Raw genomic sequence first — 57671 nt, 5'->3', positions numbered from 1 at the left:
CCTGGCCAAGGACCTGCGGCGGCTGGCGGATGAGTTCTGGCGGCGGTGCCAGTGATTGACTGAGTTGTCAGTGCCGGCCCTATCGCGGGGCAAGCCCGCTCCCACAAAAAATTGGCATCGATACTTCAAAGGGGCAGGGAGCGGGCTTGCCCCGCGATAGGGTCTATCTAGAAACCGAGGAACGCATAGTAGACCGGCGCTTCGCCTGTCACCTGCAGGCGATGACCCTGTAGCTCGGCCGCAAGCGCCTCGTCCTGCACATGCACCACCCACGGCCCATCGACCGCCATTGGCGCCTGCCCCAGCACCGCCGCGAACGCTGCCATGTCCGGCAACCACGCGGTAAACCCGTTACCCTTCAGCGCACTGGTGGTCATCCCCAGTGCCTGGCAGATCGCCACCTTGGCGGCGATATCGTCGCGGTCCGCCTGGCGCGAGGCCTCGATCAAGGCGCGCAGTCCCTCATCCACCGGCAGGCTGCCATGAATCAGCTCAGGCCCTTGTTCCCAAGCCTCGGGCGGGCAGTCCTTGTTTTCCGGTCGCAGCGGCAGGTGCGGGTTGATCTCCGCCGGGTAGATGCGACAGACCAGTGGTCGGCTTTCATAGATGCCGCACAGGTCGTTGTCATCAAGGTTGCGGCAGCGCCCCGGGTTGAAGGCGGCGAAGGTGACCGATACATGCAACTGCCCAGCGCCACAGGGCACCGGGAACGAGCGGCGCAGCACATGCTCGCGCTGGTCCGTCGGCATGCCCGGGCCATCGGCGATGAACCCTTCGATCAGCACCACCACCTGGCCGCCGGAGACCGCCCACTGGCGGGCCTCGGCAAGCGTCAGCGGCACATGATGGCCCGTGCAGCATTTGCCGCAGCCGGTGCAGGCGAAGCGAATACTGTCGCTCATCGCTTGCCGGCTTCCCATTCACTGGTGAAGGCTTGTTGGCGTTGGCGGTCATAGAGGCAAAGCTCGGTGCCGGTGCGGTTCTGCATGTGCTTCTGGGGGTAGGTGCCCTCGATCAGCAGCGCGCTGTAACCGACCTGGTCGTCGAACTCGGCGGGTTTGCCCAGGGCGTGGGCATCCTTGAACTGGCTGGCGGCCAGGCAGGCCTTGAGCATGTGCTGGCGCTGGTCGCTCCAGGCCTGGTTGCTCGAGGCGTGGGCTGCGCCGCTGGCAAGGGCGCAGAGGATGAGGAACGAACTGAGATATTTCATACGCGACACCGCCAATGAACCTGCGAAGGGCGCGAATTATGCCCGAACGTTTTCCTTCATCAAGTCAGGAAAATCCTGACTTGATGTGTCAGCGCTCCTCGAACACCACCGCTCGCGCCGCCGTCACCAGGCAGTTGGTCAGCTCCGGCGACGAGAACTTGGTCAGGATCGCATTGGCCCCCGCCAGCTTGGCCTTGTCGCCGCTCATCGCGCTGTCCAGCGAGGTGTGCAGCAGGATGTACAGGTGCTGGAAGTCGGGCGTTTCACGCAAGGTACGGGTGAAGGCGAAGCCATCCATCTCGGACATCTCGATGTCGGAGACGATGATGTTGATCTCCCTGTCGGTGCCTTGCAGTTCCAGCAGCACGTTGATCGCATCCTTGGCGCTGCGCGCGGTATGGCACTCGATGCCGAGGTTGCGCAGGGTGTGCACCGACTGCTGCAGCGCGACCTGGCTGTCGTCCACCACCAGGATGTTAGCGGCGGCCAGCAGGCTGGCGTCTTCCTCGCTGACTTCGCCCGGGTGCGGCTCGTGCGGCGGCGGGGCGATGCCGTGGATGACCTTCTCGATGTCCAGCACCTGCACCAGGGTGTTGTCGACCCGGGTCACGCCGGTGATGAACGAGCGGTTGCCCGAGCCGTAGGGCGGCGGCTTGATGTCCGTGCTCAGGCAATGGACGATGCGGCTCACCGCCTGTACATGCAGGCCTTGGCGCGAGCGGCTGATCTCGGTGACGATCAGGCAGCCGCCGTCGGGGTCGGCCAGGGGCATTTCGCCGATGGCGCGGGACAGGTCGATCACCGACAGCGAGTTGCCGCGCAGGGTGGCGACGCCTTTGACGTGCGGGTGGGCCTCCGGCAGCTTGGTCAGCGGCGGGCAGGGGATGATCTCGCTGACCTTGAGCAGGTTGATTGCCATCAGCTTGCCGCTGCGCAGGGTGAACAGCAGCAGGGACAACGAGTCCGCGCGGGCTTTTTGCGTGGCCATGGGCAACCTTCGGTTCGAAATGGGGGAGGATGCCGGGTTATCGGCTTTTTGGCGTCAGGCTTTAGCTTAGTTTGCTATTTGCGGTGCATCGCAAAGCTGTAGCTGTAGGAGCGGCACATGGCCTGAAGCTAGCGCAGTCCCAGTCGCTTGGCCAACCGGCTCAGGTTGGCCCGGTCCAGCCCCAGCTCCCGCGCCGCGGCGGCCCAGTTGTCCCCATGACGATTCAGGCAGGCCTCGACGATCTGCCGCTGATAGTCATCCACCGCCTCGCGCAACCCGCCCTCGGGCAACGGCACGTCGACCGACGACACCTCGGTTTCTACCTGTGGGGTCGGCGCCACGTTGCGCAGGTCGAGGTCGGCCGCCTCCAGGGTGAGGATCTTCGGTCGCTGCCCGTGTTGCCCCAGTGCCTTGAGCGCCGAACGGCCGATCAGGTGCTCCAGTTCGCGCACATTGCCCGGCCAGCCATAGGCCAGCAGCGCGGCCTGGGCGTCGGTGGACAAGCGCAGGCTGCCCAGTCCCAGGCGCGAGCGGTTCTGTTCGAGGAAGTAGCCGGCCAGCAGCAGTACGTCGCGACCCCGCTCGCGCAGCGGTGGGACTTGCAGTGGATACACGCTCAGGCGGTGATAGAAGTCGGCGCGGAAGTGGCCGCTGCGCACTTCCTCGGCCAGGTCGCGGTTGGTCGCGGCGATCAGGCGCACATCCACGCGGTGCTCGCGATCCGACCCCAGTCGCTGCAGTTGCCCGCTCTGCAGCACCCGCAGCAGCTTGGCCTGTACCGTCAGGGGCAGCTCGCCGACCTCGTCGAGGAACAGCGTGCCGCCGTTGGCCAGCTCGAACTTGCCCCGGCGTTCACCATGGGCGCCGGTGAAGGCGCCGCGCACATGGCCGAACAGTTCGCTTTCCACCAGGGTGTCGGGCAAGGCGGCGCAGTTGAGGCTGACCAGCGGTTTGTCGGCGCGCTGGCTGGCGCGGTGCAGGGCCTGGGCCACCAGTTCCTTGCCGACGCCGGTTTCGCCGGTGATCAGCACGGTCAGGTCGCTGCCGCCGACCAGGCGAATCTCCTCGACCAGGCGCTTGTGCGCCTTGCTCTGGCCGATCAGTTCGCGGTCCTGGCCGCTGGCCTGGCGGTACACCTCGGCCCGCTGGTGTTCGTCCTCGGCGCGCAGGGCCAGGTGCTCGATGCGCTCGGCCACGGTCACCGTGGCGGCGGCCAGGCTGGCGAAGGCCTGCAGGGCGTCGAGCTCCAGGCTCTGGAACTGGCCGGGGGTGAGGGCGTCGAGGGTCAGCAGGCCCCAGGGGCGCTCGTCGACCATCAACGGGCAGCCCATGCAGTCGTGGACTTCGAGGTCGACATGCTCGGCATTGACCAGGCCGTCATAAGGGTCGGGTAGTTGGCTGTCGCTGGCGAAGCGGGTCGGTTCCGGGCGACTGAGGAGTATCTGGAAGCGCGGGTGCTCGCTGACCTTGAAGCGCCGCCCCAGGGTGTCCGGCGACAGGCCGTCCACCGCCAGCGGCACCAGCCACTCGCCGTCCAGGCGCAGCAGCGCCGCGGCATCGCAGGGCAGCAGGCCGCGCATGGCGCCGAGCAGGCGGCGGTAGCGCTCCTGGTCGGGGAGGTCGCAGGAGAGGTCGCTGACCAGGGGGAGGAGGGCGGTGAGCAGGGGCTTTGCAGTCATATGGACTCCTGTTGGTCGTAATGACTATACGCCTGAGTGTGTCTTTATGACACTCATGTGCTCAAGAGCCTGATTTTATTGGCGTTTAAAGTTGGCACGATTGCTGAAATACCTCAGGCAACCATTCGAAGCCGAAGGCTCAGGAGTTGTCGCAATGCTCAATGCCGAACAACGTGCAATCATCAAGGCCACTGTCCCCCTGCTGGAAAGCGGTGGCGAGGCCCTGACCACCCACTTCTACAAACTGATGCTCAGCGAGTATCCCGAGGTGCGTCCGCTGTTCAACCAGGCCCACCAGGCCAGCGGCGACCAGCCGCGCGCCTTGGCCAACGGCGTGCTGATGTACGCCCGCCATATCGACCGGCTCGAGCAACTGGGCGGCCTGGTCGGGCAGATCATCAACAAGCATGTGGCCCTGCAGATTCTCCCTGAACACTATCCGATTGTCGGCAGCTGCCTGCTGCGCGCCATCGAGGAAGTGCTGGGCAAGGACATCGCCACCGCTGAAGTGATCGCCGCCTGGGCCGCCGCCTATGGCCAACTGGCCGACATCCTGATTGGCGCGGAAGAAAACCTCTATAAAGAGAAGGAGCAGGCCGCCGGCGGCTGGCGCGGTACCCGTGAATTCCGCCTGGTGCGCCGCGAGCAGGAAAGCAGCGAGATCGTTTCGTTCTACTTCGCCCCGGTCGATGGCCAGCCGGTGCTCAAGGCCGAGCCGGGCCAGTACATCGGCCTGCAACTGTTCATCGATGGCCAGGAGCAGCGCCGCAACTACTCGCTGTCGGCCCTGTGCGACGGCGAGCAGTACCGCATCAGCGTCAAGCGCGAAGCGGGTGGCAAGGTCTCGAACTACCTGCATGACGGGTTGATGGTCGGTGACACCCTGCAACTGTTCCCGCCGTCCGGTGACTTCACCCTGGCCGCCAGCGACAAGCCGCTGGTGCTGATCAGTGGTGGTGTGGGCATCACCCCGACCCTGGCGATGCTCGAGGCGGCGCTCAAGACCGAGCGTCCGGTGCACTTCATCCACTGTGCGCGCAATGGCGCGGTGCATGCGTTCCGCGACTTGATCGACGGCCTGGCGGCGCGTCACCCGCAGCTCAAGCGCTTCTATTGCTACGCCGAGGAAGACGGCAGCCAGGCCGCCGACGCCGTGGGCCTGCTGGACCAGGCGCTGCTGGGCGAGTGGCTGCCGCGTGAGCGTGACATCGATGCCTACTTCCTCGGGCCGAAGGGCTTCATGGCCGCGATCAAGCGCCAGCTCAAGGGCCTGGGTGTGCCGGAAGGGCAGAGCCGTTACGAGTTCTTCGGGCCGGCGGCGGCGTTGGAGTAAGAGGTTCCGTCAGGAACCGCCGGGGCTGCTGCGCAGCCCTTTCGCGGCACAAGGCCGCTCCTACAGGCGTGCGCGATCCCTGTAGGAGCGGCCTTGCCGAAGCGTCGGACCGGCCGGAACGGGGCGCAAAGCGCCCCGGGGTTTCTCATCATCCCAATTGCTCGCAAGCCAGCTCCCGTACCTGATGCTCCCAACCGTGGGTAATCGAGAACGAAGCGGACGATTGCATTCTCCGTGCGGGGGCTGGCTTGCCAGCCATTGGGCCTACCACCCCTTCTCTATATAGAAAGAGATGAACGCCTTTACACCCGCGTTCATCTTTAATTCTCCTTTAATCACCGTATCCTTCACTCCCGGGTGTCGAGGGGCCTGCCCCTGTCCGGCGTTCGGGCTGGCGGATTTTTCATCCGCACCAGTGAACCGAAACCGACCCGCTCGGTACTAGTGTCCTGTCTCGGAAATAAGCTGTTCACTTTTGGCGGCGTCTTGGGCGCCCGGCCGGCGTTGCCACTCCTCGCCATAGCCCTGCTATGACTCGTCGCGGCGCCTTGGCCGAACACCCAAGCCACTCGCCAAAAGAGAACGTATTTCCGAGACAGGACACTAGGTCATCAATGGATAGCCGCGCACGCCCCTCCTCGATGCATTCAAAGGTCATCTCCAGCGTGTAGACTGGGCGCCCCTCGGGCAGCCCGTGCTGCCACTCTCCATCGAAGGAATCGGCAATGAACGAACTCTCATCGCGCCTGAATCGGGAACGGCGCTTTCTGGTGCTCCTCGGCGTGATCTGCCTGGCGCTGATCGGTGGCGCCCTGTACATGCAGGTGGTGCTGGGCGAGGCGCCGTGCCCGCTGTGCATCCTGCAGCGCTATGCCCTGCTGTTCATCGCGATCTTCGCCTTCATCGCCGCGGCCATGCCTGGGCGGCGCAGCCTGACCTTCTTCGAGGCGCTGGTGGTGCTCAGCGCCATCGGCGGGATCGTTGCGGCGGGTAACCATGTGTATATACTCGCCAACCCGATGGTCAGCTGCGGCATCGACACCCTGCAGCCCATCGTCGACGACCTGCCGCTGGCCAAGCTGTGGCCGCTGGCGTTCCAGGTCGACGGTTTCTGCTCCACCCCGTACCCGCCGATCCTCGGCCTGTCGCTGGCGCAATGGGCGCTGGTGGCCTTCGTCCTGACGACGGTGCTGGTGCCCCTGGGGATCTACCGAAACCGCCGTCGCGCTTAGACCAAAGTCCCGAATTGACCTGGGTCTATTGCGCGGCGAGATAAGCCGCAGTGCGCACCGCACGATTGATCCAGGTCAGCCACCAGCCCTTGCGCGGCAAGGGTTTCAGGGCTATTGGAAGGGGTGCGACAAACTGTCGCGAAGTTGATTTTTTGACCAGCATTGTTGCGCATTCTGTAAAAGACTGTTGCTCAATAAGTCATAGTCATCGTTGAACGACCTATCTACAATCGCCCCCAATTTCCGTTCGGCACTGCTTGCAAGTCGCAGGATTGATGGAAGCCGCAGCGCTTTCCATTTGCTGACTTCGTCAAGTTTCGCCCAACGGCGATACCGGGCGGACCCCCCTCCGCGTTTTCCGCACCAAATGGACTTGGTCTGAAGTACAGGCCTGTTGCCTACGAAACCATAAGCACCGCACACCCGCTTGACGCCTAGATCCTGCAGTCGGATCCCTGGCAGGGGCGAGTACGGGCGCCAATTGCCGCACTTGGCAGGACGAAGTGTTGGCTACCAAAACACAAATTGCATTGAAGCAAGCTGATCTAGAGGTCGTGAGATGAGTAAAAAGCGTTACCCCAGACTGTTTGGCATATTGCCCTTTTTAGGCATGCTTTTACTCAGTGGGTGCAACTGGACCCTGCTCGACCCGAAGGGCCAGGTCGGCATTGAGCAGAAGAACCTGATCCTGATCGCCACCGGCCTGATGCTGCTGGTGGTCGTGCCCGTGATCATCATGACCCTGGCGTTCGCCTGGAAGTACCGTGCTTCCAACAAGGCCGCCACCTACACCCCCGACTGGTCGCACTCGACCAAGATCGAGGCCGCGGTGTGGATCATCCCGATCCTGATCATCATCGCCCTGGGTTACTTCACCTACCACTCCACCCACAAGCTGGACCCGTACCGTCCACTGGATTCCGATGTGATGCCGGTGCAGATCGACGTGGTCGCGCTGGACTGGAAGTGGCTGTTCATCTACCCGGAGCAGGGCATCGCCACGGTCAACAAGATCGTCTTCCCGGCTAACACCCCGGTCAACTTCCGTGTCACCTCCGACGCCGTGATGAACTCCTTCTTCATCCCGGGTCTGGGAGGCCAGATCTACGCCATGGCCGGCATGACCACCAAACTGCACCTGATCGCCAACGAGAACGGTGTGTTTGACGGTATCTCCGCCAACTACAGCGGCGCCGGCTTCACCGGTATGAAATTCAAGGCTGTCGCCACTTCGCAAGCTGACTTCGATGCATGGGTCGCTGAAGTGAAGGCATCGCCGAAGAAACTGGACCAGGCCGAATATGACGCCTTGGCCAAAGCTAGCGAAAACAACCCAGTCGCGCTGTACAGCGAGGCTCCGGCTGACCAGTTCCAGCGCATCGTCGACAAGTACGAAGGCATGAACCGCGGTCGTCCGAACCACGAAGAAGCAGGCAGCAAAGATCTGGCCACTACCAAGGGTGTGGAATCGAGTATGCAACCAGCTGCCGGTGCAGAGGAGTAAGAGATGTTCGGTAAATTAACCCTGGAGGCGATACCCTATCACGAGCCGATAGTCATGGTGACGCTTGCCATGATCGCGCTCGGTGGTATCGCCGTCGTTGGTGCCATCACCTATTTCCGCAAGTGGACCTACTTGTGGACCGAGTGGCTGACCACGGTCGACCACAAGAAAATCGGCGTGATGTACATCATCGTCGCTATGGTCATGCTGCTGCGCGGCTTCGCCGACGCCATCATGATGCGTACCCAGCTGGCTGCCGCCACCGGTGGCTCCGAAGGCTACCTGCCGCCTGAACACTATGACCAGATCTTCACCGCCCACGGTGTGATCATGATCATCTTCATGGCGATGCCGTTCTTCACCGGCCTGATGAACCTCGCGGTTCCTCTGCAGATCGGTGCACGTGACGTTGCCTTCCCGTTCCTGAACTCCCTGAGCTTCTACCTGCTGCTGGCAGGCGTGCTGCTGGTCAACATCTCGCTGGGCGTTGGTGAATTCGCCAAGACCGGCTGGGTTGCCTATCCGCCGCTCGCGGGTATCCAGTACAGCCCTGGGGTGGGTGTCGACTACTACATCTGGGCGCTACAGCTCTCAGGCTTGGGTACGACACTGACAGGCGTGAACTTCCTCGTCACCGTGATGAAGATGCGCGCCCCTGGCATGAAGCTGATGGACATGCCGATCTTCACCTGGACCTGCACCTGGGCCAACGTGCTGATCGTCGCTTCCTTCCCGATCCTGACCGCCGCACTCGCCCTGCTGACCGTTGACCGTTATCTGGACTTCCACATCTTCACCAACGAGCTTGGTGGGAACCCGATGATGTACGTCAACCTGTTCTGGGCATGGGGTCACCCTGAGGTCTACATCCTGATCCTGCCGGCCTTCGGCGTGTTCTCGGAAGTCACCTCGACCTTCGCAGGCAAGCGCCTGTTCGGTCACCACTCGATGATCTACGCCTCGGGCGCGATCGCCATCCTGGGCTTCGCGGTCTGGCTGCACCACTTCTTCACCATGGGTGCCGGCGCCAGCGTCAACACCTTCTTCGGCCTGGCGACGATGCTGATCTCCATTCCGACCGGTGTGAAGCTGTTCAACTGGCTGTTCACCATCTACCAGGGCCGTCTGCGCTTCACCGCGCCGATCATGTGGACCCTGGGCTTCATGGTCACCTTCTCCATCGGTGGCATGACCGGCGTTCTGCTGGCTGTTCCAGGTGCCGACTTCGTTCTGCACAACAGCCTGTTCGTGATCGCCCACTTCCACAACGTGATCATCGGTGGCGCGGTATTCGGCTACATCGCCGGCTTCGCCTTCTGGTTCCCGAAAGCCTTCGGTTTCACCCTGAACGAGAAGTGGGGCAAGGCTGCCTTCTGGTTCTGGATCTCCGGCTTCTACGTAGCGTTCATGCCGCTGTACGCCCTGGGCTTCATGGGCATGACCCGTCGTCTGAACCACTCCGACAACCCGCTGTGGGAACCCTACCTGTACGTGGCCGTGGTCGGCGCCGTACTGATCCTGTTCGGTATCGCTTGCCAGCTGATCCAGATCTACGTCTCGGTTCGCGACCGCAAGGACAACATGGACGTCACCGGCGACCCATGGGGCGGCCGTACCCTGGAATGGTCGACTTCGTCGCCACCTCCGTTCTACAACTTCGCGCACATGCCTGAGCATGTTGGCCTGGACGCCTGGCACGAAGCCAAGCAAGCCGGTGCCGCGTACAAAGCTCCGGCCAAGTACGAAGCGATCCACATGCCGAGCAACACTTCCACCGGTCTGTTCATGGGTCTGCTGCTGACCGTGTTCGGCTTCGCCTTCATCTGGCACATCTGGTGGCTGGTGGGCGCGAGCCTGGTTGCAACCATCGCTGTCTTCGTTCGCCACGCCGCGCGTGACGACCAGGGCTACATGGTTCCGGCCGAAGAAGTGGCGCGCATCGAAGGCGAGCGCATGAAGGCGCTGGCCCAGGCTGGTGTACTGCCTGCCGGCGGCGCACGTGTCGAATCGTTTGAACGGGTGTAATCAATGTCCAGTCAAGTAATGCACGGTGCTGCTCATGGTCACGACCATGGGCATGACGACCACCACCACGACTCGGGCCAGATGACCGTACTCGGTTTCTGGCTCTACCTGATGACCGACTGCATCCTGTTTGCGTCGCTCTTCGCCACCTACGCGGTGCTGTCCGGCGGTTTCGCCGGCGGCCCGTCGGGTCACGACATCTTCCAGCTCGACTTCGTGCTGGTTGAAACCGCGTTCCTGCTGCTGTCCTCGATCACCTTCGGCTTCGCCATGCTGAAGATGTTCGCCGGCAACAAGGCAGGCGTGCTGGGCTGGTTGGCCGTGACCTTCCTGTTCGGTGCCGGCTTCATCGCGATGGAAATCTATGAGTTCCATCACCTGATCGCCGAGGGCTATGGCCCGCAGCGCAGTGGCTTCCTGTCGGCGTTCTTCGCCCTGGTAGGTACCCACGGTCTGCACGTGACCGCCGGCCTGATCTGGATGGCGATCATGATGTATCAGATCAACAAGCACGGCATCACGCCGACCGCCAAGACCCGCATGAGCTGCCTGAGCCTGTTCTGGCACTTCCTGGACGTGGTCTGGATCTGCGTGTTCACCGTCGTCTACCTGCTGGGAGTTCTGTAATGGCTAGCGCACACGACACTCATCACGAGGGTAACCACGGTAGCGTGAAGTCGTACATGATCGGCTTCGTACTGTCGATCATCCTGACCGCGATCCCGTTCGGCCTGGTGATGTACCCGAGCCTGCCGAAGAACCTGACCGTCCTGATCGTGGTGGCCATGGCCGTCATCCAGGTGGTTGTACACCTTGTGTACTTCCTGCACATGGACCGCTCGAAAGAGCAGCGTTCCAACGTGTCGACGTTCCTGTTCACCGTCCTGGTAATTGCACTGCTGGTCGGCCTGTCGCTGTGGATCATGTTCAGCATCCACTTCGAAATGTTGGCCAAGTGAGGTAAGACTGCATGTCCGTGAAGCACTTTATCCAAATCACCAAACCGGGGATCATTTTCGGTAACGTGCTTTCCGTGGCAGGCGGTTTCTTCCTTGCCGCTAAGGGGCATGTGGATTTCGCCCTGTTCCTGGCGGTGGTGATCGGTACTTCCCTGGTGGTCGCGTCTGGATGCGTGTTCAACAACTGCATCGACCGTGACATCGACCACAAGATGGAACGTACCAAGAACCGCGTCATGGTCCAGGGCGGCATGTCGCTGCCCCTGGCGCTGATCTACGCCACCCTGCTCGGGGTGGCGGGTTTCAGCCTGCTGTATGTGCAAGCCAACCCGCTGGCGGCGTTCTGCGCCCTGGTCGGTTTCGTTGTCTACGTCGGTTTCTACAGCCTGTGGCTGAAGCGCAAATCGGTGCACGGCACCCTGGTCGGCAGCCTGTCCGGTGCCATGCCTCCGGTGATCGGCTACTGCGCCGTGAGCAACAGCTTCGACCTGGCCGCGGTGACCCTGCTGGTGATGTTCAGCCTGTGGCAGATGCCGCACAGCTTCGCCATCGCCATCTTCCGCTTCAAGGACTACAGCGCCGCCAACATTCCGGTCCTGCCGGTGGCACGCGGTATCCTCGCGGCGAAGAAGCAGATCGTGCTGTACGTGCTGGCCTTCGTGCTCGCCACCCTGATGCTGACCCTCGGCGGCTATGCCGGCCTGGGTTACCTCGCCGTGGCGGCTGCCATGGGCCTGTACTGGCTGTACATGGCCTGGGGCGGCTACAAGGCCGAGGACGACAGCAAGTGGGCCCGCAAGGTGTTTGGCTTCTCCATCCTCACCGTCACCGCCCTGAGCGTGATGATGGGCGTGGACAGCCAGACTGCGGCCGATGTGCTGATGACCTACGCGCGCTGATACAGCGAGCTGTTACACCAAGAACCCCGGCCATGTGCCGGGGTTTTTTATGCCTGTTTTTCCTGTGCCCGCGAAAAGGTCAGTGTTGGAAACATGAATTTCGAATTTTCAAAAAATACATCTGAAAAAATCTAATAAAACAGGAAATTATCTTTTGCATTAATCGTGTTTCGGCACTATCTTCTGAATCAGGCCGCCGCAGCGGCCAACGTCGCTCGGACGGTTCCGGGCGCTTACGTCTGCAGAGGAACACATGGCCAACCCAGGTTCGCCGCGCCGCTTCGCGCGCATCGATCGTCTCCCCCCGTACGTCTTCAACATCACCGCCGAGCTCAAGATGGCCGCCCGCCGCCGTGGCGAGGACATCATCGACCTGAGCATGGGCAACCCCGATGGCGCCACCCCGCCGCATATCGTCGAGAAGCTGGTGCAGGTCGCCCAGCGCGAGGACACCCACGGCTATTCCACCTCCCGCGGCATCCCGCGCCTGCGCCGGGCCATCTCCAACTGGTACAAGGAACGCTACGAGGTCGACATCGACCCGGAAAGCGAGGCCATCGTCACCATCGGCTCGAAAGAGGGCCTGGCACACCTGATGCTCGGCACCCTCGACCATGGTGATACGGTGCTGGTGCCCAACCCCAGCTACCCGATCCACATCTACGGCGCGGTCATTGCCGGCGCCCAGGTGCGCTCCGTGCCGCTGGTGCCGGGGGTGGATTTTTTCAACGAGCTGGAGCGGGCGATCCGCGAGTCGATCCCCAAGCCGAAGATGATGATCCTCGGCTTTCCGTCCAACCCCACCGCCCAGTGTGTCGAGCTGGACTTCTTCGAGCGCGTGGTGGCCCTGGCCAAGCAGTACGACGTGCTGGTGGTGCACGACCTGGCTTACGCCGACATCGTCTACGACGGCTGGAAGGCGCCGTCGATCATGCAGGTGCCGGGCGCCAAGGACATCGCGGTGGAGTTCTTCACCCTGTCCAAGAGCTACAACATGGCCGGCTGGCGCATCGGCTTCATGGTCGGCAACCCCGAGCTGGTCAGCGCCCTGGCGCGGATCAAGAGCTACCACGACTACGGCACCTTCACCCCGCTGCAGGTGGCCGCCATCGCCGCCCTGGAAGGTGACCAGCAGTGCGTGCGCGACATCGCCGAGCAGTACCGCCAGCGCCGCAACCTGCTGGTAAAGGGCCTGCACGAGCTGGGCTGGATGGTTGAGAATCCCAAGGCCTCGATGTATGTCTGGGCCAAGATTCCCGAGGCCTATGCGCACCTGGGCTCGCTGGAGTTCGCCAAGAAACTGCTGGCCGAGGCCAAGGTCTGCGTGTCGCCGGGGATCGGCTTCGGTGACTACGGCGACGATCATGTTCGCTTTGCCCTGATCGAGAACCAGGACCGGATTCGCCAGGCCATTCGCGGCATTCGCCAGATGTTCCGGGCCGATGGGTTGACCAGCAAGTAAGCCGCCAGGGCGCTATCGCGGGTGTAGGAGCGGCCTCGTGCCGCGAAAGGGCCGCGAAGCGGCCCCAGGATGTATGCAACATTGCCAAGAACCTGGGGCTGCTTTGCAGCCCTTTCGCGGCACGAGGCCGCTCCTACACAGACCTGTGCATGTCGCTTACCTCGGAACGCCGATCAGCGGCGATCTTTTTTTGCTTTCCCCCTCTTCTCAGCCGATCGCGCCTGGATTACAAATAGCGCCGCGGGCGCTCGCCCCGATAACAACAACCTCCTTCCCTGGCCATCATGTCCGAACAGAACCCTTGCCTGACCTGCGGCGCCTGCTGCGGCTACTTTCGTGTGTCTTTCTTCTGGGGTGAATGCCAGTCCGCCGGTGGCGTGGTGCCTGACGATCTGGTGGTGCAGATCAACCCGACCCGGGTCGCCATGATCGGCACCGACGCCAAGCCTTGCCGCTGTGTCAGCCTGGGTGGCGAGATCGGCACGCAGGTGGCGTGCTCCATCTATGAGAACCGCTCCAGCCCCTGCCGCGAGTTCGATGCTTCGTGGGAAAACGGCGTCCACAACCCCAGCTGTGACGATGCTCGGGCGGCCTATGGCCTGCCACCGCTGACGCCACCGGGCGCCAACGAGCCGCATTGGCCGGATGAGGGGGCGGAGGTCGCCTGAAGGGATTACTTGGCCTTGCAGACTGCGGACTGCGTGGGAGCGGGCTTGCCCCGCGATTGCGGTGCCAGCGTCATCGCGAGGCAAGCCCACTCCCACAAAACGCCTCACATTCTGGCCATTCGCCATGACCGTTCGTCGGTTGGATCCAATGGTCAAGTGGCTGAAACCCGCGAAACACGTGCCGCCTTGACAAAGTATTAACACCATTTGACCGTCCCCAGCGTCGTATCGCCCGCGCCTGAGCGGCTACACATTCCCTCATAGGAAATTCGTAGCCATAGATCAGGCGTTTCGGCCGTCGCGTGTTCCACTGCTCTTTCCTGCCCTGCTGTGCACGCATTCAAGGACTGAATCGCCTGATCCACGAAGGAGCTCTCCGTGGACAGACGTGCCGCCCCCCGTTCACCCGCCCGTTTCTCGCAACTGTCGCTGGCTGTCAGCCTGGCGGTGGGTGCGATGGCATTTGGTCTGTCCAGCGAACAGGCGCTGGCCGTCTGTAGCGCGGCCGGTTCCACGATCACCTGCAGCGGCGCGGCCAACCCGCTGGCGCCGAGCTATACCAATGGCGGCAGTGGCCTCACCGTCAACGTCAACCCGGGCGCGAGCCTGGGCACCTTGCTGGGCGTGGGCGGCACCTCGCTGTCGCTGGCCGGCAACAACAACACCCTGAGCAACTCCGGCACCATCGACCCGACGTTGCTCGGGCTGCTGAGTATCCAGTCCTCCGCCGTGCTAATCGGCAACACCGGCACCGGCAGCACCCTCAACATCAACAACAACGCCACGGGCGTGATCAAGGGGACCGGCGCCTTGCTCGGCGCCAACCTGCTGAACCTTACCGGCATGGCGCTGGACGCACGCAATGGCGCCGCCGGCACCACCACCATCAGCAACGCTGGCAGCATCGGCTCCTCGGCGCTGGCCAGCCTGACCCTGGTCAGCGAGGACACCCCGGTCATCGCCGTGACCGGCGGCAGCACGGTGAGCTTCACCAACACCGGCACCATCCTTGGCCGTGCCGCCTTCGAGGCTTCCGCGGCGGGCAACACCTTCACCAACGCCGGGACCCTGACCGGCAGCCTGTCGATGGGCGCCAACAGCACCAACCGCTTCAATGCCATCACCGGCTCCAGTGTCAGTGCCGGGCTCGGGGTCGGCGTGGCCTTGCTGGTCACCAGCAACCCCAACCTTGCCTACGCGGCAGCCGGCAAGATCGACGGCGGTGCCGGCGGCACCAATACCCTGGCGCTGCGCAACGCCATCGGTGGCGGCAGTGGCACCAGCGGCAGCGGCACCATCAATGCCACCAACTACATCAACTTCAACCGCCTGATCGTCGACAGCGGCACCTGGAGCCTGATCGGCCAGGTGCTCAACGGCACCACCCAGACCACCCTCAACGATGGCCTGGTCAACTTCGACAACGCCAATGCCTTCGGTAGCGGCGCCATCACCGTCAATGGCGGCGGGCTGGCGGGCACTGTCGGCGGCCTGAGCCTGGCCAACAACTTCACCCTCAATGCGGGCCTGAACGTCGGCGGGGCCACCGACATGGCCTTAAATGGCGTGATCTCCGGTGTCGGCGGGTTGACCAAGACCGGCACCGGTCTGCTCACCCTCGGCGGCACCAACACCTACAGTGGCGGCACCACCCTGGCCGCTGGCGGTCTCAATCTGAACAGCGCCGCGGCGCTCGGCAGCGGCGGGCTAACCGTCAGCGGCGCCGGCAGCCTGCAAGGCAGCGTGCCACTGGTGTTGAACAACAACGTGGCGTTGAACGCGGCGCTGACCTTGCCCGGCAGCAACGCCCTGACCCTCGGTGGCGTGCTCAGCGGCACCGGTTCGCTGGTCAAGAGTGGCAGCGGTGGCCTGACCCTGAACGGCGTCAACACTTATAGCGGCGGCACCACCCTGGCCAGCGGCACCCTCACGCTAGGCAATGCCAGCGCCTTGGGCAGTGGCGCATTGGGCCTTACTGGCAACGGCACCCTCGACACCACGGCGACCATGACCCTCGCCAATGCCATCAACCTGGGCAGTAGCACCCTGACCTTACCGGGCAATAACGCCCTGACGCTCGACGGCGTGATCGGTGGCACCGGCAGCCTGGTCAAGAGCGGCGCCGCCGACCTCACCCTCAACGGCGTGAACACCTTCAGCGGCGGCATCAGCCTGGGCGCGGGCAAGCTCACCGTCGGCGACAGCGCCGCGCTGGGTACTGGCGCCCTGGCGTTGACCGGCAACGCCAGCCTTGATGCCAGCACTGGGGTCAGCCTGGCCAACGCGATCAACCTTGGGGCCAACACCCTAAACCTGCTGGGTACCAGCGCCACCACCTTGGGCGGTGTGATCAGTGGCAGCGGTGCGCTGATCAAGAACGGTGCCGGCGACCTGGCCCTGAACGGCAACAACACTTTCAGCGGTGGCCTGACACTCAACACCGGCAAGCTTACCGTCGGCCACAGCAACGCCCTGGGCGGCGGCGCGTTGACCCTGGGCGGCAACGCCAGCCTCGATGCCAGCACCGGGGTCGACCTGGGGAACGCCATCAACCTGGGTGCCAACACCCTGAACCTGCTGGGCACCAGCGCCACCACCCTGAGCGGCGTGATCAGCGGCACCGGCGCACTGATCAAGGATGGCAGCGCCGGCCTGACCCTCAACGGCAGCAACACCTTCAGCGGCGGTACCACCCTCAATGCGGGCGTGCTGACCGTGGGCAGCAACGATGCCCTGGGCACCGGCGCGCTCAGCCTGGGTGGCAACGCCAGTCTCGATGCGGGCGCGACGGTCAACCTGGGCAACGCCATCAATCTGGGCGGCAATACCCTGACCTTGCCCGGCACCAATGCTGCCACCCTCGGCGGTGTGATCAGCGGCACCGGTGCCCTGGTCAAGAACGGTGGCACCAACCTGACGCTTTCGGGGGCCAACACCTTCAGCGGCGGCCTCACCCTCAATGCCGGCACCTTGACCCTGACCAGCGCGGCCGCCCTGGGGACCGGCGCGTTGAGCGTCGGCGGCGCGTCGACCCTGGCCAACACCACGGCGTTCACCCTGAACAACGACGTCAACCTCGGCGCCAACCTGACCCTGGCCGGCGCCAACAACCTGGTCCTGGCCGGCAACCTCAGCGGCACGGGCGGGCTGACCAAGAACGGCAGCGCCAGCCTGACCCTGGCGGGCAACAACACCCAGAGCGGCACCACCACGCTCAACGCCGGTACCCTGGTGCTGGGCAGCGCCACCGCGCTGGGCACCGGGGCACTCAACGCCGCGGCCGGCACCACGCTCGACAGCAGCGTCGCCGGGCTGAACATCGGCAACGCCGTGAGCTTGTCCGGCAATCTCACCCTCGCCGGTAGCAATGATCTCACCTTGGGCGGCGTGATCTCGGGTGTCGGCGGTCTGACCAAGAACGGCAGCACCACGCTGACCCTCACCGGCGCCAATACCCAGGTTGGCGCCACCAACCTCAACGCCGGCACCATCGTGCTCGGCAGCAACACCGCACTGGGCAGTGGCGCGCTCAATGCCGCCGCAGGCACCAGCCTGGACGCCAGCAGCGCGGTCAACCTCGGCAACGCCGTCAACCTGGCGGGCGCCCTGACCATCGGCGGCACCGCCAACCTCGGTCTGGGTGGCCTGGTCAGCGGCGCGGGCAGCCTGGTCAAGAACGGCAGCGCGACCCTGACCCTGTCCGGCCCCAACGCCTACCTGGGCGGCACCACCCTCAATGCCGGTGGCCTGGTACTGGGCAACGCTGCCGCGCTGGGCGTGGGCAAGCTTACCGTGGCGGGCGCGGGCAGCCTGGACAGCACGGCGGCGCTGAGTGTCGGCAACGCCATCACCCTCGATGCCGACCTCACCCTCACCGGCAGCAACGACCTGAGCCTCGGCGGCGTGATCGACGGCACTGGCCGGCTGATCAAGAACGGTGCTACCACACTCACCCTCGATGGGCTCAACAGCTATGCCGGTGGCACCTTGCTCAATGCCGGCGGACTGGTGCTTGGCAATGGCAGCGCGCTCGGCACCGGCACCCTGACCGTGGGCGGCGCCGCGAGCCTGGACAACAGCGGCGCCATCAGTGTGGGCAACAACGTCGCGCTCAACGCCAACCTCACCGTGGGCGGCAGCAACGCGTTGGCCCTCGGCGGGGTGCTCAGCGGGGCAGGGCAACTGGTCAAGAACGGTACCGCCACCCTGACCCTCAACGGCGTCAACACCTACGCCGGTGGCACCACCCTGAATGCCGGTGGCGTGGTCGTCGGCAACGGCAGCGCCCTGGGCAGTGGCGCCTTGAACGTGACCGGTGCCGCCAGCCTCGACAACAGCGCGATACTGACCTTGGCCAACGACATCGGTCTGGGCGCCAACCTCACCCTGGCTGGCAGCAACGACCTCACCTTGAGCGGCGCCCTCAGCGGCACGGGCGACCTGATCAAGAACGGCCTGGCCGACCTGACACTCAGCGGCAACAACACCTTCAGCGGTGCCATCGACCTGATCGGTGGCAGCATCACCACGGTGGGCACCGGCGCGCTGGGCAACGCCTCGTCGCTCAACGTCGGTGCCGGCGCCAGCCTAAACCTGGGTGCCAGTGCCGGTGTAGGCAGCCTGAGCGGTGCGGGTGCGGTGAACGTGGCCGCAGGCAGCAACCTGACCGTGGGCGGCAACAACCTCAACAGTGTCTTCAGCGGCGCGTTGGCCGGCACGGGCGGGTTGGTGAAGAACGGCAGTGGCAGCCTGGAGCTGTCGGGCGTGAGCGTCCTGGCGGGCAACACCACGGTCAACGCCGGCCTGCTCAATGTCACAGGCTCCCTGGCCAGCGCCAACGTGCAGGTCAACAGCGGTGCCAGCCTGGGCGGTACCGGCAGCCTGCTCGGCGCCCTGGACATCGCCAACGGCGCCCATCTGCTGGCCAACAGCGGCGCGACCCTGGCCACCGGTGCACTGACCCTGCACAGCGGCTCGATCCTCGATTTCGGCCTGGGCTCGCCGTCCACCGGGGGCACCGCGCTGGTCAACGTCAACGGCAACCTGACCCTCGACGGTACCCTCAATGTCACCGATATCGGCGGCTTCGGCACCGGTATCTATCGCCTGTTCGACTACACCGGGGCGCTGGTCGACAACGGCGTCGTGCTCGGCACCGTGCCGGGCAGCGTGCTGCCCGGCGACCTGCAGGTGCAGACCTCCATCGGCAACCAGATCAACCTGCTGGTGGGCGGCGCCACCGGCACCGTGCAGTTCTGGGATGGCGGGCAGAACGTGCCCAATGGCGTGATCGACGGCGGCACCGGCACCTGGAACGGCGCCAACACCAACTGGACCGACGTCAACGGTGTGCTCAACACTACCTGGGCCAGCGACTTCGCGGTATTCCAGGGCACCGCGGGCGATGTCACCGTGGTGGGCACCCAGGCTGCCACCGGCCTGCAGTTCGTCACCAACGGCTATCGCCTGATCGGCGCGGGTGGCCTGGATCTGGTCAACGCCAGTAACGGCGCGTTTTCCGTGCGGGTCGACCCAGGCGTCACCGCCACACTGAACGTCGGGCTTTCGGGCAGTGGCCAACTGGCCAAGCTTGACACCGGTACCCTGGTGCTCAACGGTGCCAACAGCTACACCGGCGGCACCGTGTTCAACGGTGGCAGCATTGTCGTGGGCAACAACACGGCGTTCGGCACGGGGGCGGTCAGCGCCGCCGCCGGCACCAGCCTGGACAGCAACACCGCGGTTACCCTGGGCAATGCCTTTGCCCTGGGGGGCGCCTTGACCATTGGCGGCAGCGCCGACCTGGGCCTGTCCGGCGTGGTTTCGGGCAATGGCAGCCTGATCAAGGCCGGTGGCGCCAACCTCACGCTTGGCAACGCCAACACCTACAGCGGCGGCACCAGCCTGGGGGCCGGCACCCTGACCCTGGGCAATGCCCAGGCGCTGGGTACGGGCGGCTTGACGGTAACAGGCGCCTCCAGCCTGGACACCACCGGCACCTTGGCACTGGGCAATACCATCGCCCTGAACGCCAACCTCACCTTGCCGGGCAGTAACGACCTCACCCTGAACGGTGCGCTCAGCGGCACCGGTGGCCTGATCAAGGCCGGCGCCGGCACGCTCACCCTCAACGCCAGCAACAGCCAGCAGGGCAGTACCAGCCTGAACGGCGGCACCCTGGTGGTGGGCAGCAACACCGCGCTGGGCACGGGTGCCCTGAACGCAGTCGGCGGCACCACCCTGAGCAGCAACGCCAACGTCACCCTGGCCAACCAGATCAACCTGGCTGGCAACCTGACCATCGCCGGGGCGCAGAACCTGACCCTGGGCGGCAACGTCAACGGCGTCGGCGGCCTGACCAAGACCGGCAGCGGCACCCTGACCCTGAACGGCACCAATGGCAACCTGGGCAACACCAACCTCAATGCCGGTACCCTGGTGCTCGGCAGCGCCAGCGCCCTCGGCCTCGGCCAACTCAACGCGGCTGCCGGCACCACGCTGGACAGCAACACCGCGCTGAACATCGGCAACACCGTCAACCTGGGGGGCAACCTCACCATCGCCGGCAACAACGACCTGGGCCTGGGTGGCCTGGTCACCGGCGCTGGCAGCCTCACCAAGAACGGTGCCAGCAACCTCACCCTCAGTGGCGCCAACACCCTGACTGGTGGCGTGACCCTCAATGCCGGCACGCTGACCCTGGGCAACAACCAGGCGCTGGGCACCGGCACCCTGACCGTCGGCGGCGCCAGCAACCTGGCCACCACCGGCGCCCTGACCTTGGCCAACCAGGTGACGCTCAACAACACCCTGACCCTGACCGGCAACAACAACCTGGCCCTCAATGGCGTGATCAGCGGCACCGGCGGCCTGACCAAGAACGGCAGCGGCAACCTGACCCTCGGCGCCGCCAATACCTACCAGGGCACCACCACCCTTGGCGGCGGTACCCTGACCCTGGGCAACAACACCGCCCTGGGCACGGGCAACCTGGCGGTGACCGGCAACAGCACACTGGCCACCAGCGGCGTGCTGCAGGTGGCCAACGCCATCGGCCTGGGCGCCGGTACTACCCTCGGCGTCAACAACCCCCAGACCCTGACCCTCGACGGTGTCATCAGCGGTGCCGGGGCGCTGAACAAGCTGGGGGCCGGGCAACTGGTGCTCAATGGCAACAACACCTACAGCGGCGGGACCTCACTGCAGGCCGGCAGCCTGTTGCTGGGTAATGCCGGTGCCCTGGGCAGCGGCGCCCTGACCGTCAACGGCGCCGCCAGCCTCGATGCCAGCCAGGCGCTGGCGCTGGTGAACGCCGTCAACCTCGCCGGTGGCAACCTGACCCTCGGCGGCAGCCAGGCGCTGACCCTCAACGGCGTGGTGTCCGGCAGCAACGGCCTGGTCAAGAACGGCGCCGCCACCCTGACCCTCAATGGCAACAACACCTACAGCGGCGGCACCAGCCTCAACGCCGGCACCCTGCTGGTCGGCAGCAACACCGCGCTGGGCAGCGGCGACCTCAGCACCGGCGCCAACACCAGCCTCGATGCCGGCGGCGCGGGCGCCACCCTGGCCAACAACGTGCACCTGGGCGGTACCCTCAACCTGCCGGGCAGCGCCAACCTGACCCTCAACGGCGTGGTGGATGGCGTCGGCGGCCTGAACAAGGCCGGCGCCAGCACCCTGACTCTCAACGGCGCCAACAACTACCTGGGCGGCACCACCCTGAATGCCGGCCGGCTGGTGGTCGGCAACGACAATGCGCTGGGACAGGGCGCGCTGACCGTCGCCGGAGCCTCGACCCTGAGTGGCGGCGCCAGCACCACCCTGGCCAACAACGTCACCCTCAACGCCGGCCTGACCGTCGATGGCGGCAACGACCTGACCCTCAATGGTGTGATCAACGGCACCGCTGGCCTGACCAAGAACGGCAGCGGCAACCTGACCCTCAACGGCAACAACGGCTACCAGGGCGGCACCCAGCTCAATGCCGGGCGCCTGACCCTGGGCAGCAGCGGCGCATTGGGCACCGGCACCCTTTCGGTTACCGCCGACGCCACCCTGGCCAACAGCGCGCCCATGGCCCTGGGTAACACCATCGCCTTGAGCAATGGTGCCAACCTGACCGTTGAAGCCGCCAACGCGCTGATCCTCAGCGGCGACCTCGGCGGCAGCGGCAACCTGGTCAAGACCGGCGTCGACGACCTGACCCTGGTCGGCGTCAAGACCTTCACCGGCAACGTCGACATCCAGGCCGGCTCCCTCACCACCCTCGGCAGCGGTGTGCTGGCCAACGTCGACACCCTCAACGTCGGCGCCAGCGGCCAGCTCAACCTCAACGGCAACGCCAGCCTCGGCAGTCTGACCGGCAGCGGCCAGGTCGATGTCGGCATCGGCAGCGTCCTGAGCCTGGGCGGCAACAACCTCAGCAGCACCTTCGCCGGTGGCCTCAACGGCCTGGGCGGCCTGACCAAGGTCGGCAGCGGCACTCTGACCCTGACCGGCACCAGCAACCTGGCCGACAACATCCAGGTCAACGCCGGTACCTTGAAGGTCGACGGCACCCTTGGCAGCAATCTGCTGACGGTCGCCAGCGGCGCCACCCTGGCGGGTAGCGGCACCGCCAACGCCACGGTGGTGATCAACAATGGCGGCCACCTGGCCGGGCAGAGCGGCGCCACCCTGGGCCTTGGCAGCCTGGTGCTCAGCAGCGGCTCGATCGTCGATGTCGGACTGGGCTCACCGTCCACCGGCGGCACCGCGCTGTTCAACGTCGGCGGTAACCTGACCCTCGACGGCACGCTCAATGTCAGCAGCATCGGCGGCTTCGGCAACGGTGTGTACCGCCTCTTCGACTACACCGGCTCCCTGACCGACGACGGCCTGGACTTCGGCAGCCTGCCGCTGGGCGTAGGCTTGGGCGACGTGACCCTGCAGACCGTCCTGGCCAACCAGGTCAACCTGCTGGTCAGCGCCGCCGGCCTGAACATCCAGTTCTGGGACGGCAGCCAGAGCGTGGCCAACGGCCAGGTCGACGGCGGTACCGGCGTGTGGAGCGCCGGCAGCACCAACTGGACCGATCTCAATGGGGTGTTCAACACCACCTGGGGCAGCGCCTTCGCGGTGTTCCAGGGTACCGCCGGCGATGTCACCGTCGACGGCAGTCAGACCGTCAACGGCCTGCAGTTCGTCACTGATGGTTATCGCCTGCTGGCGGGCACCGGCGGTGCGCTCGACCTGATCAACGGCACGGGTGGCGATACCAGCGTGCGGGTCGATCCGGGTGCCACGGCAACCCTCGATGTCGGCCTGACCGGCGTCGGCAAGCTCAACAAGCTCGACAGCGGCACCCTGGTGCTCAACGGCAACAACAGTTACAGCGGCGGCACCCTGCTCAGCGGCGGTACCTTGATTGTCGGCAACAATGCGGCCCTGGGCAGCGGCGCGCTCGACACCGCGGCGGGCACCATCCTCGACAGCAACGCCTCGGTCGTCCTGGGCAATGCCATCACCCTGGCGGGGCCGCTGAACATCGCCGGTAGCAACGACCTGGCCCTCAACGGCAACATCAGCGGCGCCGGAGGCCTGGTCAAGGCGGGCAGCGCGCGGTTGGCGCTGGCCGGCAACAACACCTATGCCGGCAATACCGTGCTCAACGGCGGCAGCCTGGTACTGGGCTCAAATACCGCGCTCGGCACCGGCAACCTGACCACCGCAGCGGGCACCAGCCTGGACAGCAGCCAGGCGGTCACCTTGGCCAACAACGTCACCACCTCGGGCGACCTCACCGTGCTGGGCAGTAACGACCTGACCCTCGGCGGCACCGTCGGCGGCAGCGGTCGCCTGCTCAAGGCCGGCCTGGCGCGCTTCGCGCTGATGGGCGCCAACACCTACAGCGGCGGTACCGACCTGCAGGCCGGCACACTGGTGGTCGGCAACAACGCGGCGCTGGGCAGCGGCGGCCTGGAGGTCAGCGGCAACGCCAACCTCGACAGCGCCAGCGCCGTCACCCTGGCCAACACGGTCAATGTCAGCGGTGTGCTGAATGTGCTGGGCAGCAACGACCTGCACCTGGCCGGCGTGCTCAGCGGCGGGGGCGAGCTGAACAAGAGCGGCCTGGCCGACCTGACCCTGTCGGGCAACAACACGTTCAGCGGCATCCTCAACATCCTTTCCGGCAGCCTGAGCACTATCGGCACCACCGCCCTGGGCACCCAGAGCCAGCTGAACGTCAGCACTGGCGCCAGCCTCAACCTCGACGGCAACACCAGCCTCGGCGACATCGGCGGCACCGGCGCGATCCAGATCGCCGCCGGCAACAGCCTGACGGTCGAAGGCGGCGTGTTCGGCGGCAACATCAGCGGTACCGGCACCCTGAACAAGGCCGGCGTCGGGACCCTGGCGCTGAACAGTGCCAACAGCCACACCGGTACCACCAACGTCCAGGCGGGCGGATTGAAGGTGGATGGCTCACTGGCCAGCAGCGCGGTCAACGTCGCCAGCGGCGCCAGCCTCAGCGGCGCCGGCAGCCTCGGTGGCGCGGTGACGGTGGCCAACGGCGGCAACCTCGCGGCCACCAGCGGCAGCACGCTGAACGCCGGCAACCTGGTGCTCGACAGCGGCGCCAACTTCAACGCCTCGCTGGGCGCGCCATCGACGGGCAACACCCCGCTGGTCAACGTGGCCAACAACCTGACCCTGGGCGGTACCCTCAACGTCACCGATATCGGCGGTTTCGGCGCCGGTGTGTACCGGCTGTTCGCCTACAGCGGCAGCCTCACCAACAACGGCATGAGCTTCGGCACCACCCCGGTGCCGGTTACCGACCTGACCGTGCAGACCGCCGTGGCCAACCAGGTCAACCTGGTGGTCGGTGGTAACAGCAACGTGCTGTTCTGGGATGGCAGCCAGAGCGTCGCCAACGGTCAGATCGACGGCGGCAACGGCACCTGGGACGCCACCAATACCAACTGGACCGACGCCAACGGCGTGCTCAATAGCACCTGGAACGACACCTTCGCGGTGTTCCAGGGCGCCCCCGGCACCGTTACGGTGAATGGCAGTCACAGCATCACCGGCCTGCAGTTCGTCACCGATGGCTATGTGCTAAACGCTGGCATCGCCGGTGAACTGCTGGGCAACGGCACCACCAACCTGCGGGTCGACAACGGTGTCACTGCGACCCTCAACGTCGCCCTCAACGGCACCGGCAGTGTCGCCAAGCAAGACGGCGGCACCCTGGTGCTCAACACGGCCAACGGCTACAGCGGCGGCACTGCCCTCAATGGCGGCACCCTCGTGCTCGGCAACAACAGCGCGCTGGGCAGCGGCACCCTGACGGCCGCAGGCGGCACCACGCTGGACAGCAACACCGCCGTCACCCTGGCCAACACCACCGTGCTCAACGGTGCCCTGGCCATCGCCGGCAGCAACGCCCTGACCCTCAATGGCGTGGTCAGTGGCACGGGCGGGTTGATCAAAAACGGCGCCGGCCTGCTGACCCTGAACGGGGCCAACACCTACAGCGGCGGTACCCAGATCAACGCTGGCGGCGTAGTGGGCAATACCACCAGCCTGCAAGGCGCGATCCTCAACAACGGGGCCCTGACCTTCGCGCAGAACGCCAACGGCAGCTACACCGGCAACCTCAGCGGTAACGGCACCCTGGCCAAGAACGGTACCGGCGAGCTGCTGCTGACCGGGGTCAACACCTTCACCGGCGCCACCAGCGTCAATGCCGGCACCCTGCTGGTCAACGGCCGCCTCGACAGCGCCAGCGTGCAGGTCGCCACCGGCGCTCGCCTGGGCGGCAGCGGTACCTACGGCGGAGCGGTGCAGATCGCCAACGGCGCCACCCTGGCCGCCGGCCAGAGCGCCACGCCGCTCACCGTCGGCAGCCTCGACCTGGCCTCGGGCAGCGCCCTGGACTTCAGCCTCGGCGCCCCGGCCGCCTCCACCACGGTGGTCAGGGTCAACGGCAACCTGGTGCTCGACGGCACGCTGAACATCACCGATGCCGGCGGCTTCGGCACCGGTGTCTACCAACTGTTCAGCTACGGCGGCACGCTCACCGACAATGGCCTGGTGTTCGGCGCCATCCCCGGCAGCGTAGTCCTGGGCGACCTCAGTCTGCAGACCGCCATCGCCAACCAGATCAACCTGGTGGTGCAGAACTACGGCGAGGAGCTGCAGTTCTGGAACGGCGGCAAGACCAACCCCGACGGCAGCGTCGGCGGCGGCAGCGGTACCTGGGGCTCGAACACTGGCTGGACCAACGCCGGTGGCACCACCAGCGAAGGCTGGAGCGGCGGCTACGCGGTCTTCGGCGGCACGCCGGGCACTGTCACCGTGGTCGGCAACCAGTCGTTCGAGGGCCTGCAGTTCCTCAGCAATGGTTACCAGGTCGTCCCGGGTGCTGGCGGCAGCCTGACCCCGGTCAACGATGCCGACGGCAGCCTGGCATCGGTGCGTGTCAACGCCGGCGCCACGGCCACCATCAGCGCGCCGCTGGTCGGCACCGGCGGCATCGAGAAGCTCGACGCCGGCACCCTGATCCTCGCTGGCGCCAACACCTACAGCGGCGGCACCACCGTCAGCGGCGGCACCCTGGTCGGCAACACCACCAGCCTGCAGGGCAACATCCTCAACAATGCCAATCTGGTGTTTGCCCAAGGCAGCAATGGCACCTTCAACGGCACCCTCAGCGGTACCGGCACCACCACCAAGCAGGGCGGCGGCACCTTGCTGCTGACCGGCAACCAGCCGTTCAGCGGTGCCTTCAACGTCAATCAGGGTGTGCTCCAGGTGGGCGATGCCGGCAACCCGGGCAGCAACCTCGCCGCCCAGGTTACGGTGGCCAACGGCGCCGCGCTGAACGGCAACGGCACCGTCGCCGGGCTGACCAACAATGGCACCGTGCTGCCGGGGCCGGCCGGCAACCTGAACGTGTCGGGCAACTTCACCAATGGCGCCACCGGCACCCTGGTGATCGACCTTGCCACCTCGCCGGTGAACTACCTGAACGTGGGCGGCACGGCCAACCTCGGCGGTAGCCTGATGGTGGCCAACCTCGCCAGCGGCAACGGCCAGTACACCGTGGTCAGCGCCGCGGGCGGCGTCACCGGTACGTTCGCCACCACCAACCTGGCCAACTCGGCGTTCCTCAACAGCTCGCTGAACTATGGTGCCAACCAGGTGACCCTGTCGGTCAGCCGCAACGGCAATTCCTTCGCCGATGTCGCCGCCACCGGCAACCAGCGTGGCGTGGCCACCGCCCTGAGCAGCGCCGGGGCGCCGGCCGAGCTGGTCAACAACCTGCTGCCGCTCGACCGTCAGGGTGCCCAGGCGGCGTTCGACAGCTTGTCCGGCGAGATCCACGCCAGCACCGCGACCGTGTTGATCGAGGACTCGCGTTACGTCCGCGACGCGGTCAACGACCGCCTGCGCCAGGCTGACTGCACCGACCAGGACGACCCGCGTCGTACCCTGGCGCCGACCGCCAACCAGCAGCTGACCAGTGAAGGTTGCCAGGGCCAGGCCGTGGGCTGGATGCGCGCTATCGGCGGCTGGGGTACCTACGACGGCAGCAGCAGCCATGCCAGCGTCGACCGTGACCTGTCGGGCTTCATGCTCGGCGTCGACCGTGCCCTGGATGACCAGTGGAAAGTCGGCGCCGCCGCCGGCTACACCCGCTCGAGCATCGACGCGCACCGTCGCCGCTCCGACGCCACGGTGGACAGTTACCACCTGACCACCTACCTCGGCTACCAGTTGGACGCCTTCGCCGCCCGTCTGGGCGTGGCCTACAGCTGGCACGACATCGACACCAAGCGCGATGTCACCGTCGGCAGCTACGACGACCGTCTCAAGGCCAAGTACAAGGCGCGCAGCGCCCAGGTGTTCGGCGAGGTGGGCTACGCCATCGATGCTGGCGGCATTGCCCTCGAGCCGTTCGCCGGGTTGGCCTATGTCAACTACGACAGCGACACCGCCCACGAGAAGGGTGGGGCAGGGCGGCTGGAAGGCAAGGTCGACCAGGACGTGACCTTCTCCACCCTGGGCGTGCGGGCTGGCAAGCGCATCCTGCTCGACAATGGCAGCAGCGTCACGCCGCGGCTGTCGGTGGGTTGGCGGCATGCGTTCGGTGACGACAAGCCCGATGCCGATCTGCGTTTCATCGACGGTGGCGCCGGGTTCAGCACCGAAGGCGTGCCGATTGCCAAGGACGCGGCGGTGGTCGAGGCCGGGGTGGACCTGTCGGTGGGCGCGAGCGGCAAGCTGGGGGTCGGGTATTCCGGTCAATTGTCGAGCGAGAACCGTGACCATGGTGTGGTGGTGAGCTTCAGCATGGGGTTCTGAGGTAGATAGCCGGGGGCTGCTTTGCAGCCCTTTCGCGACACAAGGCCGCTCCTACAGAAGACCGCGTTCCTCTCTGTAGGAGCGGCCTTGTGCCGCGAAAGGGGCGCAAAGCGCCCCCGGCGCCATTCAGTCGTAAGACATTTCCGAATTTGAAACCAAATCCTTCAGCGAGCCAGCGCTTCGGATCTATCCTACGCGCCTGCCGGAAGGCTCTGAATTGGCCGGGAAATACATCAGGGGTACCGTCACTGGGTCGTCAAATTTGGCGACCCGGGTGTGAGAAGCCCGTCCATGTCCAGATCCAGGTTGCCTGTTATGGCAGCCGTGCGCGCGCAGACTTCGGTCTGGCCGTGGTGTCTGGACACGGTCTTCTCACCTCGCGTACGGCTGCCACCCTTGTCTGTGAGAAGGATACTGGTGGTTGCTCTAGAAACCCTTTCCAGAGTAACAACTATGAAAAAACTAGTACCTGATCCACCCTATCCAATCCCCTTCGTCACCATCATCAGCGATCTCGATCCCGAGGAAGCGATGGCCCACGCCAACAAGCTGATGCACACCCTCAGCGACACCGTCCACGCCTACACCGTCTGCCAGCGCGACGCGCGCCTCGACGTGATGATGGACAGCGTCGAGATCCTCGGCCAATTGGTCATCTCGCTGGTCCGCCACGCCCGGGCCAAGGGGGCGCCGGTATGAGCGACGACAGCAAACCCGGGCCGACCCAGGGTAAGACCACCTGCCTCGAGATCTTCTGCATCCAGCCCGGCATCCCGTTCGATCACGCCTTCAGCGACCTGTCGGTGCTGCTCGGCTGCGTGGCGCATTTCACCACCGAGGCCGAGATGGAAGGGGACCTCATGGCCGCCAGTGCCGCACGGATTCTCAGCGGGTTGGCCAAGGGGTTGATCGATGACATGGAACTGGGGATGAACCACAGTAAGTGAGGGTCGCCCTTGCCAAGGCGGCGAGTCAGCAATCGGCAAGGGCGCTTCATGGGCGAGAGGGCAATGCCAAGGAGCCAATTCAGGGGTGGAAGTGTGACATGCATGCCGAGTACATTTTGAGAAGTGCAGTTCTGTCGTCGGTCTATGGTTTGAAAATAATGCCAGGCGAGAACTGTCTTAAATTGTCGCTGCCTAGAGTTATGGAGTAGTTTCCGCAAACGGTTATATTTCTATCCTCTGCTGCCCAGTTTTTGGGGATGGCAACGTAATAATAGGCCCCATCTTTTTGTACCGTGAGCTCCATGAGTCTTGGCGGCTTGTTTTCGGCTTGCCAGTAAACTTCTACTGTGTCGGTATCGGTGATGCCTGCATACTTAACGGTGTACCTGGGGGCTTCGCTGCCGAAGCTCATTTATTGTGGTGGTGTAATATTTGTTACATGGCCGGTAAGCGGTATGAGTAGGGGGTGTGAAGACCATTTTTTTTCGTTGTTTCCCTCCGTTGTTCGACTGACGTTGTAAGTGACGGTCGCGGAGCTGTTGAAGGCTACTATGAATACCCCGAAAGGTACGTTGAATGACAGGTTGTTCACGCCTGTCGCAATTTGTGTTGAGGAATGATAGCTCAGGTTTGGCAGCTCAACTGTTAGGGATATTTTGTCTCCACTCATGCCTTCGTAGTGTGGGATAATTATCTTAACGGGCGTGGTTTTTTGCGGGTCTATTGCGCCATCAAGTTCGGGTGGGATGATCCCGTAATCCACGCTTAATTCCAGGGTTGGTGAGGTTTTTTCTTTTGCCGTATAGTGGAGTGCTAGCGAGCCACCGGTGATCGCGTCGATCAGGCCCTTGGCAATGCTGAACACTGTATGTTGTGCTCCCGCTTCAGCCTTTGGGTTAAGTTTAATCGGCGTTCCATCAGCATTGGTTGCGACGACTTTAAGCAGGATTTCATCACCCTCCACGATAGGCGCTACTGTCTTGATCAGTACTGTCGCCCCGTCTTCGTTTACCCGGTCCGGACTCAATGCTGAGCCAATGGCTTCTGTGACTTCAGGGGCTTTGAGATCTGATTCGGGTGTACCATCGATTACAGTGATGTTCAGTGAAGGGGACTTGAGGTCAGGTGCGATTTCATAATAAATTTCTGCGCTCCCGCCCACTACGGACTTTGCGAGGTCATTTTCCAGTTCGATCTTGAGGCCGTTGAAGATATCAGGCCATTGTACGGTATGCTTTTTGTATTCGGGATCTAACTCTTCTCCGTCAGCGGTGGTGCCCAGCCACGTCAGTTTCAGTTCTTTGTCGACGGCGTCGGAGGGTAGGTCTCTAATGATGGTATTGAAATTTTTGCCGTTCAGGTCATACCAGTTTAACTCTCCGCTGGGCGCTTCTTCTATCTCAGGTTTTTCCAGGGATTGGGGGGTGTTTTTTTCAATAGACATGGCCGTTTCCAAGTAGGATAGTACGGTTCAATGGTTGCCTACGTCGCGCAGGTGTATGTAAGTCTGACTGTGTCCGCACGTCCATACATTTAACAGAGTCCCTTATGTCTGACACCTGGTAGAAATGCTAGGTCAGGCACCAGTAATGAAATCTGCTGCACAGGGGCGTGATATTCAATGTTACCGATGCCAGGGTCCCAGATATCCGTGGACCCATCGAGGCAGGCGCTATTGGGTGCATGAGAGGATAACTTTCGTTATCCACCAACCCTTTCGGCCTGTCTCGCACGCGTGCGTCCGGGCATCCACTGACGCTAGACTGTCATCCTCCCCACCACCGGACAGGAGTCCCGGCGTGCCCGACCCCCGCAGTTTCCCCAGCGACCTGTGCCTTGAAAGCCCACGCCTGCAGCTGCGCCCCATGCGCCATGGCGACGCGCAGCAGTGGCTGACCATCATGGCCGACCCGGAAGTAATGCGTTACTGGTACCACGCCCCCTGGCAAACCCTGGCCGAGGCCGAAAGCGCCCTGGCCGCCGACCGCGAGGCCTATGCTGCCGGCCAGTTGCTCAAGCTGGGCATGTACCGCCGCGACAACGGCGAGCTGATCGGCATGGTCCAGCTGTTCAACCTCGAGGAGGGCTCGCGCCGTGGCGAGATCGGCTATTGCCTGGCCAAGTCCGCCCAGGGCCGGGGCTATATGGACGAGGCGCTGACCTGCTTCATCGACTACCTCGCCCACACCCTGCACCTGCGTCGCCTGGAGGCGGAGATCGACCCGCGCAACCAGGGCTCGGCGCGTACCTTGGAGCGCCAGGGGTTCGTCCTGGAAGGCACCTTGCGCGCCCGTTGGTGCGTGGCGGGTGAACTGTCCGATTCTGGGTTGTACGGCCTGCTGCTCGAACCGCCCGTGGCCTGATGCCCGCGTGTCATGGACGAGCCTTTCGCTGATGGGATGGAGCCCGTGCTTTGCCTGCTTTCTACGTGACGTTCACCTTGCTGCTGTTCCTGCTGTGCCTGTGTTTCGACGGCATCCTGATGGGCGTCGACGGGCATATGCCCGCCTTGCAGATAGTGCTCATGGGGCCTTGGGGCATTGCCATGGGGCTCTACCAGTGGTTTGCCAATCCGCTGCTGGGGCTGGCGCTGCTTGCTCACCGGCGTTTTCGCCGGCTGGCGCTTGCAGCCGGGATGATCGCGTTGGGCCTGGCCCTCAGTTGCCTTGGCATCGAGCGGGTGCCGGACAACCGCAGCTATGACATCCAACCCCTGACCGGATTTGGCGCCGGGTACTACTTGTGGACACTGGCGATCCTGCTGTTCTGCCTGGGGCAGGGCTGGTGGTGCCGCAAGGTGCGTTCGACGGCGGGTATGCCGGGTTGGCGTTGGTACGACCTGGGGCTGATCGCAGTGCTGGCGGCGACGATCTACGCCGGGACGCTGATGCCGAGCCTGCGCATTCAAATAAGCAGCTCCACCCAGTCGATGGATCAGGCTGAGACACGCTGAAGCAGCGCGCTCCGTCGAGTTTGGAAAGACGCCAGGGCTGGGTTAAGGTCGCAGCTTGTCCCGTTTTCTCCAGGTACCTGACTTGCCCGCTTTCTACCTGACCACCAGCCTCGCCCTGTACCTGCTGAGCCTGGCCTTCGATGGCGCCCTGACGGGGGCGGGTCGGCATGTGCCGGCGTTGCAGATGCTGCTCTACGGCCCCTGGGGCATCGCCTTCGGTCTGTACCAGTGGTTCGCCAACCCGCTATTGGCGCTGGCAGTCCTTGCTCACCGCCGGTTCCGCCGCCTGGCGCTGGTGGGCGGGCTGGCGGCGCTGTACCTGGCGGCCAGCAGCTTCGCCATCACCCGCTTGCCGGACAATCAGAGCTACGCCTTCCAGGATGTGACCGGCTTCGGCGCGGGCTTCTACCTGTGGCTGCTGGCGATCCTGGTGTTCTGCCTGGGGCAGCTGTGGTGGTGCTGGAAGGCGCGTTCGGCGGCGCAGGTGCCGGGCTGGGGCTGGCTCGATGTGGCGCTGATCGCTGCCCTGAGCGTGGCGCTGTATGCTGGTACGCAGATGCCCTCGCTGCGCTTCGAGCCGCACAAGGTGATCGTGCCGCCGGAGCAGCCGCACACCTTGTGATGGTGCATCGCGGGGCAAGCGCTCAACGCGCCGTGCCCCACTGCACCACGATCATCCCGAGCACGATCATTCCCACTCCCGCCAGCCGCAACAGGTTCACCGGCCGCTCCGGCAACCCCATCAAGCCAAACTGGTCGATCAGCAGCGACGACAGTACCTGCCCGGCCACCACGCAGACGATAAACCCCGCCGCCCCCAGGCGCGGCGTCAGCACCAGCGCGGCGGTGATGTACAGCACCCCGGCGACCCCGCCGAACCAGGCCCACCAGGGCGCATGTGCCAGCTGCTGCACCTGCGCCAGCGGCGCGCGCATCAGCAGCAGGGCCGGCACCAGCATCAGCAGGCTGACCAGCAACGATACCCCGGCGGCCCATAGCGGATGGCCGAGCAGGCGCCCGAGCGCGGCGTTGCTGCCGGCCTGGAACGGCACGGCGGCCCCGGCGAGCAGGGCGATGAGCAAGGGGAGGGCGGCGAAGAGGCTGGCGGGCATGGTGTCTACTCCTGATCAGAACACTGGCCTTAGTCTCGATCATGCATTTAAATGATGGAAATTCGAACTTCGCACAGGCTGTATTCGTGCCATGGATGATCTGCGTCGCATCGACCTCAACTTGTTGCTGACCCTGCATGCCCTGCTCAGTGAGCAACATGTCTCCCGCGCGGCCTTGCGCCTGCATCGCAGCCAGCCGGCGGTCAGCCATGCCCTGGCGCAGTTGCGCGAGCTGTTCGCCGACCCGCTGCTGGTGCGACGCGGTGGCCGCCTGCAACTGACAGCCCGCGCCGAGGCCCTGCAGGCACCGTTGCAGGAGGCGTTGCAGCAACTCGACGGCCTGCTTGGCACGCCGGGATTCGAGCCGGCGCGGGCGCGGCGCACGTTTCGTCTGGCGATGTCCGACTACGGCGCCCGCGTGGTGTTGCCATCGCTGATGCGCCAGCTGCGGCGCGAGGCGCCAGGCATTGACCTGGTGGTGTCCCAGGGCAGCCGCGAGGCGATGCTCGGCCAGTTGATCGATGGCGAGGCAGACCTGGCGCTGGGCGTGTTCCCGGAGTTGCCGACGGAAATGGCCCAGCAGGTGCTGTTCGAGGAGTCCTTCGTCTGCCTGGCCGACCGCGCCAGCCTTCCGCCCCGTGGCGGACTGGCGCTCGAACCGTGGCTGGCGCGGCCCCATGTGCTGGTGGCGGTACGCCCCGGCATCGACAATGAGATCGACCAGGCCTTGGCCAGCTTGGGCGCCCGCCGACGCATCGCCCTGACCTTGCCGCATTGGGGTGTGGCCCAAAGTGTCATTGCCGGGACCGACCTGGTGCTCACCGTGGCCCGGCGCAGCCTTGCCGGTGCCCGGCTGGACCCGGCGCTGCGCCGGTTCGCGCCGCCCCTGGCGATCTCGCCGTTCGCTTTCGCCCAGGCCTGGCACTCGCGGCGTGACGGCGATGCCGGGCACCGCTGGCTGCGGGCGCGGATCCAGGCGCTGTGCGTGAACCAAGGTGGGGCAGGGTGCTAGGCTGTGCCGCATCCATTTGCGAAAAGGAAAGCCCATGTTCAAGCATTGCCTGGTCGGCGCCGCCGCCCTGCTGATCGCCGCCGGCGCCCAGGCCGAGGACTATTCGCCCACCTACACCCAGTGCATGGACAAGGCCTCCAGCACCCTGGCCATGGGTGCCTGCATCCAGGCCGAGACCCAGTTGCAGGATGATCGGTTGAACCGGGTCTACAAGCAGTTGATGGCCAAGCTCGACAGCCAGCAGCAGAAGGACCTGCGCGAAGTCCAGCGCACCTGGATGAAATACCGCGACGGCAACTGCGCCTTCCACGGCAAGTTGAGCAACGGCAGCATCTACCGCATCGAAGGCGCGATGTGTGAGATGGACATGAGCAAGGACAGGGCGGCGGAGTTGGAGCGGGTGCTCAGCCCGGGGCAGTAGCGCAGCATCAGCTTACAGATCGGTGGGTGATCTGGTTGCCTGGAGGGTATCGCATCAGTTCAGGGCACGTCATATGGCAGGCGAGGCTGACGATTCGGACCTGCGTCCTCCGGTATTCTCACTGGAGTTCCTGCAATCAGGTTGCTGCATTCAGATGCGAAGTACAGTGATCTTTTTGGTCGGCGAGGCTGGGTATGACACCGGCTTTGCCGGAGTTCGCGGGGCAAGCCCGCTCCCCCGAATACTTCTAGTTCCCCGCTTTTATGCTGGTCCAGATCCGCGTCCTGACCCGGTCGATCTTCGCCGGCATCGCCTCCAGGGCATACAGCTTGCTCATCACATCCGCGCTCGGGTAGATCATCGTGTTGCCCTTCATCGCCGGGTCCACCAGCGCGTCGGCCTGCTGGTTGCCATTGGCGTACTGCACGAAGTTGCTGATGTTCGCCATCACCTGCGGCTGCAACAGATAGTTCATGTACGCGTACCCGGCCTTCTCGCTGGGCGCATCGGCCGGCATGGCGACCATGTCGAACCACATCGGCGCGCCTTCCTTCGGAATCGAGTAGCCCACCTTCACCCCGTTCTTCGCCTCCTCGGCGCGGTTCATTGCCTGCAGCACGTCACCCGAGAAGCCCACCACCAGGCACACGTCACCATTGGCCAGGTCGCCGGTGTACTTCGAGGAGTGGAAGTAGCTGATGTACGGTCGCACCTTCATCAGCAACGCCTTGGCCTTGTCGTAGTCCGCCGGGTTCTGGCTGTGGTGCGGCAGGCCCAGGTAGTGCAGGGCTATCGGTAGCAGCTCGGGGCCGTTGTCCAGCACCGCCACGCCGCAGCTCTTGAGCTTGGAGAGGTATTCGGGCTTGAAGAACAGGTCCCACGAGTCGATGGGCGCGTTGTCGCCGAGCACCGCCTTGACCTTGTCGATGTTGTAGCCGATGCCGGTGCTGCCCCACAGGTATGGGAAGCCGTACTGGTTGCCCGGGTCGTTCACCTCCAGGGCCTTGAGCAGCACCGGGTTGAGGTTCTTCCAGTTCGGCAGCTGCGCCTTGTCCAATTTTTTCAGGGCCTTGCCCTGGATCTGCCGAGCCATGAAGTGGTTGGAGGGGAATACCACGTCGTATCCGGAGTTGCCGGTCATCAGCTTGCCGTCGAGGGTCTCGTTGCTGTCGAACACATCGTAGGTGGGCACGATGCCGGTGGCTTGCTGGAAGCTCTTCAGGGTGTCCGGGGCGATGTAGCTCGACCAGTTGTAGATCTTCACCGAGTCGGCGGCGCCGGCGACGCTTGCGGCCAGCATCAGGGGGGCGAGAAGGAGTGTGCGCATGTCGGGGTTACCTTGCTTTGTCTGTTGTTATCGAAGGCAGGCGATCAGCGGATCAGAAAATCAGGACGTAGGTCTTGCGCACGGTCTCCTGGATATCCCAGGTACCGAGGCTGTTGGCCGGTAGCATCAGGGCGTCTCCGGCTTCTATGAGTAGCGGCTCGCCACCGTCTGGGGTGAAGGTGCAGCGGCCCTTGATGAAGTGGCAGAACTCCTGCTGCACGATCTGCCGGCGCCAGCGCCCCGGGGTGCACTCCCAGATTCCGGTCTCGACGCCGTCGCTGCGTTCGACGCAGGTGACTGAGGTGACCGCGACCGGCTCGCCGAGGGGCACGGCGACCGGGGTGGAGCTGTCCAGGATAACGCTGTCGGTGTGCTTGAACTGGGTGATGCTCATGACCGGTGGATCCTGTGTGGTGATGAAGGGAAGTCAGTGCATGAAGCCTTCCATGAAGTCGGCCAACCCGCTGGCCAGGCGCCGCCGCCAGGGGGCGCTGGCTGGGTTGGCGAGGGTCCGGTCCTCGTGGACGAAACTCTGGATGATCGCGTTGTAGCCCAGCCAGCGGCAGGGCTCCGGTGGCCAGCTGGCCAGGCTCGACAGTGGGCGGTTGTCATGTACCCAGGGCTGGGCGGTGAGCGCGTTGTGCTGGCCAAGGATCAGTGCCGCCAGGGTGCGCCCGCCCAAGTTGGTGGCGCCGACGCCTTCGCCGCCGTAGCCCCCGGACAGGGCGATGCCGCGCTGGCGATCGCACAGCATGTGCGGGCGGAAGCGCCGGGCCATGCCCAGGTTGCCGCCCCAGGAGTGGGTGATGCGTACATGCTTGAGCTGCGGGAACAGTTCGCCGAACAGGTAGCGGCGTAGCTCGATCTCGTTGTCGGTGAGGGTGAAGTCCTCGCGCAGGCGACCGCCGAAGCGGTAGCCGCCACGGGCACCGAACACCAGGCGGTTGTCGGCGCTGCGCTGGCCATACGTAACCTGGCGGCTGTTCTCGCTGAAGGCCTGGCCCTGGCTCAGGCCGATCTGTTCCCAGGTCGACTCGGGCAGTGGCTCGGTGGCCACCAGCAGGCTCTGCACCGGCAACTGGTGACGCCCAAGCGGTGGCAGGCTGGCGGCGTAGCCTTCGACGGCGGGCACCACCCAGTGGCTGCGGATGCGTGCCAGCGGAGTGCGCACTTCGCCGGTCTGCCAGTCGATGGCCGGGGTGTTCTCGTAGATCGGCACGCCCATGGCCTCGACCGTCCGCGCCAGGCCGCGCACCAATCTGGCCGGTTGGATCGTGGCCACATGCGGGCTGTAGAGGGCGCCGTAGGGGTTGCTCACCTTCAACTGGGCATCCAGCTGTTCGGGGCGCAGCCAGCGGTAGTCGTCCTCGTTCATGCCCTGGCGATAGAGGTCATCGAGCCAGGCGCGCAGGCTGCGCTCCTGTTCCGGGTAGCGGGCGGCGCAGTACAGCACCCCGCCCTTGCGGTAGTCGCAGGCGATGCCTTCGCGCAGCAGCACGTCGTGGACTTCGTCGGGGATGCCGTGCAGCAGGTCGATGCTTTCACGCCGCTGCTGCGGCGAGAGCGTGGCGAGCAGGCGATCCTCGCCCAGCAGGTTGCCCATCAGCCAGCCGCCGTTGCGCCCGGAGGCGCCGAAGCCGGCGATGTTGGCCTCGATCACGGCGATGTTCAGCTGCGGTGCCTGGCGCTTGAGGTAGTAGGCGGTCCACAGGCCGGTGTAGCCGGCACCAATGATGCACACATCGAGGTCCAGGTCCTGGCGCAGGGCCGAGCGTGCGCATAGCGGCTCGTCGAGCTGGTCCATCCACAGGCTGATCGTGCGCAGGGGTTGCATCGGGTCGGGCTCCACATCCGGTCAAGGTCTGTGGACGATCCTAGTGAAGCACCGGCGGGGCTGTCTTACGTGCGTGCACGCAGGGAAATTTGCTTGAGGTAGGCCTTGGGCGACAGGCCGGTGTGTTCGCGGAAGCACTTGTAGAAGGCCGACAGCGAGTTGAAACCGGCGTTGAACGCCAGTTCGTCGATGGGCGTGCGCGCACTGTCGGCGCCGAGGCTGGCCATCAGGTGTTGCAGGCGCGCCTGGTTGACGTAGCGGTAGAAGCTCTGGCCGAGCACCTGGTTGAGCAGGTAGGAAATCTGGTTGCGGCTGTAGCCGCTTTCGTCGGCGACCTGCTGCAGGTCGAGTTCCGGGTCGAGATAGGGGCGTTGGGCCTGGAAGTAATGCTCCAGGTCCTGGGCCATGGTCGACAGCTGGCGCGGTGACAGGCCCAGGCGGCTGGTCGCCGGACGCGGGCCACCCGGCAGGCTGGCGTTGCCGCCCTGGCGCACCAGGGTGGCGTATTCGTTGACCCGCCAGATCAGCCCGTCCCTGACCGTGATCGCCTCGCTGGACTGGAACGCCACCAACCCCTCGCCCCCCTGGACCGTGACCTGGTACTGGATGAACGCGGTGCAACCGTCGACGCGGATGCGGTCGCTGTGGACGATATCCTCGCCGGCTTCATGGGGCAGGCAGGCGCGCACGTAGTCGCGCAGCTCGTCGAAGCCGAGCACGCGGTTCTGGAAGAAATCGTGGTACTGGATGTCCGGGTGGTAGAGCGCCATCACCCCGTCCAGGTCGCGATGCTTCCAGCACAGGTGGTAACGCATGACGGTGTCGGCGGTGAGCGGGGTCTGCCCGGGGCCGTCGGGAAGGGGAGTGCTGATCATGGGCCCGATAGTGCATTGCAGAAAACCCAGGCGCAAGGACGTGGACCCGGCATTTTGCACGGTTTTCCTGAGCGGTTACCGGCTAAGGGCTTGATTCGTATGTATGTAATTTTTTGATACAGCTGGCATGGGGGCTGCACCTCTTTTGTTCAACACCGAACGAGGAGAACGGCCATGCGCTCGATACTGCTGTGGATGATTGGGGTGCCGATTCCGGTGATCATCCTGATCTGGTTCTTTATGCATTGAGATCACTGGGGCCGCCCTGCGGCCCTTTCGCGGCACAAGGCCGCTCCTACAGGGTTACGCGATCCCCTGTAGGAGCGGCCTTGTGTCGCGAGAGGGCCGCAAGGCGGCCCCTGCTTTCTAAAGGCTAAAGAAATTGCTCGGCATAGTGACACGCCACCTGCCGCGTACTCACCTGCCGCAACGCCGGCACTTCCTTGGCGCAACGCTCGGTGGCATGCGGGCAGCGCTTGTGGAACGCGCAGCCATCCGGCGGATTCAACGGGTTGGGCAGCTCACCGGCAATACGGATCTTCGGCTTCAGCGGATCCGGATGGATCGCCGGAGTCGCCGACAAAAGCGCCTGGGTGTACGGGTGCAGCGGCTTCTCGTAGATGTCCTCCTTCGGTCCCATCTCCGCTGGCCGCCCGAGGTACATCACCAGCACCTGGTCGGCCACATGGCGTACCACCGCCAGGTTGTGGGAGATGAACACGTAGGCGGTGTTGAACTCCTTCTGCAGGTCCATGAACAGGTTCAGCACCTGGGCCTGGATGGACACGTCGAGGGCGGAGGTGGGTTCGTCCGCCACCAGCACCTTGGGTTGCAGCATCATCGCCCGAGCCAGGGCGATACGCTGGCGCTGGCCGCCGGAGAACATGTGCGGATAACGCTGGTAGTGCTCGGGGCGCAGGCCCACCTGCTCCATCATCTTCTGCACTTTCTCGCGACGCTCGGTCTTGCTCAGCGAGGTGTTGATCAGCAGCGGCTCGGCGAGCTGGTCGCCGATCTTCTGCCGTGGGTTGAGCGAGGCGTAGGGGCTCTGGAACACCATCTGCACGTCGCGGCGCAGTTGCTTGCGCTGGTCCTTGCTGGCGCCCTTGACCTCGTGGCCGGCGATTTGCAGCGAGCCGGAGGAGGGTTCCTCGATCAGGGTCAGGGCCCGGGCCAGGGTGGACTTGCCGCAACCGGACTCACCGACCACGGCCAGGGTCTTGCCGGCCTCCAGTTCGAACGACACGCCGTTGAGCGCGCGGACCAGCGCATGGCCCTTGAACATGCCGCGAGAGACTTCGTAGTGGCGGGTCAGCTCACGAGCGGAAAGAACGACGGCCATCACGCCACCTCCTGGTTCAGCGGATAGAAGCAACGCACCAGGCTGTGGGCCTGGGGATCGAGGGCCGGGCGCTGCCGGCGGCAGTTTTCCTGCACATAGGGGCAGCGCGGCGACAGCAGGCAGCCCTGCGGGCGGTCATAGCGGCCGGGGACGATGCCGGGCAGGGTGGCCAGGCGCTCGGCACCGATGCTGTGCTCGGGGATGGCCGCCAGCAGCGCTTCGCTGTACGGGTGGGCGGGGATGTCGAACAGTTCCGGCACCTGGCCGACCTCGACGGCCTGGCCCGCGTACATCACGCATACGCGCTTGGCGGTCTCGGCGACTACCGCCAGGTCGTGGGTGATGAGAATGAGCGCCATGTTGCGCTCTTTCTGCAGGTTGACCAGCAGCTCCATGATCTGCGCCTGGATGGTCACGTCCAGGGCTGTGGTCGGTTCGTCGGCGATCAGCAGCTTCGGTTCGCCGGCGATGGCCATGGCGATTGCCACGCGCTGGCTCATGCCGCCGGACAGCTGGTGCGGGTAGGCGTCCAGGCGGCTTTCGGCGGCTGGGATCTCGACCTTCTTAAGCAGTTCCAGGGCACGCTGGCGCGCGGCCTTGCCTTTCAGGCCAAGGTGCTGGCGCAGCACTTCCTCGATCTGGTAACCCACGGTGTAGCTGGGGTTGAGCGCGGTCATCGGGTCCTGGAAGACCATGGCGATGTCCTTGCCCACCACTTTGCGGCGCTGGCGGCCGCTGAGCTTGAGCATGTCGATGCCGTCGAAGTTGAGCACGTCGGCGGTGATGCGCCCGGGGGCGTCGATCAGACCCATCAGGGCCATCATGGTGACGGACTTGCCGGAGCCGGACTCGCCGACGATGGCGAGGATCTCGCCGGCGTCCACGCTCAGCTCGAGGCCGTCCACCACGGGTACGGCATTGGCGTCGCCGAAGCGCACGTTCAGGTTGTTGATCTGCAACAGTGACATGGCGGTCTCCTCAGGCGGCGTTCTTGAGTTTCGGGTCCAGCGCGTCGCGCAGGCCGTCGCCCATCAGGTTGATTGCCAGCACACTGAGCAGGATGGTCAGGCCAGGCAGGCTCACCACCCACCAGGCGCGCTCGATGTAGTCGCGGGCCGAGGCCAGCATGGTGCCCCACTCGGGGGTCGGTGGCTGGACGCCGAGGCCGAGGAAGCCCAGGGCGGCGGCGTCGAGGATCGCCGAGGAGAAGCTCAGGGTGGCCTGGACGATCAGCGGCGCCATGCAGTTGGGCAGCACGGTGACGAACATCAGGCGTGGCAGGCCGGCGCCGGCCAGGCGCGCGGCGGTGACGTAGTCGCGGTTCAGCTCGCCCATCACCGCGGCGCGGGTCAGGCGCACGTAGGAGGGCAGCGAGACGATGGCGATCGCGATCACCGTGTTGATCAGGCCAGGGCCGAGGATGGCGACGATGGCCACGGCCAGCAGCAGCGACGGCAGGGCCAGCATCACGTCCATCAGGCGCATGATCGAGGGGCCGAGGATCTGTGGGAAGAAGCCGGCCAGCAGGCCCAGCAGGATGCCCGGGATCAGCGACATCACCACCGACGACAGGCCGATCAGCAGCGACAGACGGGCGCCCTGGATCAGGCGCGAGAGCAGGTCGCGGCCCAGTTCGTCGGTGCCGAGGATGAACTGCCAGGTGCCTCCTTCGAGCCACACCGGCGGGGTGAGCAGAAATTCGCGGTACTGCTCGCTGGGGTTGTGCGGTGCGACCCAGGGGGCGAACAGGGCGCAGAACACCACCAGGGTCATGAAGGCCAGGCCGGCCACCGCGCCCTTGTTGCGCGAGAAGGCCTGCCAGAACTCTTTGTACGGCGAGGGGTAGAGCAAGCTTTGGTCAACCACGCTGGGCGGGGTGACGGATTTCGGAATTGGGCTGGTCATGGCGGAGTCCTCAGCGCTGATGACGGATGCGTGGGTTGGCCAGGCCGTAGAGGATGTCCACGACGAAGTTGACCAGGATCACCAGGCAGGCGATCAACAGGATGCCGTTCTGGACCACGGGGTAGTCACGGGCACCGATGGCCTCGATCAGCCATTTGCCGATGCCCGGCCAGGAGAAGATGGTTTCGGTGAGCACGGCGCCGGCCAGCAGCGTGCCGACCTGCAGGCCGAACACGGTCAGCACCGGGATCAGTGCGTTGCGCAGGCCGTGGATGAACACCACGCGGGACGGCGACAGGCCCTTGGCGCGGGCGGTACGAATGTAGTCCTCGCGCAGCACTTCGAGCATCGACGAACGGGTCATGCGGGCGATCACCGCCAGCGGGATGGTACCCAGCACGATGGCCGGCAGGATCAGGTGCATCACCGCGTCCTTGAACGCGCCTTCCTCGTCGCTGAGCAGGGTGTCGATGAGCATGAAGCCGGTTTTCGGCTCGATGTCGTAGAGCAGGTCGATGCGCCCGGAGACCGGCGTCCAGCCCAGGCTTACCGAGAAGAACATGATCAGGATCAGGCCCCACCAGAAGATCGGCATCGAGTAGCCGGCCAGCGAGATGCCCATCACCCCGTGGTCGAACAGGGAGCCGCGCTTGAGCGCGGCGATCACCCCGGCCAGCAGGCCGATGACCCCGGCGAACAGCAGGGCGGCCATGGCCAGCTCCAGCGTTGCCGGGAACAGGGTGAGGAATTCGTTCCATACGCTCTCACGGGTGCGCAGGGATTCGCCGAGGTCGCCCTGGGCGAGCTTGCCGACATAGTCCAGGTACTGGGCCGGCAGCGGTTTGTTCAGGCCCAGGCGCTCCATGGCCTGGGCGTGCATTTCTGGGTCGACACGGCGTTCGCCCATCATCACTTCGACCGGGTCGCCGGGAATCAGGCGTATGAGCGCGAAGGTCAGCAGGGTGATACCGAAGAACGTCGGGATCAGCAGACCCAGGCGTCGGGCAATAAAACTCAACATTGTCAGGGGTACCTCATCAGCCGGTAACGGCAGTGCCGCCGGGGCCTCTTGCACAAGGTCCGGCGGCTGTTGTTGTTCTACTTCACCTTGGTGGTGGCGAAGTTGTTGTTGGTCAGTGGGTTGATCACATAGCCTTCGACGTTCTCGCGCATGGCGGTGAACATTTTCGGGTGGGCCATGCTGATCCACGGCTGGTCTTCATCGTACACCGCCAAAGCCTCGTTATAGAGCCTGGCGCGCTCGTCGTTGTCGATCACTTCGCGGGCGCGGGTGATCAGGTCCTGGAATTTCTGGTTGCACCAGCGCGCATAGTTCTCGCCGCTCTTGACCGCATCGCAGCTGAGCATCGGCGTGAGGAAGTTGTCCGGGTCGCCGTTGTCGCCGGCCCAGCCCGCCGACACCAGGTCGGCCTCGCCCTTCTTGGCGCGACGCAGCATCTCGGCCCATTCCATCACGCGGATGTCGAGCTTGATGCCAATCTTGGCCAGGTCGGACTGGAGCATTTCGGCCGAGAGACGCGGGTTGGGGTTGGTCGGGCCGCCACCGTTGCGGGTGAACAGGGTGATCACCGTGCCTTCCGGCACACCGGCTTCCTTGAGCAGGGCGCGGGCCTTGTCGAGGTCGTGGGGCGGGTTCTTGTTGTCGGTGTTGTAGCCGATCATGGTCGGCGGGTACGGGTTGACGCCCGGCAGCGCGTTGCCCTTGCCGAACAGCTGGTCGACGTGGGTCTGGCGGTCGAAGGCCATGTTGATCGCCTTGCGCACGCGCACGTCGCTCAGGTACTTGTGCTGGGTGTTCATCGAGATGTAGCCGGTGACCAGCGCCTCGATCTCGGCGACCTTGAGTTTCGGATCGGTCTTGATGCCCGGCACGTCGTCAGGCTTGGGATACAGGGCGATCTGGCACTCGTTGGCGCGCAGTTTCTGCAGGCGCACGTTGCTGTCGGTGGCGATGGCGAAGATCAGCCCGTCGGCTGGCGGCTTGCCGCGGAAGTAGTCCGGGTTGGCCTTGTAGCGAACCTGGGCATCCTTGCTGTAGCGCTGGAACACGAACGGGCCGGTGCCGACCGGCTTGCTGTTGAGGTCGGAGGTCTTGCCGGCCTTGAGCAGCTGGTCGCCGTACTCGGCGGAGTAGATCGAGGTGAAGGCCATGGCCAGGTCGCGCAGGAAGGGCGCTTCCGGGCGAGTCAGGGTGATCACCACGGTGTGGTCGTCGGTCTTCTCGACCGACTTGAGCAGGTCCTTGAAGGCCATGCTCTCGAAATAGGGGTAGCCGACGCTGGTCTTGTCGTGCCACGGGTGGTCTTTCTTCAGTTGGCGGTTCAGGCTCCACAGCACGTCATCGGCATTGAAGTCGCGGGTGGGGGTGAAGTAGTCGGTGGTGTGGAACTTGACGCCTTCGCGCAGATGGAAGGTATACACCAGCCCGTCGGGGCTGACCTCCCAGCTCGTGGCCAGGGCCGGCTGGATCTCGGTGGTGCCGGGCTTGAAGTCGACCAGGCGGTTGAAGATGGCCTCGGCCGTGGCGTCGGCGGTGACGGCGGTGGTGTACTGGACAATGTCGAAGCCTTCCGGGCTGGCTTCGGTGCACACCACCAGCGGCTTGGCCGCCAGATTCGATGCGGCGCCCAGGATGACGGCTGCCAAGGCAGCACGTAGCGGTAGCATTTTCATGGAACCTCCCTGCAGTGCTAGTTCCAGCGTAGCCGCCACGGCCCGTGGGGAGTCGGGCCGTGGCGCCAACGGTCAGAGGATGTTGAACGGAATGGTGGTGACGACGCGGAACTCGTCGAGGCTGCCGTCGCTCTGCGCCTTGCTCGCACGGTGGGCGGTATAGGTGGCGCGGATGGTGGTGTCCTTCAGCATGCCGCTCTGTACCGCGTAGCTGGTGCCGATGCCCCACTCGTAGTGGTTCTCGCCGTCCTGGCCACGGACGTCATAGGCGGTGCCCTTGTAGTGGGTACCGTCGATGTCCCAGCCGCGGGCGTTGTAGACGTTGAACTTCAGGCCCGGCACGCCATACGGCGCCATGTTCAGCACATAGCTGATCTGCAGGGATTTTTCGTTCGGGCCGTTGAAGTCCGACAGCAGGGAGTTGGCCAGGTAGATGCCGTTGGTTTCGTGCAGGTAGTCGAAGTACTCGTTGCCGTTGACCTGCTGCCAGGAGGCGGTGAGGGTGTGGGCCTGGTGGGTCAGGCCGAACGACAGGCTGTAGGTGTCGTTGTCGATCTCGCCCATCTTCTTGCTGCCTTCGTCCACGGTCTTGTAGTAGTTCAGACCGGTGGTCAGGCTCAGCACCGCGCTGTCACCCAGCACGTGGTTGGCGCCGAAGTAGTACTGGTTCCAGAAGTCCTCGACCTTGGTGGCGTAGAGGCTGGTGGTCAGGCTCTTGAGCGGCTGGTAGTTGATGCCGACGGTGCTGGCGCGGTCGGTTTCCACACCGTTGCCGTATTCGCTGCGGAACTTGCTCAGGCTCTGCTCGGTACGCGGCGAGACGCGGTCGAAGGTACCCACGTCGAACGACAGGTTCTCGAACTCGGCGCTGTGCAGGAACGCGCCCTGGAAGCTCGAAGGCAGCGCACGGTTGCCGATATAGGCGATCATCGGCGTGTCCACCGACTGGCGGCCCACGGTCAGCGTGGTGTTGGAGATGCGCGCCTTGACGTTGCCCAGGCCCATCTTGCTCCACTGGCCGATCGGATCGCCGTCGCTGTGGGTCAGCGTACGGTTGTTCGGGCCGGCCACGGCGGCGCGGCCCTGCTCGAGGGCGATGGCGTTGTAGGCCGCGGCCTCGACGGCGAAGCCCACGGTGCCTTCGGTGAAGCCCGAGCTGTAGTTGAGGATGGTGCCCTGGACCCAGTTGTCACGGCTGTGGGTGTCGTGGCGGGTGCCGTCGCTCTTGTAGTACTTCCACAGCGGCGCGCGGGTGGCGCGTTCGCGGGCGTACCAGTTGCGGGTGCTGCCGGACAGGCTCTGGCCATCGATGAAGCCCTTGGCCTCGGCCTGCTCACTGCTGGACTTGAGCGCGATCGGCACGAAGTCCTGGCTCATCGGTTCGGCCTGGGCGAGGGCGCAGAAGGCGCCCACGGACAAGGCCAGTGCGGTGGTGGTGGTACGAATCAACATGAAAGCTCCCTGATATTTTTTTAGTTATCACCCGACCTCGTGGGCCGGGCTTGTCACGGTGACGCGGTACTGCAGTGTCTGCCTTGGGGTTGCCAGGCAAATCCGGGCTGCACGCGGGCGCGGGAGTGGGTCGCACTCCCGGCCGGGCGATGCAGGGTCAATCGATGCTGACGCCGGAGAAAACGTTGCGTCCGAAGGGGCTGACCTTGAAGTCTTTCACGCTGATGCTCAGCGGCTGGTTGACCGTGGAGTGCGCGACCGGGGTGATCGGCACCTGTTGCTTGAGGCGTTGCTGGGCTTGTTCGTAGAGGCTGGTGCGCTGGTCGCGGTCGGTGACCTGCTTGGCTTTCTTGACCAGGGCGTCGTACTGCGTGTCGCACCACAGCGAGTAGTTGTTGCTGCCGATGGCGTCGCAACTGAACAGCGTGCCCAGCCAGTTGTCCGGGTCGCCGTTGTCGCCGGTCCAGCCGATCAGGGCGATATCGTGCTCGCCGTTCTTCATGCGCTTGAGGTATTCACCCCACTCGTAGCTGACGATGCGCACCTTGAAGCCGAGCTTGCTCCAGTCGGACTGGAGCATTTCGGCCATCAGCTTGGCATTGGGGTTGTAGGGGCGCTGCACCGGCATGGCCCACAGGGTGATCTCGGTGCCTTCCTTGACCCCGGCCTGTTTGAGCAGTTGCTTGGCTTTTTCCGGATCGAAGGGCGCGTCCTTGATCGACTTGTCGTAGGACCACTGGGTCGGCGGCATGGCGTTCGACGCGGCCTGGCCGGCGTCCTGGTAGACCGCCTCGATGATCGCTTTCTTGTTCACCGCCATGTCCATGGCCTGACGCACTTCCAGGCGGTCGAACGGCGGGTGTTGGGTGTTGTAGGCGATGTAGCCGAGGTTGAAGCCGGGCTGGGTCATCACCTGCAGCTTGCCGTCCTGCTTGAGCGCCGGCAGGTCGGCCGGACGTGGGTGCAGGGTGATCTGGCACTCGTTGCGGCGCAGCTTCTGGATACGCACCGACGGGTCGACGTTGATCGAGAACACCAGGTTGTCGATCTTCACCCGGTCCGGCGCCCAGTAGTCCTTGTTGCCCTTGAAGCGGATCTGCGAATCCTTCTGGTAGCGCTGGAACACGAACGGGCCGGTACCGATCGGCTTCTGGTTGATGTCGCTGGCCTTGCCGCCGGCCAGCAGGTGCTCGGCGTACTCGGCGGAGAGGATCGAGGCGAAGGCCATGGCGATGTTCTGAAGGAATGCGGCGTCGACCTTGTTGAGGGTGAAGACCACGGTCAGCGGGTCAGTCTTCTCGACGCTGGCGATGTTCTTGTCCAGGCCCATGCTGATGAAGTACGGGAACTCGGTGGGGTAGGCCTGGCGGAAGGGGTGGTTCTTGTCGAGCATGCGGTTGAAGGTGAACAGCACGTCGTCGGCGTTGAAGTCGCGGGTGGGCTTGAAGTCCTTGTTGGCGTGGAACTTCACCCCGGGGCGCAGGTGGAAGGTGTATTTCAGGCCGTCCTCGGACACCTGCCAGTCGGTGGCCAGGCCCGGCTGCACGGCGGTACCGCCACGCTCGAACTCGACCAGGCGGTTGTAGATCGGCTCGGCGGCGTCGTTGTCGGTGGCCGCGGTGTACTGGGCGGTGTCGAACCCCGCCGGGCTGCCCTCGGAGCAGAACACCAGGTTATTGGCGAGGCTCGCCGGGGCCTGGCTCAGCAGGCCGAGGGCAAGCAGGGTGGAACACAGTGGGGTCAGGCGCATGGCAGATCCTTTGTCCGTCTTTTTTCGGGCCGCGACAGGCAAAACGCGGCTGCAACATCCCGGTCCTGACGATAGGTGCGCCAGAATGTGGGAGCCAGGGTTCGCTACTGATTTAGGTGCGGGAGCGTTCCGGCGAGCGTGAGGGAATTGCCCTACGTATCGCCCGGTCGTGTCATCGTCCCGCCGGCAAGCCCGGCGGGACGATCACGGCCGTTACTTGCTCACGCTGACCCCGTAGAAGGAGTTCAGGCCGAAGGGGCTGATCTTGAAGTCCTTCACGGACGTGCTCATTGGCTGATACACGGTGGAGTGGGCGATCGGGGTGATCGGCACCTGCTCCTTGAGGATGTGCTGCGCCTGCTGGTACAGCTCGGTGCGCTTGGCCTGGTCGGGGGTGGCCTTGGCCTGCTTGATCAGGTCGTCGTAGGGCTTGAAGCACCACTTGGAGAAGTTGTTGCCGCTCATGGCGTCGCAGCTGTACAGGGTGCCGAGCCAGTTGTCCGGGTCACCGTTGTCGCCGCTCCAGCCGATCAGCATGGCGCCTTGCTCGCCGCCCTTGGAACGCTTGATGTACTCGCCCCATTCGTAGCTGACGATCTTGGCCTTGATGCCGACCTTGGCCCAGTCGGACTGGAGCATTTCGGCCATCAGCTTGGCGTTGGGGTTGTACGGGCGCTGCACCGGCATGGCCCACAGGGTTATCTCGGTGCCTTCCTTGACGCCGGCTTCCTTGAGCAGCTGCTTGGCTTTCTCAGGATCGTATTTTGCGTCCTTGATGGTGGTGTCATAGGACCATTGGGTCGGCGGCATGGCGTTGACCGCCAGCTGGCCGGCGCCCTGGTACACCGACTCGATGATCTGCTGCTTGTTGACGGCCATGTCCAGCGCTTCGCGCACCTTGAGTTGCGACAGCGGGTTGGCGTCGTTGCTGCCCTTGACCTTGTCCATCACGTTGTAGGCGATGTAGCCGAGGTTGAAGCCGGCCTGTTCAGGCATCTGCAGCTTCTTGTCTTCCTGCAGCGGCTTGATGTCGGCCGGACGCGGGAACAGGGTGACCTGGCATTCGTTCTTCTTGAGCTTCTGCATGCGCACCGAGGCGTCGGTGCTGATGGCGAAGATCAGGTTGTCGATCTTGACGTCTTCGGGCTTCCAGTAGTCCTTGTTGCCCTTGTAGCGGATCTGCGCGTCCTTCTGGTACTTGCTGAACACGAACGGGCCGGTGCCGATCGGCTTCTGGTTGATATCGGCGGCCTTGCCCTGCTTGAGCAACTGGTCGGCGTATTCGGCGGACTGGATCGAGGCGAAGCTCATGGCCAGGTTCTGGATGAACGCGGCGTCGACGTCGTTGAGGGTGAACTTCACGGTGTGCTCGTCGACCTTCTCGAGCTTGGCGATGTTCTTGTCCATGCCCATGTCGGTGAAGTACGGGAACTCGGTGGGGTAGGCCTTGCGGAAGGGGTGGTCCTTGTCGAGCATGCGGTTGAAGGTGAACAGCACGTCGTCGGCGTTGAACGCACGGGTTGGCTTGAAGTACTCGGTGGTATGGAACTTCACGCCTTCGCGCAGGTGGAAGGTGTAGGTCTTGCCGTCATCGGAAACCTCCCACTGGGTGGCCAGGCCCGGAATAACCTTGGTACCGCCGCGCTCGAACTGGGTCAGGCGGTTGAACATGGTTTCGGCGGAGGCGTCAAAGTCGGTCCCGGTGGTGTACTGACCAGGGTCGAAACCGGCTGGGCTGCCTTCGGAGCAGAACACCAGATTGGTCGCGGCGTGGGCGAACGGTGCGCCGGCTAGCAAGCCTGCGCCAACCAGGAACGGAATGACTGCGTGTTTGAGCATGGTGGCCTCATTGTTGTCATTTTTCGAATTGAGGCGGCCTCGTGAGCCGACCTGCGGATACTTATGCAGGGGGTGTTCCCAATGCAACACTCAGCGGGATGGTTGGCGCCAAAATAGTGGTACGGACGTACATGGATGTCGCATCCATATAACTTTGGCGAATGTTGATCGTTTGCGCGGGAGAAAAGGGCGAAAATTACAAGATATTTCGCACTTTATGTGACAAGCAGATGCACCCGTTTGGTGCGTAGGAAAGGTCTGAAACTGCTGTCCGAGACGCTTTACGCGACTCGGACATCCAGTTGGAGGGGTCAGGGGACCTGGACTTCGATCAGGCCATCGGCACTCATGCTGACTTCGCTGGTGCCTGCCTCGATATCCGGTGCCGGCGCGGCCTCGTCGGCGGCGCCCTTGGCCATCATCGCCATCGGTGCGCTGCGCAGGTACGGACGTGGGTAGCCGCTGCTGTTGAGGTTCAGGCTGACCACCTTGTAGCCTTTGCCGCCGAGGGCCTCGGTGGCCAGCTGGGCGCGGGCCTTGAAGGCGGCGACGGCGTCCTTGAGCAGCTCGTCCTCGTTGGACTTGCGCGTGGCCGGAGCGATGGAGAAGTCCATACCGCCCATTTTCAGGTCCTGCAGCAGTTCGCCGGTGAGCTTGGACAGGGCCGGGAAATCGGCGCCTTCCAGGCGCAGCTCGGCGCGCTCGCGCCAGCCGGTGATCTTCTGGCCCTTGGTGTCGTAGATCGGGTAGCTGTTGCGGCTGCCCTGGCTGATCTTCACGTCCTTGACCTGGCGGGCCTGTTGCACGGCCTTGTTCATGGTCTCGGTGATCTCCTTGGCGAGCTTGCCCGGGTCGCTGTTCTGGGCTTCGCTGTACAGCGTCACGACCATCAGGTCGCGCGCCACTTCCTTGCTGACTTCGGCGCGCAGCGACACCTGGTTGTAGCGAGGCTCATCGGCCGCCAGGGTCGGCAGGCTGGCGAGCATGCCGCAGGACAGGGCAACGGCGGCGGCGCCGCGACGGGAAATGTGCATGTGGAGCTCCTTGGCAAGGTAAGGCGTGGATGAGGACATCCGTTCCACGCATGGCCGATCAGACCGGCAACAGTGTAGTGGGTTCAAAAATGCCATCATGAGTCTGTGACAAAGTGTGGCGCTTTGCCGCATCGCTGCAGCGAGGCGCCCGGCTTCGGTATACTCCAGCCGATTTTCCTGGAGCACTCATTGGGAGAGCTCATGCTCGCCGTCGCACAACCGTTGTCCGCTACACGTCAGAACCTCTGGCGCCTGACCTTCATCCGCATTCTCGTGCTGGCGGCCCAGGCCGGCTCCGTGGGCGTGGCCTACTGGACCGAGCTGCTGCCGTTGCCGTGGTTCTCACTGGCGGTGACGCTGGCGCTGTCGTCGCTGCTGTGCGCGTTCACCGCCCTGCGCCTGCGCCTGTCGCTGCCGGTCACCGAGCTCGAATACGCCCTGCAACTGGCCTGCGATCTGCTGATCCACAGCGCCCTGCTTTATTACTCGGGCGGCTCGACCAACCCCTTCGTCTCTTATTACCTGGTGCCGCTGGCGATCGCCGCAGTCACGCTGCCATGGATCTACTCGCTGGTGCTCTCGGGCATTGCCCTGGTGGCCTACAGCTTGCTGCTGGTGCAGTACTACCCGTTGGAAACGCTGCCGCTGGCCCGCGACACCATGCAGGTCTACGGCATGTGGCTGAGCATCGCCCTGGCCGCGGGGGTGATCACCTTCTTCGCCGCGCGCATGGCCGAGGAGCTGCGTCGGCAGGAGAACCTGCGCGCTGAACGCCGTGAAGAAAGCCTGCGCGACGAGCAACTGCTGGCCGTGGCCACCCAGGCCGCTGGCGCCGCCCATGAGCTGGGCACGCCGCTGGCGACCATGAGCGTGCTGCTCAACGAGATGCGCCAGGATCATGCCGACCCCCTGTTGCAGGAGGACCTGCAGATCCTCCAGGACCAGGTCAAACTGTGCAAGGAAACCTTGCAGCAACTGGTGCGCGCCGCCGAGGCCAACCGGCGCCTGGCGATCGTCGAGCAGGATGTCACCGCCTGGCTGGACGAGGCGCTCAACCGCTGGCACCTGATGCGCCCGGAGGCCAGCTATCGCTTCCAGCGCCTGCGCGATGGCGTGGTGCCGCGGCTGACACCGCCGCCGGACCTGACCCAGGCGCTGCTGAACCTGTTGAACAACGCCGCCGATGCCTGCCCGGACGACCTGGAGGTGCGCCTGGACTGGGACGCCCAGGACATCGTCATCAGCATCCGCGACCATGGCCCCGGCGTGCCGCCGGCCATCGCCGAGGCGATCGGCAAACCCTTCATTACCACCAAGGGCAAAGGCTTCGGCCTGGGCCTGTTCTTGAGCAAGGCCAGCGTGACGCGTGCGGGCGGTTCGGTGAAACTCTATAGTCATGAGCAGGGTGGCACCCTGACCGAATTGCGCCTGCCCCATGGCAAGCGAGGAGATGCATGATGAGCGAAGAAAACCAGGTCGAAGGCGAAGAACTGCCGCACCTGCTGCTGGTGGATGACGACGCCACCTTTACCCGGGTGATGGCCCGCGCCATGGCCCGTCGCGGGTTCCGCGTGAGCACTGCGGGTTCCGCCGAGGAAGGCCTCAAGCTGGCTGAGCAGGACCTGCCGGACTACGCCACTCTGGACCTGAAGATGGAAGGCGACTCTGGCCTGGTGCTGCTGCCCAAGCTGCTGGAGCTGGACCCGGAGATGCGCGTGGTGATCCTGACCGGCTACTCGAGCATCGCCACGGCGGTCGAGGCGGTCAAGCGCGGGGCCTGCAATTACCTGTGCAAGCCGGCGGACGCCGACGATGTGCTGGCGGCGCTGCTCTCGGAGCACACCGACCTGGACACCCTGGTGCCGGAAAACCCGATGTCGGTGGATCGCCTGCAGTGGGAGCATATCCAGCGAGTGCTGAGCGAGCATGAAGGCAACATCTCCGCCACGGCGCGGGCGCTGGGCATGCACCGGCGCACGCTGCAGCGCAAGTTGCAGAAGCGCCCGGTGCGGCGCTGACGCACATTCCTGCAGGAGCGGCCTTGTGCCGCGAAAGGGCTGCATAGCAGCCCCTATCTCGATGGAACGCTGAAACCGCCGGGGCCGCCTTGCGGCCCTTTCGCGGCACAAGGCCGCTCCTACAGGGGGGGCGCATGGCCTGATGAGAGGCATGGCATGTGCTGCAAAAGGGCCGCGAAGCGGCCCTTGTCTTCTATCAGGCTTTCACCCCCGAGCGGTCAACCCGCACCGCCAGCTGCCCAGCCCCCGATGGCGCCTCGAACGCCACCTGTCCCCCTGCCGGCACTTTCGCCCGGCCAATCACCTTGCCGGCACGCAGCAACTCCAGCGGCATGCCTTCCATCGACTGGCCCGAAGCCAGTTCCAGTTTGACCTTGATATTCATCGGTGACCTCCTTGTCACGCGTTGCGATCGATATAGAGCGTGGTCTTGCCGTCCAGGCTGGCGATCAGTTCCGGTGAACCGCCGCGGAACTGGCGGAACAGGTTGCGCCCGCGTTGCTTGCCGTCCGCTGGCACCTGCACGCTCGGGTGGAACTGGTCGGTCAACTCGACATAGGCGCTCCATGGGCCGATGTACGACTCGTTGAGCTGGTCGGTGACGCTGAAGGCGTAGCGCACCGCGTTGCCCCGCTGCCAGTTCAGGCCATCGGGCTCGCGGCGCTCCCAGCCGCTGATCGCCGGCGAGGCGGCCGGGGCATCGATGAAACCGGTGGGCTTGTTCGGCTTGTAGTCCTTGAGCAGCAGGTAGGTGCTCCAGCCCCACCAGTCGCCGATGCGGTTGCGGTCGTTGAGGTCGTTGACGTCCTTGCGCCGCAGCACGGTCTTGCCGTCCTGGAAGTACAGCGGGGCGAAGTTGCCGGGCACCAGATCCTGCTCGGCGGCCCGCAGGTCGGGCGCCAGGCGCAGCGCCGCGAAGTCCTTCGCCGCCGGCGCGCGGCCTTCGGCGAAGGCCTGGAACACCTCGTCGGCCGACCGTTGCACGGCGCGGCCCACCTGGCGACGGTTGGCCACATCGACGCTGTCGAAGTAGCGCTTGTCGCCGTAGGCGCGCCATTGCTCGCCTTCGGCATTGCGCACGGCCAGGCCGTACTTGCTGTCCTCGTCGTGCATGAAGCGCGAGATCAGCGAGCCGACGTCACTCGGTGTGACGGTATCGGCCAGGGCCTTGCGCGGCACCCGCAGGTGGCCGGCGGAGAACAGGTCGGTGAGGAAGTGGTCGGCGAAGGCGTTCATCGCGTAGGCCAGTTGCAGGTCGCGCTCCTCGCCGCTGGCGCGGGCTTTCAGCGCCTGCTGCAGGGCGGCGGCGTGGCCGGCCTGGTAGGCCGCCAGCGCCCAGGGTCCGAAGTGGTCCCAGTTGCTGGCGGCCAGTTTCAGGTAGCGGCCCAGGGGGAACAGGTCGGAGGCGAAGCTGCCGCCCCCGGTGATGCGGTTCCAGCGCGCCGACAGGCTGTCACCCAGCGCGTCATAGGCCTCGTGGGGCTGACGGCCGTCCTTGATGGCCTGGTTGGCGGCGCCGATTTCTTCCTGCATGACCGCAAGGATCTGTTCGGCTTCCGCCTTGGCCGCTGGCAGGCGCGCCAGGGAATCGAAGGCCTGGGTGAAGCGCTCGACCCGTTCGGCGTCGTTGGCGCCATCGGCGATCGGGCGCTCGGGCAAACCGTAGAAGTCGCCACCCAGGGCGATCACCTGGCCATAGGTCAGGCTCAGGCCGTTGGGCAACGGCAGCGGCGACTGGTGGGCGGGGATACCCGGTTGACCTGCTTCAAAGCGCAGCAGGGTGTTGTCGCCGATGGCAGTGTGTTCGCCGCCTTCGAAGAACAGCTCCGGCCCGCGCCGTGCGGATGGGCCGCGAGCCGGTGGCGGCGCAAGGCGGTGGTACTTGACGGTGTGGTGGCCATGCATGACCAGCATCAGATGGCTGTCGGTGCCTGGCAGGGCGACGCCCTGTTCCTCGAACAGTTGCTCGAGGTCGGCGACCACCAGCGTTGCCTGGGCCTTCGCGGCCACAGGCGTTGTGTGCATTCCTGACATGATTTGCTCCTTGCAATGTCTGGATCGTCCATTTTTATACTGTATGTATATACAGTAATTCTTACTATATTCAGGAAAACTCCTACGTCAAGGCTTCTTTGCACGAGTATCTGGCTGCTGTGGCGGGCGCAACTCCCCCGGCACTCACGTATGATTGCGCCCCTGACGGTATTTCCCGGGAACACGTTGCATGCTTGCCCTTCTCATCCAGACACTGAACATCACGGCCCCTGTGTTCGCCATGCTGTTCATGGGCGTGCTGCTCAAGCGCATCCGCTTGATCGACGACAACTTCAACCGGGTCGCCTCGAAGCTGGTGTTCAACGTGTGCATGCCGGCGCTGCTGTTCCTCGGCATCTACCATGCCGACCTGGCATCCGCGGTGAAGCCCGGGGTGATCCTCTACTTCGTGGTCGCGACGCTGGCGTGTTTCGGCCTGGCGTGGGGCCTGGCGATATGGCGCTGTCCGCGGGCGGACCGGGGCGTCTACACGCAGGGCGCGTTTCGCGGCAACAACGGCGTGATCGGCCTGGCACTGGCGGCCAGCCTGTATGGCGACTACGGTATATCCCTCGGCGCGGTGCTGGCCGGGCTGGTGATCCTCCTGTACAACTCGCTGTCGGCGGTGGTCCTGGCGGTGTACAGCCCGGACCTGAAGTCCGACCCGTGGAGCATCTGCAAGAGCATCCTCAGCAACCCGTTGATCATCAGCGTGCTGCTGGCCACGCCCATGGCCTATGGCCAGGTGCCGCTGCCCAACTGGCTGCTGACCTCGGGGGACTACCTGGCGCAGATGACCTTGCCGCTGGCGCTGATCTGCATCGGCGGCACCCTGTCACTGGCGGCGCTGCGCGACAGTGGCCGGTTGGCCATCGACGTCAGCCTGGTGAAGATGGTCTGGCTGCCTGTGCTGGGAACGCTTGGCGCCTGGTTGTGCGGTTTTCGCGGTGCGGAGCTTGGCATCCTGTTCCTCTACATCGGCAGTCCCACTGCGGCGGCCAGTTATGTGATGGCGCGGGAGGCCAACGGCAACCATGAGCTGGCGGCGTCGATCATCGTGATCACCACGCTGATGGCCGCCGTCACCACGAACATCGGGATTTTCTTCTTGCAATGGGGTGGATGGATCTAGTCCATTGCAAGCAAAACCAATAACACTGCCTCACCTAAAGGACACTTCATGCAAGACCAGAGCACGCCCGAGCGCTTGCAGCGCGGGCTGAAGAATCGCCATATCCAGCTGATCGCGCTGGGCGGGGCCATCGGCACCGGGCTGTTCCTGGGCATCGCCCAGACCATCCAGCTGGCCGGCCCGTCGGTGTTGCTGGGCTACGCCATCGCTGGCCTGATGGCCTTCCTGATCATGCGCCAGCTGGGCGAGATGGTGGTCGAGGAGCCGGTCGCCGGCAGCTTCAGTCACTTCGCGCACCAGTACTGGAGCGAGTTCGCCGGTTTCGTTTCGGGCTGGAACTACTGGGTGGTCTACGTGCTGGTCGGCATGGCCGAGCTCACCGCGGTGGGCATCTACGTGCAGTACTGGTGGCCGGATTTCCCCACCTGGGCCACGGCGGCGATCTTCTTCGTGGTGATCAACGCCATCAACCTGACCCAGGTGAAGGTATATGGCGAAATGGAGTTCTGGTTCGCCCTGGTCAAGGTGGTGGCGATCGTCAGCATGATCGGTTTCGGCGCCTGGCTGTTGACCAGTGGCCACGGCGGACCGGATGCCAGCGTCGCCAACCTGTGGCAGTACGGTGGCTTCTTCCCCAATGGCGTCACCGGGCTGATCATGGCCCTGGCAGTGATCATGTTCTCCTTTGGTGGCCTGGAGCTGGTGGGCATCACCGCCGCCGAGGCGGCCAACCCGCGTGAGAGCATTCCAAAGGCTACCAACCAGGTGGTCTATCGCATCCTGATCTTCTACATCGGCGCGCTGGCCGTGCTGCTGTCGCTGTATCCATGGCAGAAGGTGGTGCAGGGCGGCAGCCCGTTCGTGATGATCTTCCACGAGCTGGACAGCGACCTGGTTGCGACGATCCTCAATGTTGTGGTGCTGACCGCCGCGCTGTCGGTCTACAACAGCTGTGTGTACGCCAACAGTCGCATGTTGTTCGGCCTGGCCACGCAGGGTGACGCGCCGCGCCAGCTGCTCAAGGTCAGCCGTCGTGGCGTGCCGCTCACCGCGCTGGGCGTGTCGGCCTTCGCCACCGGCCTGTGCGTGGTGATCAACTACCTGATGCCGGGCGAGGCCTTCGGTCTGCTCATGGCCCTGGCGGTGTCGGCGCTGGTGATCAACTGGGCGAGCATCAGCATTACCCACCTGAAGTTCCGCAAGGCCAAGCTGGCGGCCGGGATTCAGCCGTTCTACCGGAGCCTGGGGCATCCGCTGACCAACTACCTGTGCCTGGCGTTCATCGTGCTGATCCTAGTGGTGATGTACCTGACGCCGCCGATTCGTATTTCGGTGATGTTGATTCCGGCGTGGATTGCTGTGTTGTGGGTGGCGTTCCGGATCAAGAAGGCGCGGCAGGCCTGATTGTATCTAGTTCGGTTTCGGGATGTTCATGGCGTCCTGAAACCGAGCAGGCTTGGATGGCGTATTATGGTCATTCAAGTTTGTTTTCAATCTCTCGGTTGCCATCGCAGGCAGTCAACACATTGCCAGTTTTCTAACCTCCAACTTCGCATCTCTTGATCTTGATCTTGATCTTGATCTTGATCTTGCTGTTGCTTCTAAGTGCGCGATAGTCCAGGCGCCGCCAATTGCGACTTCAGGAGGCCGAGCGGAGTTCTTGCGAAGGGAGGTGA

Annotated in this window: 44 protein-coding genes (1 of these 44 running past the window's edge); 23 read left to right on the top strand and 21 right to left on the bottom strand. The window is 64.5% G+C overall.

Translation table 11 applies throughout. From position 1 onward, the window contains the following. Nucleotides 1-55 carry the end of a methyl-accepting chemotaxis protein gene (locus tag V0R62_RS18675; RefSeq protein ID WP_330104783.1) on the top strand. Its footprint begins 1529 nt before the window's first position, so 55 of the gene's 1584 nt are visible here — the last part of the coding sequence; its start codon lies beyond the left edge, outside the window; it ends in the stop codon at nucleotides 53-55. Between the two features lie 112 nt (nucleotides 56-167). Here the strand turns inward: V0R62_RS18675 and V0R62_RS18670 are convergent, their stop codons facing one another. The 4 genes from V0R62_RS18670 to norR all read right to left on the bottom strand — a co-directional run bounded on the left by V0R62_RS18670 (nucleotide 168) and on the right by norR (nucleotide 3877). Next, on the bottom strand, nucleotides 168-902 hold the full coding sequence (locus tag V0R62_RS18670) for a YkgJ family cysteine cluster protein (RefSeq protein WP_330104782.1): 735 nt from the start codon (nucleotides 900-902) through the stop codon (nucleotides 168-170). After that, nucleotides 899-1210, bottom strand: coding sequence for a hypothetical protein (locus V0R62_RS18665; protein ID WP_198743676.1), 312 nt, complete (start codon nucleotides 1208-1210; stop codon nucleotides 899-901). The genes V0R62_RS18670 and V0R62_RS18665 overlap by 4 nt, the downstream gene beginning before the upstream one ends. A gap of 88 nt (nucleotides 1211-1298) precedes the next feature. Further along, nucleotides 1299-2198 (bottom strand): chemotaxis protein, encoded by a 900-nt coding sequence (locus tag V0R62_RS18660; RefSeq protein ID WP_110736814.1) that lies wholly within the window; start codon nucleotides 2196-2198, stop codon nucleotides 1299-1301. A gap of 128 nt (nucleotides 2199-2326) precedes the next feature. Then, nucleotides 2327-3877, bottom strand: coding sequence for a nitric oxide reductase transcriptional regulator NorR (gene norR / locus V0R62_RS18655; protein ID WP_330104781.1), 1551 nt, complete (start codon nucleotides 3875-3877; stop codon nucleotides 2327-2329). Between the two features lie 154 nt (nucleotides 3878-4031). On the opposite strand from norR, the gene hmpA reads away from it, so the two are divergent. The 12 genes from hmpA to V0R62_RS18595 all read left to right on the top strand — a co-directional run bounded on the left by hmpA (nucleotide 4032) and on the right by V0R62_RS18595 (nucleotide 29261). Beyond that, nucleotides 4032-5210 carry an NO-inducible flavohemoprotein gene (gene hmpA, locus V0R62_RS18650; protein ID WP_330104780.1) on the top strand — a complete coding sequence of 393 codons (1179 nt, stop codon included), beginning with the start codon at nucleotides 4032-4034 and terminating at the stop codon, nucleotides 5208-5210. Nucleotides 5211-5935: 725 nt separating this feature from the next. Continuing rightward, complete coding sequence (locus V0R62_RS18645) at nucleotides 5936-6442, top strand: disulfide bond formation protein B (protein ID WP_330104779.1); 507 nt, start codon at nucleotides 5936-5938, stop codon at nucleotides 6440-6442. A 559-nt stretch (nucleotides 6443-7001) separates the two neighbouring features. Next, nucleotides 7002-7946 (top strand): ubiquinol oxidase subunit II, encoded by a 945-nt coding sequence (gene cyoA / locus V0R62_RS18640; protein WP_330104778.1) that lies wholly within the window; start codon nucleotides 7002-7004, stop codon nucleotides 7944-7946. A 3-nt stretch (nucleotides 7947-7949) separates the two neighbouring features. Beyond that, nucleotides 7950-9971 (top strand): cytochrome o ubiquinol oxidase subunit I, encoded by a 2022-nt coding sequence (gene cyoB / locus V0R62_RS18635; RefSeq protein ID WP_330104777.1) that lies wholly within the window; start codon nucleotides 7950-7952, stop codon nucleotides 9969-9971. 3 nt (nucleotides 9972-9974) lie between these two features. Next, the gene (cyoC, locus tag V0R62_RS18630; protein WP_186658836.1) at nucleotides 9975-10598 is read left to right on the top strand and encodes a cytochrome o ubiquinol oxidase subunit III; all 624 of its coding nucleotides are present in this window, start codon (nucleotides 9975-9977) and stop codon (nucleotides 10596-10598) included. Continuing rightward, a complete protein-coding gene (gene cyoD, locus V0R62_RS18625) occupies nucleotides 10598-10930 on the top strand; it encodes a cytochrome o ubiquinol oxidase subunit IV (protein WP_023629876.1) in 333 nt (110 codons plus the stop codon). Before cyoC ends, cyoD begins: the two co-directional genes overlap by 1 nt. 11 nt (nucleotides 10931-10941) lie before the next feature. Further along, entirely contained in the window at nucleotides 10942-11829 is an 888-nt protein-coding gene (gene cyoE, locus V0R62_RS18620; RefSeq protein ID WP_028689798.1) for a heme o synthase, read from the top strand. Between the two features lie 253 nt (nucleotides 11830-12082). Then, nucleotides 12083-13291, top strand: a complete 1209-nt coding sequence (alaC, locus tag V0R62_RS18615) for an alanine transaminase (RefSeq protein ID WP_330104776.1) — start codon at nucleotides 12083-12085, stop codon at nucleotides 13289-13291. A gap of 284 nt (nucleotides 13292-13575) precedes the next feature. Next, on the top strand, nucleotides 13576-13959 hold the full coding sequence (locus V0R62_RS18610) for a YkgJ family cysteine cluster protein (RefSeq protein WP_110736798.1): 384 nt from the start codon (nucleotides 13576-13578) through the stop codon (nucleotides 13957-13959). A 378-nt stretch (nucleotides 13960-14337) separates the two neighbouring features. After that, complete coding sequence (locus V0R62_RS18605; RefSeq protein WP_330104775.1) at nucleotides 14338-28314, top strand: autotransporter-associated beta strand repeat-containing protein; 13977 nt, start codon at nucleotides 14338-14340, stop codon at nucleotides 28312-28314. A 453-nt stretch (nucleotides 28315-28767) separates the two neighbouring features. After that, complete coding sequence (locus V0R62_RS18600) at nucleotides 28768-29013, top strand: hypothetical protein (protein ID WP_046857050.1); 246 nt, start codon at nucleotides 28768-28770, stop codon at nucleotides 29011-29013. Further along, nucleotides 29010-29261 (top strand): DUF3077 domain-containing protein, encoded by a 252-nt coding sequence (locus V0R62_RS18595; protein WP_330104774.1) that lies wholly within the window; start codon nucleotides 29010-29012, stop codon nucleotides 29259-29261. Before V0R62_RS18600 ends, V0R62_RS18595 begins: the two co-directional genes overlap by 4 nt. Before the next feature lie 412 nt (nucleotides 29262-29673). Here V0R62_RS18595 and V0R62_RS18590 read toward each other — a convergent pair whose 3' ends face one another. Further along, a complete protein-coding gene (locus V0R62_RS18590; RefSeq protein WP_330104773.1) occupies nucleotides 29674-30705 on the bottom strand; it encodes a hypothetical protein in 1032 nt (343 codons plus the stop codon). Between the two features lie 355 nt (nucleotides 30706-31060). On the opposite strand from V0R62_RS18590, the gene V0R62_RS18585 reads away from it, so the two are divergent. The 3 genes from V0R62_RS18585 (at nucleotide 31061) to V0R62_RS18575 (ending at nucleotide 32836) form a co-directional block, all read left to right on the top strand. Further along, the gene (locus V0R62_RS18585) at nucleotides 31061-31624 is read left to right on the top strand and encodes a GNAT family N-acetyltransferase (RefSeq protein WP_110604401.1); all 564 of its coding nucleotides are present in this window, start codon (nucleotides 31061-31063) and stop codon (nucleotides 31622-31624) included. A 50-nt stretch (nucleotides 31625-31674) separates the two neighbouring features. After that, nucleotides 31675-32214, top strand: coding sequence for a hypothetical protein (locus V0R62_RS18580; RefSeq protein ID WP_330104772.1), 540 nt, complete (start codon nucleotides 31675-31677; stop codon nucleotides 32212-32214). 82 nt (nucleotides 32215-32296) lie between these two features. Further along, nucleotides 32297-32836: a hypothetical protein gene (locus V0R62_RS18575; protein WP_330104771.1), complete on the top strand. Its 540-nt coding sequence runs from the start codon at nucleotides 32297-32299 to the stop codon at nucleotides 32834-32836. A 22-nt stretch (nucleotides 32837-32858) separates the two neighbouring features. Here the strand turns inward: V0R62_RS18575 and V0R62_RS18570 are convergent, their stop codons facing one another. After that, a complete protein-coding gene (locus tag V0R62_RS18570; RefSeq protein ID WP_330104770.1) occupies nucleotides 32859-33326 on the bottom strand; it encodes a DMT family transporter in 468 nt (155 codons plus the stop codon). Between the two features lie 91 nt (nucleotides 33327-33417). Here V0R62_RS18570 and V0R62_RS18565 point away from each other — a divergent pair, with 91 nt between their 5' ends. Together V0R62_RS18565 and V0R62_RS18560 are read left to right on the top strand one after the other, a co-directional pair. Beyond that, nucleotides 33418-34338, top strand: coding sequence for a LysR family transcriptional regulator (locus tag V0R62_RS18565; RefSeq protein ID WP_330104769.1), 921 nt, complete (start codon nucleotides 33418-33420; stop codon nucleotides 34336-34338). Between the two features lie 34 nt (nucleotides 34339-34372). After that, complete coding sequence (locus V0R62_RS18560; RefSeq protein WP_084941676.1) at nucleotides 34373-34759, top strand: lysozyme inhibitor LprI family protein; 387 nt, start codon at nucleotides 34373-34375, stop codon at nucleotides 34757-34759. Between the two features lie 247 nt (nucleotides 34760-35006). Here the strand turns inward: V0R62_RS18560 and V0R62_RS18555 are convergent, their stop codons facing one another. The 13 genes from V0R62_RS18555 to V0R62_RS18495 all read right to left on the bottom strand — a co-directional run bounded on the left by V0R62_RS18555 (nucleotide 35007) and on the right by V0R62_RS18495 (nucleotide 50811). After that, nucleotides 35007-36086: a polyamine ABC transporter substrate-binding protein gene (locus tag V0R62_RS18555; RefSeq protein ID WP_330104768.1), complete on the bottom strand. Its 1080-nt coding sequence runs from the start codon at nucleotides 36084-36086 to the stop codon at nucleotides 35007-35009. Between the two features lie 52 nt (nucleotides 36087-36138). After that, nucleotides 36139-36480: a cupin domain-containing protein gene (locus V0R62_RS18550; protein WP_198743631.1), complete on the bottom strand. Its 342-nt coding sequence runs from the start codon at nucleotides 36478-36480 to the stop codon at nucleotides 36139-36141. Nucleotides 36481-36513: 33 nt separating this feature from the next. Continuing rightward, nucleotides 36514-37920, bottom strand: a complete 1407-nt coding sequence (locus V0R62_RS18545) for an NAD(P)/FAD-dependent oxidoreductase (RefSeq protein ID WP_330104767.1) — start codon at nucleotides 37918-37920, stop codon at nucleotides 36514-36516. Nucleotides 37921-37985: 65 nt separating this feature from the next. Then, complete coding sequence (locus V0R62_RS18540; RefSeq protein WP_330104766.1) at nucleotides 37986-38795, bottom strand: AraC family transcriptional regulator; 810 nt, start codon at nucleotides 38793-38795, stop codon at nucleotides 37986-37988. 373 nt (nucleotides 38796-39168) lie between these two features. After that, nucleotides 39169-40137 carry a peptide ABC transporter ATP-binding protein gene (locus V0R62_RS18535; RefSeq protein ID WP_186733541.1) on the bottom strand — a complete coding sequence of 323 codons (969 nt, stop codon included), beginning with the start codon at nucleotides 40135-40137 and terminating at the stop codon, nucleotides 39169-39171. Beyond that, complete coding sequence (locus V0R62_RS18530) at nucleotides 40137-41105, bottom strand: ABC transporter ATP-binding protein (RefSeq protein WP_028689621.1); 969 nt, start codon at nucleotides 41103-41105, stop codon at nucleotides 40137-40139. Before V0R62_RS18530 ends, V0R62_RS18535 begins: the two co-directional genes overlap by 1 nt. A gap of 10 nt (nucleotides 41106-41115) precedes the next feature. Then, nucleotides 41116-42042, bottom strand: coding sequence for an ABC transporter permease subunit (locus V0R62_RS18525; RefSeq protein WP_186733542.1), 927 nt, complete (start codon nucleotides 42040-42042; stop codon nucleotides 41116-41118). Nucleotides 42043-42052: 10 nt separating this feature from the next. Then, on the bottom strand, nucleotides 42053-43063 hold the full coding sequence (locus V0R62_RS18520; protein ID WP_028689623.1) for an ABC transporter permease subunit: 1011 nt from the start codon (nucleotides 43061-43063) through the stop codon (nucleotides 42053-42055). Nucleotides 43064-43140: 77 nt separating this feature from the next. Further along, the gene (locus V0R62_RS18515) at nucleotides 43141-44736 is read right to left on the bottom strand and encodes an ABC transporter substrate-binding protein (protein WP_186733543.1); all 1596 of its coding nucleotides are present in this window, start codon (nucleotides 44734-44736) and stop codon (nucleotides 43141-43143) included. Nucleotides 44737-44808: 72 nt separating this feature from the next. Beyond that, nucleotides 44809-46188, bottom strand: a complete 1380-nt coding sequence (locus tag V0R62_RS18510) for an OprD family porin (protein ID WP_186733544.1) — start codon at nucleotides 46186-46188, stop codon at nucleotides 44809-44811. Nucleotides 46189-46345: 157 nt separating this feature from the next. Further along, the gene (locus V0R62_RS18505; RefSeq protein ID WP_330104765.1) at nucleotides 46346-47938 is read right to left on the bottom strand and encodes an ABC transporter substrate-binding protein; all 1593 of its coding nucleotides are present in this window, start codon (nucleotides 47936-47938) and stop codon (nucleotides 46346-46348) included. A 213-nt stretch (nucleotides 47939-48151) separates the two neighbouring features. Beyond that, the gene (locus tag V0R62_RS18500) at nucleotides 48152-49777 is read right to left on the bottom strand and encodes an ABC transporter substrate-binding protein (RefSeq protein WP_186712867.1); all 1626 of its coding nucleotides are present in this window, start codon (nucleotides 49775-49777) and stop codon (nucleotides 48152-48154) included. 311 nt (nucleotides 49778-50088) lie between these two features. After that, nucleotides 50089-50811, bottom strand: coding sequence for an SIMPL domain-containing protein (locus tag V0R62_RS18495; RefSeq protein WP_330104764.1), 723 nt, complete (start codon nucleotides 50809-50811; stop codon nucleotides 50089-50091). A 201-nt stretch (nucleotides 50812-51012) separates the two neighbouring features. Between V0R62_RS18495 and V0R62_RS18490 the strand changes: the two genes are divergently transcribed. Then, on the top strand, nucleotides 51013-52269 hold the full coding sequence (locus V0R62_RS18490; protein ID WP_330104763.1) for an ATP-binding protein: 1257 nt from the start codon (nucleotides 51013-51015) through the stop codon (nucleotides 52267-52269). Continuing rightward, entirely contained in the window at nucleotides 52269-52829 is a 561-nt protein-coding gene (locus tag V0R62_RS18485; protein WP_028689629.1) for a response regulator transcription factor, read from the top strand. Before V0R62_RS18490 ends, V0R62_RS18485 begins: the two co-directional genes overlap by 1 nt. A gap of 196 nt (nucleotides 52830-53025) precedes the next feature. Here V0R62_RS18485 and V0R62_RS18480 read toward each other — a convergent pair whose 3' ends face one another. Then, nucleotides 53026-53214: a hypothetical protein gene (locus V0R62_RS18480; protein ID WP_232857791.1), complete on the bottom strand. Its 189-nt coding sequence runs from the start codon at nucleotides 53212-53214 to the stop codon at nucleotides 53026-53028. A gap of 14 nt (nucleotides 53215-53228) precedes the next feature. Then, on the bottom strand, nucleotides 53229-54863 hold the full coding sequence (locus V0R62_RS18475; RefSeq protein WP_330104762.1) for a phospholipase: 1635 nt from the start codon (nucleotides 54861-54863) through the stop codon (nucleotides 53229-53231). A 190-nt stretch (nucleotides 54864-55053) separates the two neighbouring features. Here V0R62_RS18475 and V0R62_RS18470 point away from each other — a divergent pair, with 190 nt between their 5' ends. The 3 genes from V0R62_RS18470 to V0R62_RS18460 all read left to right on the top strand — a co-directional run. Next, nucleotides 55054-55995 (top strand): AEC family transporter, encoded by a 942-nt coding sequence (locus V0R62_RS18470; protein ID WP_186733550.1) that lies wholly within the window; start codon nucleotides 55054-55056, stop codon nucleotides 55993-55995. A 48-nt stretch (nucleotides 55996-56043) separates the two neighbouring features. Beyond that, entirely contained in the window at nucleotides 56044-57399 is a 1356-nt protein-coding gene (locus V0R62_RS18465) for an amino acid permease (protein ID WP_028689633.1), read from the top strand. 52 nt (nucleotides 57400-57451) lie between these two features. Further along, nucleotides 57452-57671 (top strand): hypothetical protein (locus tag V0R62_RS18460; protein WP_330104761.1); only part of this gene is annotated, 220 nt, incomplete at its 3' end.

This window comes from Pseudomonas carassii, from assembly GCF_036324045.1.
In the GTDB taxonomy this organism is placed as follows: domain Bacteria; phylum Pseudomonadota; class Gammaproteobacteria; order Pseudomonadales; family Pseudomonadaceae; genus Aquipseudomonas; species Aquipseudomonas peradeniyensis.
Note: the sequence above shows the minus strand (reverse complement) of the source record. Positions and strands in the feature narration are given on the sequence as shown.

Coding starts and splice junctions, on each gene's coding strand:
- V0R62_RS18500 (WP_186712867.1), bottom strand. CDS start 49,777: ATGCTCAAACACGCAGTCATTCCGTTCCTGGTTGGCGCAGGCTTGCTA.
- V0R62_RS18610 (WP_110736798.1), top strand. CDS start 13,576: ATGTCCGAACAGAACCCTTGCCTGACCTGCGGCGCCTGCTGCGGCTAC.
- V0R62_RS18660 (WP_110736814.1), bottom strand. CDS start 2,198: ATGGCCACGCAAAAAGCCCGCGCGGACTCGTTGTCCCTGCTGCTGTTC.
- cyoA (WP_330104778.1), top strand. CDS start 7,002: ATGAGTAAAAAGCGTTACCCCAGACTGTTTGGCATATTGCCCTTTTTA.
- V0R62_RS18565 (WP_330104769.1), top strand. CDS start 33,418: ATGGATGATCTGCGTCGCATCGACCTCAACTTGTTGCTGACCCTGCAT.
- hmpA (WP_330104780.1), top strand. CDS start 4,032: ATGCTCAATGCCGAACAACGTGCAATCATCAAGGCCACTGTCCCCCTG.
- V0R62_RS18595 (WP_330104774.1), top strand. CDS start 29,010: ATGAGCGACGACAGCAAACCCGGGCCGACCCAGGGTAAGACCACCTGC.
- V0R62_RS18495 (WP_330104764.1), bottom strand. CDS start 50,811: ATGCACATTTCCCGTCGCGGCGCCGCCGCCGTTGCCCTGTCCTGCGGC.
- V0R62_RS18555 (WP_330104768.1), bottom strand. CDS start 36,086: ATGCGCACACTCCTTCTCGCCCCCCTGATGCTGGCCGCAAGCGTCGCC.
- V0R62_RS18590 (WP_330104773.1), bottom strand. CDS start 30,705: ATGTCTATTGAAAAAAACACCCCCCAATCCCTGGAAAAACCTGAGATA.
- V0R62_RS18530 (WP_028689621.1), bottom strand. CDS start 41,105: ATGTCACTGTTGCAGATCAACAACCTGAACGTGCGCTTCGGCGACGCC.
- V0R62_RS18600 (WP_046857050.1), top strand. CDS start 28,768: ATGAAAAAACTAGTACCTGATCCACCCTATCCAATCCCCTTCGTCACC.
- V0R62_RS18475 (WP_330104762.1), bottom strand. CDS start 54,863: ATGTCAGGAATGCACACAACGCCTGTGGCCGCGAAGGCCCAGGCAACG.
- V0R62_RS18515 (WP_186733543.1), bottom strand. CDS start 44,736: ATGAAAATGCTACCGCTACGTGCTGCCTTGGCAGCCGTCATCCTGGGC.
- norR (WP_330104781.1), bottom strand. CDS start 3,877: ATGACTGCAAAGCCCCTGCTCACCGCCCTCCTCCCCCTGGTCAGCGAC.
- V0R62_RS18470 (WP_186733550.1), top strand. CDS start 55,054: ATGCTTGCCCTTCTCATCCAGACACTGAACATCACGGCCCCTGTGTTC.
- V0R62_RS18665 (WP_198743676.1), bottom strand. CDS start 1,210: ATGAAATATCTCAGTTCGTTCCTCATCCTCTGCGCCCTTGCCAGCGGC.
- V0R62_RS18535 (WP_186733541.1), bottom strand. CDS start 40,137: ATGGCCGTCGTTCTTTCCGCTCGTGAGCTGACCCGCCACTACGAAGTC.
- V0R62_RS18510 (WP_186733544.1), bottom strand. CDS start 46,188: ATGTTGATTCGTACCACCACCACCGCACTGGCCTTGTCCGTGGGCGCC.
- V0R62_RS18525 (WP_186733542.1), bottom strand. CDS start 42,042: ATGACCAGCCCAATTCCGAAATCCGTCACCCCGCCCAGCGTGGTTGAC.
- V0R62_RS18670 (WP_330104782.1), bottom strand. CDS start 902: ATGAGCGACAGTATTCGCTTCGCCTGCACCGGCTGCGGCAAATGCTGC.
- V0R62_RS18465 (WP_028689633.1), top strand. CDS start 56,044: ATGCAAGACCAGAGCACGCCCGAGCGCTTGCAGCGCGGGCTGAAGAAT.
- V0R62_RS18480 (WP_232857791.1), bottom strand. CDS start 53,214: ATGAATATCAAGGTCAAACTGGAACTGGCTTCGGGCCAGTCGATGGAA.
- cyoC (WP_186658836.1), top strand. CDS start 9,975: ATGTCCAGTCAAGTAATGCACGGTGCTGCTCATGGTCACGACCATGGG.
- V0R62_RS18490 (WP_330104763.1), top strand. CDS start 51,013: ATGCTCGCCGTCGCACAACCGTTGTCCGCTACACGTCAGAACCTCTGG.
- V0R62_RS18505 (WP_330104765.1), bottom strand. CDS start 47,938: ATGCGCCTGACCCCACTGTGTTCCACCCTGCTTGCCCTCGGCCTGCTG.
- V0R62_RS18645 (WP_330104779.1), top strand. CDS start 5,936: ATGAACGAACTCTCATCGCGCCTGAATCGGGAACGGCGCTTTCTGGTG.
- cyoD (WP_023629876.1), top strand. CDS start 10,598: ATGGCTAGCGCACACGACACTCATCACGAGGGTAACCACGGTAGCGTG.
- V0R62_RS18570 (WP_330104770.1), bottom strand. CDS start 33,326: ATGCCCGCCAGCCTCTTCGCCGCCCTCCCCTTGCTCATCGCCCTGCTC.
- cyoB (WP_330104777.1), top strand. CDS start 7,950: ATGTTCGGTAAATTAACCCTGGAGGCGATACCCTATCACGAGCCGATA.
- cyoE (WP_028689798.1), top strand. CDS start 10,942: ATGTCCGTGAAGCACTTTATCCAAATCACCAAACCGGGGATCATTTTC.
- V0R62_RS18545 (WP_330104767.1), bottom strand. CDS start 37,920: ATGCAACCCCTGCGCACGATCAGCCTGTGGATGGACCAGCTCGACGAG.
- alaC (WP_330104776.1), top strand. CDS start 12,083: ATGGCCAACCCAGGTTCGCCGCGCCGCTTCGCGCGCATCGATCGTCTC.
- V0R62_RS18540 (WP_330104766.1), bottom strand. CDS start 38,795: ATGATCAGCACTCCCCTTCCCGACGGCCCCGGGCAGACCCCGCTCACC.
- V0R62_RS18560 (WP_084941676.1), top strand. CDS start 34,373: ATGTTCAAGCATTGCCTGGTCGGCGCCGCCGCCCTGCTGATCGCCGCC.
- V0R62_RS18550 (WP_198743631.1), bottom strand. CDS start 36,480: ATGAGCATCACCCAGTTCAAGCACACCGACAGCGTTATCCTGGACAGC.
- V0R62_RS18520 (WP_028689623.1), bottom strand. CDS start 43,063: ATGTTGAGTTTTATTGCCCGACGCCTGGGTCTGCTGATCCCGACGTTC.
- V0R62_RS18485 (WP_028689629.1), top strand. CDS start 52,269: ATGAGCGAAGAAAACCAGGTCGAAGGCGAAGAACTGCCGCACCTGCTG.